Annotated in this window: 54 protein-coding genes and 1 other RNA gene (2 of these 55 only partly in view); 39 read left to right on the forward strand and 16 right to left on the reverse strand. The window is 70.3% G+C overall.

The features are described from left to right. The 3 genes from ACK41C_RS11695 to ACK41C_RS11705 all read left to right on the forward strand — a co-directional run. Positions 1–775, forward strand: partial view of an acyl-CoA dehydrogenase family protein gene (locus ACK41C_RS11695; RefSeq protein ID WP_409654301.1) — the 3' portion only. 371 nt of this gene lie to the left of the window's left edge; only the last 775 of its 1,146 coding nucleotides appear in the window; its start codon lies off the left edge, out of view; it ends in the stop codon at positions 773–775. Positions 776–930: 155 nt separating this feature from the next. Then, entirely contained in the window at positions 931–1,359 is a 429-nt protein-coding gene (locus ACK41C_RS11700; protein ID WP_409654304.1) for a VOC family protein, read from the forward strand. A 25-nt stretch (positions 1,360–1,384) separates the two neighbouring features. After that, complete coding sequence (locus ACK41C_RS11705) at positions 1,385–1,978, forward strand: DUF3052 family protein (protein ID WP_409654307.1); 594 nt, start codon at positions 1,385–1,387, stop codon at positions 1,976–1,978. Here ACK41C_RS11705 and ACK41C_RS11710 read toward each other — a convergent pair. Next, positions 1,959–2,540, reverse strand: coding sequence for a gamma carbonic anhydrase family protein (locus ACK41C_RS11710; protein ID WP_409654310.1), 582 nt, complete (start codon positions 2,538–2,540; stop codon positions 1,959–1,961). The genes ACK41C_RS11705 and ACK41C_RS11710 overlap by 20 nt on opposite strands. An 81-nt stretch (positions 2,541–2,621) precedes the next feature. On the opposite strand from ACK41C_RS11710, the gene ACK41C_RS11715 reads away from it, so the two are divergent. From ACK41C_RS11715 to ACK41C_RS11725, 3 genes are read left to right on the forward strand one after another with little or no spacing between them, the layout of a single operon-like run. Then, a complete protein-coding gene (locus ACK41C_RS11715; RefSeq protein ID WP_409654311.1) occupies positions 2,622–3,515 on the forward strand; it encodes a DMT family transporter in 894 nt (297 codons plus the stop codon). 53 nt (positions 3,516–3,568) lie between these two features. After that, entirely contained in the window at positions 3,569–4,231 is a 663-nt protein-coding gene (locus tag ACK41C_RS11720; RefSeq protein ID WP_409656652.1) for an N-acetylmuramoyl-L-alanine amidase, read from the forward strand. A 24-nt stretch (positions 4,232–4,255) separates the two neighbouring features. Continuing rightward, positions 4,256–5,023, forward strand: a complete 768-nt coding sequence (locus tag ACK41C_RS11725) for an SDR family oxidoreductase (RefSeq protein WP_409654314.1) — start codon at positions 4,256–4,258, stop codon at positions 5,021–5,023. A gap of 24 nt (positions 5,024–5,047) precedes the next feature. Here the strand turns inward: ACK41C_RS11725 and ACK41C_RS11730 are convergent, their stop codons facing one another. After that, positions 5,048–5,278, reverse strand: a complete 231-nt coding sequence (locus ACK41C_RS11730) for a hypothetical protein (protein WP_409654317.1) — start codon at positions 5,276–5,278, stop codon at positions 5,048–5,050. Positions 5,279–5,514: 236 nt separating this feature from the next. Between ACK41C_RS11730 and ACK41C_RS11735 the strand changes: the two genes are divergently transcribed. Continuing rightward, a complete protein-coding gene (locus ACK41C_RS11735) occupies positions 5,515–6,015 on the forward strand; it encodes a MotA/TolQ/ExbB proton channel family protein (protein ID WP_409654320.1) in 501 nt (166 codons plus the stop codon). 10 nt (positions 6,016–6,025) lie between these two features. Further along, positions 6,026–6,406: a BlaI/MecI/CopY family transcriptional regulator gene (locus ACK41C_RS11740; protein ID WP_409654323.1), complete on the forward strand. Its 381-nt coding sequence runs from the start codon at positions 6,026–6,028 to the stop codon at positions 6,404–6,406. A 7-nt stretch (positions 6,407–6,413) separates the two neighbouring features. Here the strand turns inward: ACK41C_RS11740 and ACK41C_RS11745 are convergent, their stop codons facing one another. Beyond that, positions 6,414–7,988 (reverse strand): AMP-binding protein, encoded by a 1,575-nt coding sequence (locus tag ACK41C_RS11745; protein WP_409654326.1) that lies wholly within the window; start codon positions 7,986–7,988, stop codon positions 6,414–6,416. Positions 7,989–8,138: 150 nt separating this feature from the next. Between ACK41C_RS11745 and ACK41C_RS11750 the strand changes: the two genes are divergently transcribed. Next, the gene (locus tag ACK41C_RS11750) at positions 8,139–8,969 is read left to right on the forward strand and encodes a hypothetical protein (RefSeq protein ID WP_409654329.1); all 831 of its coding nucleotides are present in this window, start codon (positions 8,139–8,141) and stop codon (positions 8,967–8,969) included. Positions 8,970–8,984: 15 nt separating this feature from the next. Here ACK41C_RS11750 and ACK41C_RS11755 read toward each other — a convergent pair whose 3' ends face one another. Continuing rightward, positions 8,985–9,629: a TetR/AcrR family transcriptional regulator gene (locus tag ACK41C_RS11755; protein ID WP_409654332.1), complete on the reverse strand. Its 645-nt coding sequence runs from the start codon at positions 9,627–9,629 to the stop codon at positions 8,985–8,987. A 1-nt stretch (position 9,630) separates the two neighbouring features. Further along, positions 9,631–10,359 carry a CPBP family intramembrane glutamic endopeptidase gene (locus ACK41C_RS11760; RefSeq protein WP_409654335.1) on the reverse strand — a complete coding sequence of 243 codons (729 nt, stop codon included), beginning with the start codon at positions 10,357–10,359 and terminating at the stop codon, positions 9,631–9,633. Positions 10,360–10,461: 102 nt separating this feature from the next. On the opposite strand from ACK41C_RS11760, the gene rnpB reads away from it, so the two are divergent. From rnpB to murD, 9 genes are all read left to right on the forward strand, one after another. After that, an RNA gene (gene rnpB / locus ACK41C_RS11765) (RNase P RNA component class A) lies at positions 10,462–10,850 on the forward strand. Positions 10,851–11,093: 243 nt separating this feature from the next. After that, complete coding sequence (locus ACK41C_RS11770) at positions 11,094–11,561, forward strand: division/cell wall cluster transcriptional repressor MraZ (protein ID WP_409654337.1); 468 nt, start codon at positions 11,094–11,096, stop codon at positions 11,559–11,561. Continuing rightward, positions 11,558–12,490 (forward strand): 16S rRNA (cytosine(1402)-N(4))-methyltransferase RsmH, encoded by a 933-nt coding sequence (gene rsmH, locus ACK41C_RS11775; RefSeq protein WP_409654339.1) that lies wholly within the window; start codon positions 11,558–11,560, stop codon positions 12,488–12,490. Before ACK41C_RS11770 ends, rsmH begins: the two co-directional genes overlap by 4 nt. Next, complete coding sequence (locus ACK41C_RS11780) at positions 12,487–12,810, forward strand: cell division protein (RefSeq protein WP_409654342.1); 324 nt, start codon at positions 12,487–12,489, stop codon at positions 12,808–12,810. Before rsmH ends, ACK41C_RS11780 begins: the two co-directional genes overlap by 4 nt. Next, entirely contained in the window at positions 12,807–14,552 is a 1,746-nt protein-coding gene (locus ACK41C_RS11785) for a peptidoglycan D,D-transpeptidase FtsI family protein (protein WP_409654345.1), read from the forward strand. The genes ACK41C_RS11780 and ACK41C_RS11785 overlap by 4 nt, the downstream gene beginning before the upstream one ends. Next, entirely contained in the window at positions 14,552–16,006 is a 1,455-nt protein-coding gene (locus ACK41C_RS11790) for a UDP-N-acetylmuramoyl-L-alanyl-D-glutamate--2,6-diaminopimelate ligase (RefSeq protein WP_409654347.1), read from the forward strand. The genes ACK41C_RS11785 and ACK41C_RS11790 overlap by 1 nt, the downstream gene beginning before the upstream one ends. Continuing rightward, entirely contained in the window at positions 15,999–17,393 is a 1,395-nt protein-coding gene (gene murF, locus ACK41C_RS11795) for a UDP-N-acetylmuramoyl-tripeptide--D-alanyl-D-alanine ligase (RefSeq protein ID WP_409654350.1), read from the forward strand. The genes ACK41C_RS11790 and murF overlap by 8 nt, the downstream gene beginning before the upstream one ends. Then, positions 17,393–18,502, forward strand: coding sequence for a phospho-N-acetylmuramoyl-pentapeptide-transferase (gene mraY, locus ACK41C_RS11800; RefSeq protein ID WP_409654352.1), 1,110 nt, complete (start codon positions 17,393–17,395; stop codon positions 18,500–18,502). Before murF ends, mraY begins: the two co-directional genes overlap by 1 nt. A 19-nt stretch (positions 18,503–18,521) precedes the next feature. Next, a complete protein-coding gene (gene murD / locus ACK41C_RS11805; protein ID WP_409654355.1) occupies positions 18,522–19,940 on the forward strand; it encodes a UDP-N-acetylmuramoyl-L-alanine--D-glutamate ligase in 1,419 nt (472 codons plus the stop codon). Positions 19,941–19,955: 15 nt separating this feature from the next. Here murD and ACK41C_RS11810 read toward each other — a convergent pair whose 3' ends face one another. Beyond that, positions 19,956–20,798, reverse strand: coding sequence for a class I SAM-dependent methyltransferase (locus ACK41C_RS11810; protein WP_409654358.1), 843 nt, complete (start codon positions 20,796–20,798; stop codon positions 19,956–19,958). Positions 20,799–20,873: 75 nt separating this feature from the next. Here ACK41C_RS11810 and ACK41C_RS11815 point away from each other — a divergent pair, with 75 nt between their 5' ends. The 5 genes from ACK41C_RS11815 (at position 20,874) to murB (ending at position 25,999) form a co-directional block, all read left to right on the forward strand. Beyond that, entirely contained in the window at positions 20,874–21,305 is a 432-nt protein-coding gene (locus ACK41C_RS11815) for a helix-turn-helix domain-containing protein (protein ID WP_409654360.1), read from the forward strand. 94 nt (positions 21,306–21,399) lie between these two features. Beyond that, the gene (ftsW, locus tag ACK41C_RS11820; protein ID WP_409654363.1) at positions 21,400–22,572 is read left to right on the forward strand and encodes a putative lipid II flippase FtsW; all 1,173 of its coding nucleotides are present in this window, start codon (positions 21,400–21,402) and stop codon (positions 22,570–22,572) included. 9 nt (positions 22,573–22,581) lie between these two features. After that, positions 22,582–23,679 (forward strand): undecaprenyldiphospho-muramoylpentapeptide beta-N-acetylglucosaminyltransferase, encoded by a 1,098-nt coding sequence (gene murG / locus ACK41C_RS11825; protein WP_409654365.1) that lies wholly within the window; start codon positions 22,582–22,584, stop codon positions 23,677–23,679. Continuing rightward, positions 23,676–25,088 carry a UDP-N-acetylmuramate--L-alanine ligase gene (murC, locus tag ACK41C_RS11830; protein ID WP_409654367.1) on the forward strand — a complete coding sequence of 471 codons (1,413 nt, stop codon included), beginning with the start codon at positions 23,676–23,678 and terminating at the stop codon, positions 25,086–25,088. The genes murG and murC overlap by 4 nt, the downstream gene beginning before the upstream one ends. Further along, positions 25,085–25,999, forward strand: coding sequence for a UDP-N-acetylmuramate dehydrogenase (gene murB / locus ACK41C_RS11835; RefSeq protein WP_409654370.1), 915 nt, complete (start codon positions 25,085–25,087; stop codon positions 25,997–25,999). Before murC ends, murB begins: the two co-directional genes overlap by 4 nt. A 3-nt stretch (positions 26,000–26,002) precedes the next feature. Here the strand turns inward: murB and ACK41C_RS11840 are convergent, their stop codons facing one another. Beyond that, positions 26,003–26,419, reverse strand: coding sequence for a PaaI family thioesterase (locus ACK41C_RS11840; RefSeq protein WP_409654373.1), 417 nt, complete (start codon positions 26,417–26,419; stop codon positions 26,003–26,005). A 112-nt stretch (positions 26,420–26,531) separates the two neighbouring features. Between ACK41C_RS11840 and ACK41C_RS11845 the strand changes: the two genes are divergently transcribed. The 11 genes from ACK41C_RS11845 to ACK41C_RS11895 all read left to right on the forward strand — a co-directional run bounded on the left by ACK41C_RS11845 (position 26,532) and on the right by ACK41C_RS11895 (position 40,199). Then, a complete protein-coding gene (locus ACK41C_RS11845) occupies positions 26,532–27,908 on the forward strand; it encodes a M20/M25/M40 family metallo-hydrolase (RefSeq protein ID WP_409654376.1) in 1,377 nt (458 codons plus the stop codon). Then, positions 27,905–28,882 (forward strand): D-alanine--D-alanine ligase, encoded by a 978-nt coding sequence (locus ACK41C_RS11850; protein ID WP_409654379.1) that lies wholly within the window; start codon positions 27,905–27,907, stop codon positions 28,880–28,882. Before ACK41C_RS11845 ends, ACK41C_RS11850 begins: the two co-directional genes overlap by 4 nt. Next, the gene (locus ACK41C_RS11855; RefSeq protein WP_409654382.1) at positions 28,818–29,729 is read left to right on the forward strand and encodes a cell division protein FtsQ/DivIB; all 912 of its coding nucleotides are present in this window, start codon (positions 28,818–28,820) and stop codon (positions 29,727–29,729) included. The genes ACK41C_RS11850 and ACK41C_RS11855 overlap by 65 nt, the downstream gene beginning before the upstream one ends. Then, positions 29,726–31,078, forward strand: coding sequence for a cell division protein FtsA (gene ftsA, locus ACK41C_RS11860; RefSeq protein WP_409654384.1), 1,353 nt, complete (start codon positions 29,726–29,728; stop codon positions 31,076–31,078). Before ACK41C_RS11855 ends, ftsA begins: the two co-directional genes overlap by 4 nt. Before the next feature lie 101 nt (positions 31,079–31,179). After that, positions 31,180–31,410: a hypothetical protein gene (locus tag ACK41C_RS11865; RefSeq protein WP_409656700.1), complete on the forward strand. Its 231-nt coding sequence runs from the start codon at positions 31,180–31,182 to the stop codon at positions 31,408–31,410. Positions 31,411–31,601: 191 nt separating this feature from the next. Then, entirely contained in the window at positions 31,602–32,834 is a 1,233-nt protein-coding gene (locus ACK41C_RS11870; protein ID WP_409656654.1) for a L,D-transpeptidase family protein, read from the forward strand. 317 nt (positions 32,835–33,151) lie between these two features. Continuing rightward, complete coding sequence (gene ftsZ, locus ACK41C_RS11875) at positions 33,152–34,723, forward strand: cell division protein FtsZ (RefSeq protein ID WP_409654387.1); 1,572 nt, start codon at positions 33,152–33,154, stop codon at positions 34,721–34,723. A gap of 166 nt (positions 34,724–34,889) precedes the next feature. Further along, positions 34,890–35,852 carry a GAF domain-containing protein gene (locus ACK41C_RS11880; protein WP_409654390.1) on the forward strand — a complete coding sequence of 321 codons (963 nt, stop codon included), beginning with the start codon at positions 34,890–34,892 and terminating at the stop codon, positions 35,850–35,852. A 124-nt stretch (positions 35,853–35,976) separates the two neighbouring features. Then, the gene (adh, locus tag ACK41C_RS11885) at positions 35,977–37,494 is read left to right on the forward strand and encodes an aldehyde dehydrogenase (RefSeq protein WP_409654393.1); all 1,518 of its coding nucleotides are present in this window, start codon (positions 35,977–35,979) and stop codon (positions 37,492–37,494) included. Between the two features lie 173 nt (positions 37,495–37,667). Then, positions 37,668–38,645: a magnesium transporter CorA family protein gene (locus ACK41C_RS11890; RefSeq protein ID WP_409654396.1), complete on the forward strand. Its 978-nt coding sequence runs from the start codon at positions 37,668–37,670 to the stop codon at positions 38,643–38,645. Positions 38,646–38,705: 60 nt separating this feature from the next. After that, positions 38,706–40,199: a hypothetical protein gene (locus ACK41C_RS11895; RefSeq protein ID WP_409654399.1), complete on the forward strand. Its 1,494-nt coding sequence runs from the start codon at positions 38,706–38,708 to the stop codon at positions 40,197–40,199. 108 nt (positions 40,200–40,307) lie between these two features. Here ACK41C_RS11895 and ACK41C_RS11900 read toward each other — a convergent pair whose 3' ends face one another. Beyond that, complete coding sequence (locus ACK41C_RS11900) at positions 40,308–40,661, reverse strand: DUF1428 domain-containing protein (RefSeq protein ID WP_409654401.1); 354 nt, start codon at positions 40,659–40,661, stop codon at positions 40,308–40,310. Positions 40,662–40,788: 127 nt separating this feature from the next. On the opposite strand from ACK41C_RS11900, the gene ACK41C_RS11905 reads away from it, so the two are divergent. The 5 genes from ACK41C_RS11905 (at position 40,789) to ligA (ending at position 47,302) form a co-directional block, all read left to right on the forward strand. Next, complete coding sequence (locus ACK41C_RS11905) at positions 40,789–41,169, forward strand: GFA family protein (RefSeq protein WP_409654404.1); 381 nt, start codon at positions 40,789–40,791, stop codon at positions 41,167–41,169. A gap of 221 nt (positions 41,170–41,390) precedes the next feature. Next, positions 41,391–42,257: a UDP-3-O-acyl-N-acetylglucosamine deacetylase gene (lpxC, locus tag ACK41C_RS11910; RefSeq protein ID WP_409654407.1), complete on the forward strand. Its 867-nt coding sequence runs from the start codon at positions 41,391–41,393 to the stop codon at positions 42,255–42,257. A 107-nt stretch (positions 42,258–42,364) separates the two neighbouring features. Further along, positions 42,365–43,363: an outer membrane protein assembly factor BamD gene (locus ACK41C_RS11915; protein WP_409654409.1), complete on the forward strand. Its 999-nt coding sequence runs from the start codon at positions 42,365–42,367 to the stop codon at positions 43,361–43,363. 41 nt (positions 43,364–43,404) lie between these two features. Further along, on the forward strand, positions 43,405–45,102 hold the full coding sequence (gene recN, locus ACK41C_RS11920) for a DNA repair protein RecN (protein WP_409654412.1): 1,698 nt from the start codon (positions 43,405–43,407) through the stop codon (positions 45,100–45,102). Positions 45,103–45,208: 106 nt separating this feature from the next. Beyond that, the gene (gene ligA, locus ACK41C_RS11925; RefSeq protein ID WP_409654415.1) at positions 45,209–47,302 is read left to right on the forward strand and encodes an NAD-dependent DNA ligase LigA; all 2,094 of its coding nucleotides are present in this window, start codon (positions 45,209–45,211) and stop codon (positions 47,300–47,302) included. Here ligA and ACK41C_RS11930 read toward each other — a convergent pair. The 8 genes from ACK41C_RS11930 to ACK41C_RS11965 form a co-directional block, all read right to left on the reverse strand. Next, positions 47,297–48,571, reverse strand: a complete 1,275-nt coding sequence (locus ACK41C_RS11930) for an NAD(P)/FAD-dependent oxidoreductase (RefSeq protein ID WP_409654418.1) — start codon at positions 48,569–48,571, stop codon at positions 47,297–47,299. The genes ligA and ACK41C_RS11930 overlap by 6 nt on opposite strands. Positions 48,572–48,668: 97 nt before the next feature. Next, the gene (locus tag ACK41C_RS11935; RefSeq protein ID WP_409654421.1) at positions 48,669–49,682 is read right to left on the reverse strand and encodes a UDP-glucuronic acid decarboxylase family protein; all 1,014 of its coding nucleotides are present in this window, start codon (positions 49,680–49,682) and stop codon (positions 48,669–48,671) included. Between the two features lie 22 nt (positions 49,683–49,704). Then, entirely contained in the window at positions 49,705–50,799 is a 1,095-nt protein-coding gene (locus tag ACK41C_RS11940) for a glycosyltransferase (protein WP_409654424.1), read from the reverse strand. After that, positions 50,796–51,890, reverse strand: coding sequence for a glycosyltransferase (locus tag ACK41C_RS11945; protein ID WP_409654427.1), 1,095 nt, complete (start codon positions 51,888–51,890; stop codon positions 50,796–50,798). The genes ACK41C_RS11940 and ACK41C_RS11945 overlap by 4 nt, the downstream gene beginning before the upstream one ends. Further along, a complete protein-coding gene (locus tag ACK41C_RS11950; protein WP_409654430.1) occupies positions 51,887–53,005 on the reverse strand; it encodes a glycosyltransferase in 1,119 nt (372 codons plus the stop codon). The genes ACK41C_RS11945 and ACK41C_RS11950 overlap by 4 nt, the downstream gene beginning before the upstream one ends. Then, positions 53,002–54,126, reverse strand: a complete 1,125-nt coding sequence (locus ACK41C_RS11955; RefSeq protein WP_409654432.1) for a glycosyltransferase family 4 protein — start codon at positions 54,124–54,126, stop codon at positions 53,002–53,004. Before ACK41C_RS11955 ends, ACK41C_RS11950 begins: the two co-directional genes overlap by 4 nt. Continuing rightward, on the reverse strand, positions 54,123–55,190 hold the full coding sequence (locus ACK41C_RS11960) for an SDR family NAD(P)-dependent oxidoreductase (RefSeq protein WP_409654435.1): 1,068 nt from the start codon (positions 55,188–55,190) through the stop codon (positions 54,123–54,125). Before ACK41C_RS11960 ends, ACK41C_RS11955 begins: the two co-directional genes overlap by 4 nt. Beyond that, positions 55,187–55,502, reverse strand: partial view of an NAD-dependent epimerase/dehydratase family protein gene (locus ACK41C_RS11965; protein ID WP_409654437.1) — the end only. The gene runs 797 nt beyond the window's last position; only the last 316 of its 1,113 coding nucleotides appear in the window; its start codon lies off the right edge, out of view — the gene reads right to left on this strand; it ends in the stop codon at positions 55,187–55,189. Before ACK41C_RS11965 ends, ACK41C_RS11960 begins: the two co-directional genes overlap by 4 nt.

Raw genomic sequence — 55,502 nt, forward strand, 5'->3', positions numbered from 1 at the left:
CTATGCCGAGCCGCAGGCCCGCTACACCTGGCAGGATCTGAAGACCACGGCGAAGAAGGAGGGCTCTGGCTACGTCCTCAACGGCCACAAGGCCGTGGTGATCGGCGCGCCCTACGCCACTCACTTGATCGTCACCGCCCGGACCGGCGGCGGCCAGCGCGAGGCCCAGGGCGTCTCGGTCTTCCTGGTGCCGAAGAACGCGCCCGGCGTGGCGACCCGCGACTATCCGACGGTCGACGGCTTCCGCGCTTCGGAAGTCACCTTCGAGAACGTCTCCCTGGGCGCCGAAGCCCTGATCGGCCAGGAAGGCGCCGGCCTTCCCCTGGTGGAGAAGGTGATGGACGAGGCCGTCGTCGCCACCTGCGCCGAGGCGGTGGGCGTGCTGCGCAAGCTGCACGAGGGGACTCTGGAATACACTAAGCAGCGCAAGCAGTTCGGCGCCCCGATCAGCTCGTTCCAGGTGCTGCAGCACCGGATGGTCGACATGTTCATCCAGGTCGAGCAGTCGATCTCCATGACCTACATGGCCACCATCAAGCTTTCCTTCGACGACGTGGAGCGCGCCAAGGCCGCCTCGGCCGCCAAGGTCCAGATCGGCAAGGCCTGCAAGTTCGTCGGTCAGAACGCAATCCAGCTGCACGGCGGCATGGGCATGACCGACGAAATGGCCATCGGCCACTACTTCAAGCGCGCCACCATGATCGAAAGCGCCTTCGGCTCGGTGGACCACCACCTGGCCCGCTACGAGACCCTGAGCCTCGGCCAGGCGGCCTGAGGTGCGGCGGGCGGGGCGCTTCGCGCGTCCCGCTCCGCCTGCGCGGCGAAAATTCCACGCATCGGTGTCGGATCGGCGCTTGCCGGCTCGTCCTCTGGAGGTCCTATGATCCCGTCCCGGGCCAGGACCCTATCCGATCCAGAGGAGACGCTCCCATGCGCATGATCTTCGTGAACCTGCCGGTCCAGGACCTTGAGGCCTCCAAGCGCTTCTTCGGCGCGCTGGGCTTCCAGTTCAATCCGCAGTTCTCCGACGACAATGCGGCCTGCATGATCGTGGACGAGAATATCTTCGTCATGCTGCTGGCCCGCGACTATTTCCGCACCTTCATCACCGGCGACATCTCCGATCCGGCCAGGGGCGTGGAGGTGCTGACGGCGCTCTCGGCCGACAGCCGGGCCGAGGTGGACGACATCCTGGCCAAGGCGCTCGCCGCCGGCGGCAAGCCCTGGAAGCCGATCCTGGACATGGGGCCGATGTACGGCTGCAGCTTCCAGGACCTGGACGGCCACGTCTGGGAGGTGATGTATATGGACCAGGCCGCTTTGGCCGAAGCGCCGCAGGCGGCGGCCGAATCCGCCTGACCGCAGGCGACGGAGGGGGAGGGGCATGGGCAAGGAGGCGCAGGTCCGGGCGCTGTTCGCCGAGGGCGCGGACGAGGGCCGCCTGCAGTACGAAGCTCCGAGACTCCTCTTCCGCGGCGCCGGCCGCCGCGTCTTTCAGGGCGAACAACTTGCGGGTCTGCACGCCGAGGGCGGCGATCTCGTGCTCGCCGACGGCTCACGTTTCGCCCTGGGCGAAAAGGCGGCTGCGAGCTGGGCCCACGCGATTCTCAACCCCAAGGGACGGGCGGAAAAGCTGGGGCTGAAGGCTGGCCAGCGTGTGGCTGTCCTGGGCGTCGAGGATCAGGACCTGCCCCGTGAGATCGTCGCGCAGGGAGCCATCCTGGTCGAGGATCTCGCCGGCCTCGACCTCCTCTTCTACGCCGCCGACAGCGCCGAGGCGCTTGAGCGGATCGGCGGCCTCGTCCACGCGCTGTCGGAGAAAGGCGCGATCTGGGTCGTCTCCCGCAAGGGCAAGGCCGCCACCGTCAAGGACGTCGAGGTGATGGCGGCGGCGCGGGCGGCGGGCCTCGTGGACAGCAAGGTGGTCGGCTTCTCCGACACCCACACGGCGCTGAGGTTCACGAGACGGCGGCCATGAGGCGCTTGCGCTCGGCCGCCATTTCCGCGCGGAAGCTATCGCGCGACCACAGCCGGTAGTCGCCGGCGGCGTAGGCCTGGGCGTTGCGCCAGTAGAGGAAGGCGTTCATCCGGTTGGCCAGGCTGTTGTCGCGGGTCCGGGTCACCGCGCCGGGCGCGCCCATGACGATGGAGTGAGGCGGGACGACCGTCCCCTCCTTCAGGAACGCTCCGCCCGCAACGATGGAGCCGGCGCCGATGACGCAGCCGTCCATGATCGTTGCGCCGATGCCGATCAGGCAGTCGTCGCCGATCTCGCACCCGTGCAGGGTGACGTGGTGAGTGATCGAGCAGTTGGCTCCCACCACTGTGGGGGTTCCCGCCCCCACATGGATCATCACGAAGTCCTGGATGTTCGTCCGCGGCCCGATCGTCACGTGCTGGCTCTCCGCCCGCATGACCACATTGCACCAGATCGAGGCTTCCGGCGCGATCTCGACCTGGCCGAACAGCCGGGCGGAGGGATCGATATAGGCGGCGCCGAGGTTCCGGACATCCGGGCCCAGGAAGGGAGCTGTGGTCATGCCGCAAGCTTCACGGCTTTCCGCTGCGGCCGGCAAGACCAAGCTTGCCAAACGGTGGCGCAGGCCGCCTAAGACAGCGCCATGGCGCTTCGCGACTTCGCCCTGCTGGTCCTGGTCTGTCTGCTCTGGGCGGCGAACAACATCGTTTCGAAGTACGCCGTGGCGATCCTGGAGGCGCCGCCGCTGTTCTACGCCGCCGTCCGGTTCGCCGTGGTGGCCCTGGCGGTCTTTCCGTGGCTGCGCCCTGTGCCCCAGCCGTTCTGGCGGCTGATCGCCGTCGCCCTGCTGATGGGCGCCGGCTCCTTCGCCTTCATCTTCATCGCCCTGAAGACGGCCAGCCCCTCGTCGGTCGCCATCGTCAGCCAGGTCATGGTTCCCATGACCACCTTCCTGTCCTTCCTGATGCTCGGCGAGCGGATCGACGGCCGGCGCGGGATCGGCATCGCGCTCACCTTGGCCGGGGCCCTGGCGGTGATGTGGGACCCCCACGGGTTCCAGATATCTGACGGTCTGCTGTTCGTGGTGGCCGGCGCGTTCCTAGGCTCGCTGGGCGCGGTGATGATGAAGCAGATGCCGGGGGTGAAGCCGCTCACCTTTCAGGCCTGGGTCGGGCTTTCGTCCTTTGCGGTGCTGAGCGTGCTCTCGGCCTTCCTGGAGCCGGGCCAGGTCGAGGCGGGCCTCTCCCTCGGCTGGCGCTTCTGGGCGGCCGTGCTGTTCTCCGGCCTGGTCGTCTCGGTCGGCGGCCACACCGCCTATTACTGGTTGATCCAGCGCTACGAGGCGAGCCTCATCTCGCCGTTGACCCTGATGACGCCGCTCGCCACCATCGCGCTCGGGGTTCTCATCACCCGCGACCATTTCGACCTTCGCATGGCGGCCGGCTCCGCCGTGGCCCTCGCCGGCGTGCTGATCATCGCCCTACGGCCGAACCAACTGATGCTGCTCGTCTACGCCTTCCGGAACCGCGCCAAGTGACCTTCATCGAAGCCCCTTCGCCCAATTTCAACGAGCGCACCGTCCCGCCGGACATGGTGGTCCTGCACTATACGGGCATGGCGACCGGGGTTGAGGCTCTGGACCGCCTGCGCGATCCGCAGGCCAAGGTCTCCTCGCATTACTTGGTCGAGGAGGACGGGCGCGTCTTCCGCCTGGTGCCGGAGGAGCGCCGCGCCTGGCACGCGGGGCTGTCGTTCTGGAAGGGCGAGACCGACATCAACGGCCGCTCCATCGGGATCGAGATCGTCAATCCGGGCCATGAGTTCGGCTATCGGCCCTTCCCCGACGCCCAGATCGCCGCGGTGATCGAACTCCTGGGCGAGATCCGCGGCCGCTGGGACATCGAGGACGGCCGTATCGTCGGCCACTCCGACGTCGCCCCGGCGCGCAAGGACGATCCCGGCGAGCTCTTCCCGTGGAAGCGCCTGGCGCAGGCCGGCCACGGGCTTTGGGTCGAGCCTGACGCCGCGCCGGGCGCGCCCCTGGCGGAAGGGGAGGAGGGGGCCGGGGTCTTCGCCTTCCAGGCCGGTCTCACGCGCCTCGGCTACGATTGCGCGCCCTCGGGCAAGTACGATGCGCACACCGCCACCATCGTGCGTGCTTTCCAGCGGCATTGGCGTCCGGAGAAGGTCGACGGGATCGCCGACGGCATGACCCGCGCCCGCCTGATCGCCCTGCTGCGCGCCGCGGTCTGAATTTTCCAACCAAAGGACATTTCCATGCGCAACCTCTTCAATATCGAGGGCAAGGTCGCCCTCGTGACCGGCGGCAGCCGCGGCATCGGCGAGATGATCGCCCGCGGCTATGTGGAGAACGGCGCCAAGGTCTACATCTCCTCGCGCAAGGCCAATGTCTGCGACGCCCTGGCCGAGGAGCTCTCGCAGTACGGGACCTGCATCTCCCTGCCGTTCGACCTGTCGAAGATGGACGGCATCGAGGGCCTCGCCGCCGCCGTGGCCGAGCGCGAAGAGCGCCTGGACATCCTGGTCAACAACGCCGGCGCCACCTGGGGCGCGCCGATCGACGAGTATCCGGAGGACGGCTGGGACAAGACCGTCGACCTGAACGTCAAATCGATCTTCTTCCTGACCCAGAAGCTGTTGCCGCAGCTGCGCGCCGCGGCCACGCATGAGAACCCGAGTCGGGTGATCAACATCGCCTCGGTCAACGGCATCGAGCCGCCGGCCCTGGAGACCTACGCCTATTCCACCTCCAAGGCCGGCTGCATCATGTTGACCCGCCACCTGGCCAAGCGGCTGGCGGCCGAGCACATCCTGGTCAACGCCATCGCGCCCGGTCCCTTCCAGAGCCACATGATGGCCGCGACCCTGGCCCGCGCCGGCGACGCCATCGCCAAGGCCAACCCGCGCGGCCGGATCGGCACGCCCGAGGACATTGCGGGCGTCGCCATCTTCCTGGCGAGCCGCGCCAGCGCCTACACCACCGGCGCCACCATCCCGTGCGACGGGGGATCGGCCGAGGTGTAGGCGCGATCGGCGCCGGCCGAGGGGTCAGCCCCTTCGGCCGCGTCCGCCGGGTCGGATCGGCGGCGGCGACCAGCCGCCCTTGCCGGGCTTGTGAACCCCGCCCGCCTTGCCGTTGAGATGGGGCGGGCCGTGCTTCTTCTGGGCCAGCCGCTGTTCGATGATCGCCCGGGCGCGTTCGGCGGGCGTGAGTTCGGCCGGTGTGGAGGCGTCGGCCTGCGGGCGCGCAGGCGCCTTCGGTTCCTTGGATTTAGGCATGGGAAATTCCACTCGAATTGAGGGGGCCGCGGGCATGAGCGCCGCGGCGACGGGGCGGGCGTCAGCCCTGCGTCCTCAATCGAATGTAATACCGCACACGAAGTCAGCCTCTGCTGAAAGGTCGAGAGGGAAGGATAGCACGGACAGCTCAACGCGCAACCGAGGGTGGTCGCTTGACATTCGGATTTACAGGCGTAGTTTTTCAGAAACTACATATGTAAGATGCGGAGGGTGCAATGCGGATTTTGGGAGGGGGCGCCGGCGTGGCGCTGGCGCTTGGTGCGGGCGGCGCGGCCGCTCAGGAGACGCTGACCTGGCGGGCGCCGGCGGAGCGGCTGACCATCGGTCAGGTCTTCGCTGACGCCTCGCTGGCCAACCAAGCCGTGATGGCTGGACTGGTCGCCGCCGCGATCGCAGCCCTCGTCGTATGGGGCGCAGGCCTGGCCCGCGCGGTCGGACCCGAACCCAGCCGCGCCGGCGCCGGCCTCGGCTTCCTCAAAGGCCTATGGTTGGCCGGGCCATTGCTTGGCCTGCTGGCGGCCAGCTACACCCTGCTTTGCATGTTCATCGCCCTGGCCAATGTCCAGCCGACGCCTTCTGTGGCCGTGCTGGCGCCGGGCTTTGCGGAGGCCGCCCTGCAGGTGCTGCTCGGCCTGCTGGCCGCGAGCGTGGCGGTGATCTGCCACCGGCATCTCGAGATTCGCATCCGCCAGGTGGCGGCGCGGGCGGCGGCCTGATCGCGCCGCCATGCCCTCTGGCCGGATCTCGGCGGCCGAGAGCCGCATCATGGAGGCCCTGTGGGCGCGGGGCCCCCTGAGCGCCGACGAGATCGTCCAGGACGTCGCGCCCGAGCAGGGCTGGGGCGCGGCCACCGTGAAGACCCTGATCAACCGGCTGCTGAAGAAGCAGGCGATCCGATCCGAACGGGCCGGCGGACGCACGGTCTATCACCTGCAGCTGGAACGCGACGACTATGTCACCGAGGAGAGCCAGGGCCTGCTCGACCGCCTGTTCGGCGGTCAGCTCACCCCGCTGGTGGCCCATTTCGCGCGCCGGCAGGCGCTCTCGCCGGAGGAGATCGCCCGCCTCAAGCGCCTGATCGCCGAGCTTGACGAGGAGGCGCGCTGACCTCGGATCAGATCGCCCGCGCCCGCCCTTCCCAATAGGACGCACGGACCTTGTTGCGCAGGATCTTGCCGGCCTGGCTCCGGGGCAACTCGTCCACGAAGTCGACCTTCCGCGGGACCTTGTAGCGGGCGAGGTTGGCGTTGGCGTAGTCGAGGATCGCCTGGGCGAGCTCCGGGGAAGGCGTGCGGCCGGGCTTGAGCTGAATGACCGCCCGCACCTCCTCGCCGCGCTCCTCGTGCGGCACGCCGACCGTGCAGCTGTCCTCGACATCGGGGTGCTTGATCAGCTCGTTGTCGATCTCCTGCGGGTAGATGTTCACCCCGCCGGCGATGATCGTCTCGGCGCTGCGCCCGGTCAGGAACAGGTAGCCGTCTTCGTCCAGATAGCCGATGTCGCCCAGGGTGTAGTACTCGCCCTGTCGGTTCGAGGCCGTCTTGGCCGGGTCGTTGAAGTACTGGAAGGCTCCGACCTCAGGCAGCCGCATATAGATCGTCCCGGCCACGCCCGGCGGGCACTCGGCGCCGGCCTCGTCCAGGATGCGGGCGCTCTGCGGGGTCGGACGGCGGCCGACGCTGCCCGGCTTCTTCAGCCACTCGTGGGAGTCCAGCCGGAAGCCCGCGCCGCCTTCCGAGCCCGCATAATATTCCACCAGCACCGGCCCGAACCATTCGATCATGGCGTGCTTCACCTCGGGCGGGCAGGGGGCCGCGCCGTGGGTGATCTGCTTGACCGAGCCTACCTCGTACTTCGCCCGCACCTCCGGCGGCAGGGCGAGCAGCCGCTGGAACATGATCGGCACGAAGTGCGAATGAGTGACCCGCCGCTCGGCGATGGTCCGTAGCACGCCCTCGGAGTCCCACTTGTCCACGAAGACCAGCGGCACGCCGTTCACCAGCGGGCGGCGCACGTCGCCCATGAGAGGCGCTGCGTGATAGGCCGGGCCCGTGCACATGTGCAGGTCGCGTTCGCGGTCATAGGCCGGGATGAACTCCGGTCCCGGCGCGTCGGGCTTGTAGACGCCCTTGGGCCGGCCGGTGGTGCCGGAGGTGTAGAGCATGGTGTAGCCGCGCGACGGGTCGGCGATGTCGTCGCCGTCGAACGCCGCCAGGGTCGGGTCATAGGGCTCGAAGCCTTCGATCTCTCCGCCGATGGCCACCTTCACCCGCAAGTCCGGGCACTGGGCCGCCGCCGCAGCCGCGGCCGGAACGCCCGCATCGGCGAACAGCGCCCGAGCCTGGCAGTCGCGCACCACATAGGCGATCTCGTCGGCCGTCAGGTGCCAGTTCACCGGGGTTATCCGCATGCCAGCCCGCATGGCCGCCGACAGCACCTCGCAGAACTCGGCCCGGTTGGAGCAGAGCAGGGCGACGGCGTCTCCGGCCCCAAGGCCGGCCTCGCGCAGGCGGCGCACGATGCGGTTGGCGTTGGCGTTCAGCGCGCCGAAGGTGCGGGTTCGGCCCGAGGCCTCGTAGACGGCGACTTTGTCGGGCGTCAGCTCCGCCCAGACCGCATGCATCATGCCGACCTGGATCGCCGCTCCCACGCGGCGTGCAAGATCGGCCGGGGCCTGCATCCCGTCCATCGGCTCCTCCCTGAGCGGCCTCTCTGCGGAGGCGTGCGCGAAGCCTCGCCCACCATTGTCTGCGGGGCAAGAGGAGCGTTGTGTCCGAAGCCATTTTCGCCGTACCCTCGCCTAGAAGCGGCGAGATTCCGCGATGCCAGGGAGGAGCCGATGAGCCTCGTCGAGCCGGCCGAGCGGGCAGGGCCCTTGCGCGCGCCGCGCAACACCGCCCAGGAGATCAAGGGCTCCATCCACGACGACGCCACGGCTTCGAAACTCGGCTTCCGAGGCGGGACGGTTGCGGGCTCGATCCATATGGATCAGTTCGTTCCACTGCTGGTCGCGGAATATGGCGAGTCCTGGCTCGGCCGCGGGACGATCTCGCTGATGTTCAAGCAGGCCACGGTTGACGGCGAGCCGGTGCGGGCGGTCCTGCGTTCGGGCGCGAAGCACGCCAGGCTTTCGATGTTCAACGAAGCCGGAGCCCTGATCTGCGAGGGCACGGCCTCGCCCGGCGCCGATCCGACCTCCGAGCTGGCCCGACGGCTCGCCGACCAGAGACCCCCGGCCCCCGGCGCCCTACGCATCCTCGCCGCCATCCGGCCGGGCGATGAGGCGCGGGATCTTCCATTGGTGATTGCGGAGTCCGCCTTGAAGACGCGGATGGAGACCATCACCGAGCCGCTCGCCGCCTATGAGGCGGGCGTGCTTCCGCCGTCGATGGTCGTGCTGCTCGCCCACGGCGCGCGGGCGGCGGTGGTCGGCTCGGCCGGCAAGGCGGTCGGCCTGTTCGGCGCGCTGGAGGTGGAGACGATCAAGGGACCTCTGTATGCGGGAACCGCCTATGTCGGCCGCACCCGCGTCCACGCCCTGGCCGACAGCCCGAAGACCGAGGCGGTCTGGTACGACGTCTTCATCGCCGAGCCTGGCGGGGACGACGTGGCGCGCGTCCGCTTCTTCCTGCGCTTCATGAAGGCCTCCTCGCCGCTCTGGGCCAATTGATCGGGCCCTCGACGGTCATTCGGTCGTAAGCGCCTTCAGGGCGATGGCCTTGAGGATCGGCGAGACATCTTCGAGCGCCGCCGGGGCGAACGTGGCCGGATATAGGGCGGCCAAGTGAAGCGAGATCGAGAGCTGGGCGACCGCGACACGCGCCGTCGCTTCAGGGTTCGGCGTGCGGATTTCGCCCTCGCACTGCAGGAGCCATTGGGCCAACTGCTCGACGGCCAGGGTGTTCAGACGCACGGCCTCGTCGTCCAAGGCGCCTACAGAGCCGGTGACGCGGCCGAAGACCGCGCGAATGAATCCAGGTGCGCGCGCGGCCGCCTCGGCCTGCCGAGCCACGATCCAGTCCAGCCGGGCCTCGAGCCCGACCCCCCGCCATAGGTCGGGCGACAGGGCCTCCTCCAGAACCGCCAGCTGCCGCGCCTGCAAGCCCCGAAGCAGCTCGTCGAGCAGAGTCTGACGGCTCTTGAACCGGCGGTAGATCGCGCCGACGGACACGCCAGCCGCGCCGGCTATCTCTTCCATGGAGATGCTCGAAAGCTCGCGCGTCGCCAGCAACGACATGGCGCCGTCGAAGATGCGGGCAAGGGTCGCCTCGCTCCGCTTCTGACGGGGGGGCATGAAGCCTGAAACATCGGGGGGCGTCTGGTCGGTCAATTCAGGCTCCGGGGGCGACGCCAAGGAATAGGGCTGTGAGGCTGACGGTGTCGATCAGGCCGTGCAGCAAAATGCATGGCGCGAGATTCCGCCGCCCGGCGACGTAGACGATCCCCAGCACCAGGCCGGTTACGCCCGTCAGCAAGACGCCGCCGAGACCTTGATAGGCATGGCCCAATCCGAACAGCGCCGCTTGTCCGATCACCGCCACGCCGGTCGCGAGGCGACCGTGGCCGACGATCCGCTGCAACCGCGACTGAACGAAGCCCCTGAACAGCAGTTCCTCGCCTATGGCGGCCGATGTCCAGGCGATCGCGATCCAGTATGCGTACTCCCACGGGTCGCCCCTGAGGGCGCCGAAGGAAGCTGCGGCGTCCGCGCGCAGCCCCAGGCGAGGAAACACGAGGCCGATCAGCACGGTCGCTAGGAGCCCGACTGCGAGATAGCCGCCGACCACCAAGCCGGCGGTCCGAAGCCACGAGGTCGGCGGGCTCAGCCCCAGCGAGCGCCAGTTCTCGCCCCGGCGATAGAGCAGGTAGCTGGCGATCAGACACAGGGCCAGGATGCGCCCGGGGGTGATCAACCGTTCGAGCAGGCCGCCCCCAACGGCCGCCGTCATCGGAAGCCAGATCAGCAGGGCGCCGAGCGCCAGAAGGCCGGCCAGTTCGCTGCAGGCGGTCGCCCTTGGGCGGGGCGGCGCTGAGGCCGGGGAGGTGAGGGTGCTGGACATGACGGGCTCCAAAAAGAGAATGAGAATTCTCATTTTCATTTTGCGGTGTCAAGTACAGGGTTGGCTTGACCCGGCGGCCCCGAGCGCCCACCTTGCCGCCAGCCAGACGGCCGGGCGGTCGCGGTCGCTCCGCAAGGGGCGGTCGAGGAAAGTCCGGGCTCCACCACGACATGGCGGCGGGTAACGCCCGCCGGGGGCGACCCCAGGGATAGCGCCACAGAAAGCAAACCGCCTCGGATCCGTCCGGGGTAAGGGTGAAAGGGTGGGGTAAGAGCCCACCGCGGACCCAGTAATGGGAACGGCATGGCAAGCCCCGCCAGGAGCAAGACCGAATAGGGGCGCTGCGCCCGTCGCGAGGCGGGCAGGGCTGTCGTAGGCCCGAGGCGTCCGGGTAGGTCGCGCGAACCGTCCCGCGAGGGGCGGTCCAGAGGAATGATCGCCGCGCCGGCTCGCCGGCGGCACAGAACCCGGCTTATAGGCCGTCTGGCTCCTTCACTTATCCACAGCTGCGACCGGGCGCCGGGTTATACTTAACAAGTTCCGTGTATGTTCTGTGAATTGTTTATCGGCATTAACCATAGTTCGGTGCGACATCTTTGATTTGGCGTGATTTGGCCTTCGTGAGTCATTGTTTCCCAATTCGTCCCATGTTAACCCAATCAGCGTTGGCTGAATGAGCGGAAGCGTGGCTGCGGGGCGGGCGGCCAGGGGTTTGGGGATCGGGGCGCGGCGGGATGTTTCTCTCGACCTTCGAGAAACAGTTGGACGCCAAGCGGCGCATCGTCGTGCCGCAGGAATTCCGCGCCCTGGTTTCGGGCCCGTTCGACGGCGTCTTCTGTTTCCCCTCGATCGAGGCCGACTGCATCGAGGGCGGCGGTCAGGCCTTGTTCGATCGCTATCTCGGCGTGATCGAGGAGTTGCCCTTCGGCGACCCGGTGCGCTCGGCGCTCGAGACCTCGGTCCTCGGCGGCATGGCCAAGATGAGCTTCGACACCGCCGGCCGGATCACCCTGCCCGAACACCTGTGCGACATGTTCGGCCTGACCGACTGGGTGGCGGTCGTCGGGCTCGGCGACCGTTTCCAGATCTGGACGCGGGAAGCCTTCCAGGCCCATCGCGCCGCTCAGCGTGAGCTGGCCCGCGAGGGCCTGGCCCAGCTGCGCGCCCAGCAGCGCGCCGCCCGTCTGGGGGCCGCCCAGTGAACCCGGCGCCGCACCTCTCCGTCCTGCTGGCCGAGGTGGTCGAGGCCCTGGAGCCTGCGCCGGGCAAGACCATTGTCGACGGGACCTTCGGCGCCGGCGGCTATTCGCGCGCCTTCCTCGCCGCCGGAGCGGCGGTGATCGCCTTCGATCGTGACCCCAGCGCCCGGCGCTTCGCCGAAGGCCTGGGCGAACCCTTCCGCCTGGTGGAGGCCAGGTTCTCCGAAATGGACGAGGAACTGGGGCCGGAAAGCGTCGACGGCGTCGCGCTGGACCTCGGCGTCTCTTCCATGCAGCTGGACGAGGCCGAGCGCGGCTTCTCCTTCCTGCGCGACGGCCCGCTCGACATGCGTATGGGGGGCGAAGGTCCCACCGCGGCGGACATCGTCAACACCGCCGAGCCTTCCGAGCTGGCGCGGATCTTCTTCGTCTATGGCGAGGAGCGGCAGTCGCGCCGCATCGCCGCGGCCATCGCCCGCCGGCGCGCCGAGGCGCCGTTCACCCGCACGCTGGACCTCGCCGAGGTCATCGAGCGCGCCCTTGGGGGGCGGCGCGGAGCCAAGGTCCATCCGGCGACCCGCGCCTTCCAAGGTCTGCGCATCGCCGTGAACGAAGAGCTTTCGGAGCTGGAGGCGGGCCTCTCCGCCGCCGAGCGCGTGCTGCGTCCGGGCGGCCGCCTGGCGGTGGTCACCTTCCATTCGCTGGAAGATCGCATCGTGAAGACCTTCCTCGCCGAGCGCGCCGGGCGCACGCCGGGCGGGTCGCGCCACGCCCCGCCGGTCGAGGCCGGGGCCGCGCCCAGCTTCACCCTGCTGTTCAACGGCGCCCGCGCGCCGTCAGAGGCCGAGGTCGCCGCCAATCCGCGCGCCCGTTCGGCCAAGCTGCGCGTCGGGATTCGCACCGAGGCGCCAGTCTGGAAGGAGGCGGCATGAGCGTCTTTTCGCGTAAGGTCCGGGGGTTCCGCCTGATCGACGTGGTCGCTGCGGGCCTCCTGGTGGTGCTGGTCTTCGGGGTCTACCTGGCCAAGACCATGGCCGGCCGCGAGCGGGCGGAGATCGCCCTGATCGAAAAGCAGATATCCCAGGAAAAGGCGCGCATCCGCCTGCTGCAGGCCGAGGTGGCGCACCTGGAGAATCCCTTGCGGATCGAGCGGCTTTCCACCGCCTATCTGGGGCTCGAGCCGGTGGCGGCCAAGCGCGAGGCCACCCTGGAACAGCTGCCTGAACTCACCTCGGCGGAACACAAGCCATGAGCCTGGCCCATCCCACGTTCGAGGCGCCGGGCTGGCGCTGGCTGAAGGATCGCTTCTGGGGGCTGGAGCGCGCCTTCGAACGCGCCCGCGCCGCGGGCCGCGCGGAAGACGACACCCGGATCCGCATCTTCTTCGTCCTGGCCCTTTTCGCGGCCGGTTTTGCAACGCTGGCCGTGGGCGCCACGCGCGCGGCCCTGTTCTCCGACGCCCTGGGCGGGGGCGGGCGGGGCGCCTATGCCGGCGCCTCGCGGGCGGACCTGGTGGACCGCAACGGCGCCCTGTTGGCGGCCGACCTGCTGCACTACGGCCTTTATCTCGACCCGCGGGAGATCTGGGACACGGCCGAGACCCGCCGCGTCCTGATGGCGGCCCTGCCGAACCTCTCCCACGGCCGGCTGGAGCGCGCCCTCCGCGCCGAGCGCCGCGTGTTCCTGACCGGCGGCCTGACGCCGGAAGCCCGGGCCCGGATCCACGCGCTGGGCCTGCCCGGCGTCACTTTCGAGCCGGAGGAACGCCGGGTCTATCCGCTGGGCCAGACGGCCGCCCATCTGATCGGTTTCTCCGACACCGGCGGCAAGGGCCTGGCCGGCGCGGAACTGGCCCTCAACGACACAGTGCGCGAAGCCGCCCCGGCCAGCGGCAACGTGGCGCTCTCGATCGACCTGCGGGTCCAGGCCGCCCTGGAGGACGAACTCTTCCGGGCCGCCGAGGCGCATCAGGCCAAGGGCGCGGTGGGTATCGTCACCAACGTCCACACCGGCGAGATCCTGGGGGTGGCGAGCTACCCCACCTTCGATCCCAATGTCGCCGGTCGCGCCGATCCCGAGGCCCTGATCAACCGGGCCGCGGCCTCGGTCTACGAGATGGGCTCCACCTTCAAGGTGTTCACCGTCGCCCTGGGTCTGGATTCCGGAACCGCGACGCTGGCCACCACCTTCGACGCCCGTGCGCCGCTGGTCATGGCCGGCCGGACGATCCACGACTACCATGCCGAAAACAAGGTGATGTCGGTCGCCGACATCTTCATGCACTCCTCGAACATCGGCACCACCAAGCTCGCCCTGCAGGCGGGCTCAGAGACCGTCCAGAAGTACTACCGCGCCTTCGGCCTGCTTAGCGCCGCGCCCGTGGAGCTGAACGAGAGCGCCCGACCGATCCTGCCGCGCAGGTGGGACGACAACGCCGTGGCGTCCTCCTCCTTCGGCCACGCCATCTCGGTCAGCCCCCTGGCGCTCGCCGCCGGCATGGGCGCGATCCTCAACGGCGGAACCTATGTCCCGCTCACCATCCGCCCGGTGAAGCCGGGGGCCGGGCCGCAGGGGACGCGGGTCGTCTCGGAGGCGACCTCCCGGGCCATGCTGGACCTGATGCGGATCAACGTCGTGCGCGGCACGGGCGGCAAGGCCAATGCGCCCGGCCTGCGCGTGGGCGGCAAGACCGGCTCGGCGGAAAAGGTGATCAACGGCCGCTATGCGCGCTCCACCCTCGTTTCCTCCTTCGCCGCGGTCTTCCCCACCGACGGACCCTTGGAGGCCGACCGCTATTTCGTGCTGATCCTGCTGGACGAGCCGAAGGGCACGCGCGAGACCTACGGCTTCGCCACCGGCGGCTGGACCGCCGCGCCTCCGGCCGGGCGCGTGATCGACCGCATCGGGCCGTTCCTGGGCGTCGAGCGCCGGCCGGATCTGATCCCGGTCGACAAGACTTTCACGCCTGAGCAGCTGGGAGCGTTCGAAGGCTGATGGCGCGTCGCCTTTCCGAGCTGGTGCGCCGCGAGCTCGCGGCCGATCCCCTCATAAGCGGCGTCACCGCCGACAGCCGCAGGGTGCGGCCAGGCTTCCTGTTCGCCGCCCTTCCCGGCGCCAAGGCCGACGGCCGCGCCTTCGCCGCCCAGGCTGCGGCGGCCGGCGCGGCGGCCGTGATCGCGGCGGAGGACATCCCAGGCCTGGGCGTCCCGGTGATCGTCACGCCCGACCCCCGGCGCGCCTACGCCCTGGCCGCGCGCAATTTCTGGGGCGCGCAGCCGGCTGTCGCCGTGGCCGTGACCGGCACCAACGGCAAGACCTCGGTGGCCGGGTTCTGCCGCCAGATCTTCAACCGCGCCGGTCACAGGGCCGCCAGCATGGGCACGCTCGGCGTGCGCGCCACTGGCCCCGGCCTCGACCAGCAGCTCACCCCGCCGGGCCTGACCACGCCGGACGCCGCCGATCTGGCGCAGCTTGCGGCGCAGCTGGCCGGCATGGGCGTCACCCATCTGGCGCTGGAAGCGTCCTCGCATGGCCTCGACCAGCGGCGGCTGGACGGCCTGGCGCTGACGGCCGCCGGCTTCCTGAACCTCACCCAGGACCATCTCGACTATCACGGCTCGATGGAGGCCTATCGCGAGGCCAAGCTGCGCCTGTTCGAAGGCCTGCTGCCGCGCGGGGCCACGGCCGTGCTGAACGCCGATTCCGACGCCTTCCCCGCCTTCGCAGCCGCCGCTGTGACCTCGGGCCAGACGGTGATGTCGGTCGGCGCCGCCGGCCAGGGCCTGAAACTGGTGGACCGCCGCCCGACGCCGGAGGGCCAGCGCCTGAAGGTGGCCGTCCAGGGCCGGACCTATGACGTCCGCCTGCCGCTCGCCGGCGCTTTCCAGGCTTCGAACGCCCTGGTCGCCGCCGGCCTCTGCCTGGCCGCGGGCGAGGACGCCGACACCGTCATGGCCGCCCTGGAGCACCTGGAGGGCGCGCCCGGCCGCCTGCAGCATGTGGGCGCGGGCCCCCGCGGCGGCGAGGCCTATGTGGACTACGCCCACACCCCCGATGGGCTGGAGACCGTGCTTCAGGCCCTGCGCCCGCACGTCGCGGGGCGGCTGATCGTGGTCTTCGGCGCCGGCGGCGACCGCGACCGAGCCAAGCGGCCGCTGATGGGCCGGGCCGCGGCGACCCACGCCGACCTCGCCATCGTCACCGACGACAATCCCCGCAGCGAGGCGCCCGAGGCGATCCGCGCCGAGATCCTGGCCGGCGCGCCCGGCGCGCGGGAGATCGGCGACCGCCGCAAGGCGATCCAGGCCGCCGTGGCCCTGATGGGTCCCGGAGACGTTCTGGTGGTGGCCGGCAAGGGCCACGAGCAGGGACAGACCGTCGGCGACGTGGTCCACCCCTTCGACGACGTGGCCGAGGTAGCGCTGGCCCTGGAGCCCGTCCATGGCTGAGCCGCTCTGGACCTCCGAAGCGATCGCCGCCGCTGTAGGCGGAGAAGAGTCCGGCGCGTTCGCCGCCACGGGGGTCTCTATCGACACCCGCACGCTGGAGCCGGGCGACCTCTTCGTCGCCCTGGCGGGGGTGCGGGACGGGCACGAGTTCGTCCCCCAGGCGCTGGCTGCGGGCGCCGCCGGCGTGCTGGCCGCCCAGGAGGTCGAAGGGCCGCATGTGCGCGTCGCCGACACCTTCGAGGCGCTGCAGCGTCTCGGACAGGCGGCGCGGGATCGAGCTCCCCAGACCCGCCGCGGCGCGGTCACCGGCTCGGTCGGCAAGACCAGCGTCACCCAGGCGGTTCGCGCTGGCCTGATCCTGGCCGGCCGCGCCCATTCCTCCGTGAAGAGCTACAACAACCACATCGGGGTGCCGCTGACGCTCGCCCGGATGCCGCGGGACACCGAGCGTGCGGTCTTCGAGATCGGCATGAACCACGCCGGCGAGATCGGCCCACTCTCCCGCCAGGTCCGCCCCCATGCGGTGGCGATCACGACGGTCGGCCCTGTCCATGTGGAGAACTTCGATGACGGCGAGGCCGGCGTCGCCCGCGCCAAGGCCGAGATCTTCGAAGGCCTGGAGCCCGGCGGCGTGGCGGTGCTGAACGCCGACAACGCCTGGTTCGACCTGCTCTCGAAGGAAGCGCATAGGGCCGGCGCGGTGGTCCGGAGCTTCGGGACGGCTGAGGGCTGCGACGCCCGCCTCGTCGACTTCCAGACCCAGGCCGGCCACGCCGTCGTCCAGGCGCGCCTGCACGGCAAGGGTCTGGACTTCCCGATCCTGCAGACCGGCCTGCACTGGGGGCTGAACAGCCTGGCCGTGCTGCTGATGCTGGAGGCCCTGGAAGTCGATCTTGGCGACGGCCTGGCGGCCCTGGGCAGCTTCGAGCCCCTGGCCGGCCGCGGCGCCGAGCGCCGGGTGCGGCTGGCCGGCGGCGGCTTCACCCTGATCGACGAGAGCTACAACGCCAATCCGATCTCCATGGCCGCCGCCTTCGCCACTCTCGGCGCGCGCCGCGCCGAAGGGCGGCGGATCGTCGCGCTGACCGACATGCTGGAACTGGGGCCGCAGGCGCCGGAATTCCACGCCGGTCTGGCTTCACCTTTGGAGGCGGCCCGCGTCGACCTCGTCTTCTGCGCCGGGCCGCTGATGAAATCGCTCTGGGACGCTCTTCCGTCGACTCGGCGGGGCGGCTACGCCGAGACAGCGGCGGAGCTGGCGCCGCTGGTCGCACGGGCCATAGAGCCCGGCGACGTGGTGATGGTGAAAGGGTCCAACGGCTCGAGGGCCGGCGCGGTGGCGGCTGCGCTGGTCGCGCTCGACGCCGGTTCGGGGGAGACGGGCTGATGCTCTATTGGCTTTACGAGCAGTTGGCCGGCGGCACGCATGTGCCGGTTCTCAACCTGCTGAAATACCTCACCTTCCGTACGGGCATGGCGCTGTTCACCGCCCAGCTCGTGGTGGTGCTGCTGGGTTCGCGCTTCATCCGCTACATGCGCGTGGTGCAGGGCAAGGGCCAGCCGATCCGCAAGGAAGGCGTGGAGCGCCACGTGATCGAAAAGGCTGGCACGCCCACCATGGGCGGGGTCATGATCCTGGCGGGCCTGCTCGTCGGCACCTTGCTGTGGGCCGACCTCTCCAACGTCTATATCTGGGCGATCCTGCTGGTCACGGCGGGCTACGGCGCGCTCGGCTTCCTAGACGACTACGCCAAGGTGACCAGGCAGACCACCGACGGCATCTCCGGCCGCCTGCGGATCTTGCTGGAGGTGGCGATCGCCGTGGCCGCGATCCTGCTGATCATCCTGTTCGGCAACGCCCCGCCGGAGGCGCCGGAGCTCTCCACCTCGGTGGCGTTTCCGCTGTTCAAGGAGCTTCTGCTCAATATCGGCTGGTTCTATCTGGCCTTCGGCGCCTTCGTGATCGTGGGCGCCGGCAACGGGGTGAACTTCACCGACGGCCTGGACGGCCTGGCCATCGTGCCGGTGATGATCGCCGCGGCCGCGTTTGGCTTCATCGCCTATCTGGTCGGCAACTACGTCTTCTCGCAGTACCTGCAGCTGCACTTCGTGCCCGGCGTGGGCGAGGCGGCGGTCTATTGCGGGGCGATGATCGGAGCCGGCCTGGGCTTCCTCTGGTACAACGCCCCGCCGGCCCGGATCTTCATGGGCGACACCGGATCCCTGGCGCTGGGCGGCGGCATCGGCGCCGTAGCCGTGGCCACCAAGCACGAGATCGTGCTGGCCCTGGTGGGCGGTCTCTTCGTGGTCGAGACGCTCTCGGTGATGATCCAGGTCGTCTACTTCAAGCTGACCGGCAAGCGCGTCTTCCTGATGGCGCCGATCCACCACCATTTCGAGAAGCTCGGCTGGTCCGAATCCACCGTGGTGATCCGGTTCTGGATCATCTCCATGATGCTGGCCCTGCTGGGCCTGGCCACCTTGAAGCTGAGATAGGGGAGGGACGGGCAAGCGCATGATCCCGGTCCGCGGCTTCGAAGGCAGGACGGTCGCCGTGTTCGGCCTGGCCCGCACGGGGCTTGCGGCCGCGCGCGCGCTCGTCGCCGGCGGCGCCGAGGTCGCCCTCTGGGACGAGAAGCCGGAAAGCCGCGCCGTGGCGGAGGCCGAGGGCCTGCCGCTGGTCGACCTCGCCCAGGCCGACTGGAACCGGTTCGCGGCCCTGATGCTCTCGCCCGGCGTCCCGCTCACCCACCCCGCACCGCACTGGACGGTGGAGCGCGCCAGGGCCGCAGGCGTGGAGATCCTCGGCGACATCGAGCTCTTCGCCCGCACGGTGAACGCCGCCCCGGAACACAAGCGGCCGAAAGTCGTGGCCATCACCGGCACCAACGGCAAGTCGACCACCACCGCCCTGGTCGGCCACATCTGCGCCCAGGCCGGCCGCGACGTGCGGGTCGGCGGCAATATCGGCTACGGCGTCCTCGGCTTGGAGGACATGCACGGAGGGGCGGTCTACGTGCTGGAGATGAGCTCCTACCAGCTCGACCTGACCTCCAGTCTCAAGCCCGACGTGGCGATCCTGCTCAACATCTCGCCCGACCATCTGGAGCGGCACGGCGGCATGGAAGGCTATGTCGCCGCCAAGCGCCGGGTGCTGCTCAACCAGGGCAAAGGCGACACCGCCGTCATCGGGGTGGACGATCCCTGGGGTCAGCGGATCTGCACCGAGATCACCGCCGCCAACCGCCGCACCATCGTGCCGATCTCCGCCTCCAAGGCCATGGGCCGCGGCGTCTACGCCCTGCAGGGCCTGCTCTACGACGCCACCGGCGAACGGGCGACGGAGGTGGCAGATCTCCTGCGCGCCCGGTCCCTGCCGGGCCGCCACAACTGGCAAAATGCGGCCGCGGCCTATTCCGCGGCCCGGGGCCTGGGGATTTCGGCCCAGGAAGCCGCCGAGGGGCTGATGAGCTCCCCGGGGCTCGCCCACCGGATGGAGACGGTGGCCCAGATCGGCCGCGTGCGCTTCGTGAACGACTCCAAGGCCACCAACGCCGACGCCGCCCGCCAGGCCATGTCCAGCTATCCGAAGTTCTACTGGATCGCCGGCGGCCAGCCGAAGGCCGGCGGCATCGATGCGCTGACCGACCTCTTTCCCCGGATCGAGAAGGCCTATCTGATCGGCGACGCCCAGGAGGCCTTCGCCCACACTCTCAAGGGCAAGGCCAAGGTCGCCCAGTGCGGAATGATGGAGGCTGCGGTCGCCGCCGCCTACGCCGACGCCGCGGCGGCCGGCCAGGACGCCGTGGTCCTGCTCTCCCCAGCCTGCGCCTCCTTCGACCAGTTCGCCGATTTCGAAGCCCGCGGCGAAGCCTTCCGTGAGGCGGTCCTCGCGCTTAGCGCCCGGCCCGCGGCCAGGGGAGCGCGGGCCTAGAGCCCCGCCTTTGGGTCAGGCCGTCGCCTCGACCAGCCAGCAGGCGGCGCTCATCTGGACGACGCCGTCGTGAACGTGCTCCGCCAGGGCCGCTTCCACCGCAGCCTTCACGCTCGCCTGCACCGCGGCGTCCTGTTGCGCCACCACAGGGCCGAGGAAGCCCATCCGCAGGCTGATCGCCAGGGCTTCCTCAAGGCTCAAGGGGGTGGGCTCGTCCAGGGGATCGATCCGAATATCCGCCCAGCCGCTGCGCTCCAGGATGCCGCTGACGCGATCGGGATCGGCGAAGGCGAACCGGCCCGGCGCGTCGGGATCCGGCTGGGGGAGGGGCGGCAGAAATGGCGCGGCCGCCGTGATCGGAACCAAAGCCAGGGGATTGTCCTGCGGGCGGCGCCAACAGGCGAACGCCATACGCCCGCCCGGCCGAAGCGCCTGGCGCAGATTGGCGAAGGCCGCGTCGAAATCGGAGAAGAACATCACGCCGAAACGCGACATGATCGCATCGAACGGCGCCTCCGGGCGATAGGTCTGCGCGTCCGCCTGCACGAAGCGGACGTTGGCGAGGCGTTCCTCTTCGGCGCGGTCGCGAGCGCGCTCCAGCAGGGGCTCGGAGATGTCGACGCCGATGCACAGGCCCTCGGGCCCAAGGCGCCTGGCCATATCGAGAGTGGTGTCTCCCGCGCCGCAGCCGACGTCCAGAACGCGCCCGCCGGCGCCGGGAAAGGCGCGCGCGATCACCCGCTCTTTGATCGGGGCGTTCAGCCGATCCATCAGTTCCTGCAACTCGACCCAGGCTCCGCCCCCTGTGCTGTTCCAATGGGCTTTCTGGTCGGCGGGCGGGGCGGCTTGAGCGGACATCTGGGCTCCATGGGACTTGCGGGGCGGGATCGGGACGGCCAGTCTGCAAGTTGAAGTCGACTTGAGGTCAAGCCCTTGCCGGACATCGATATCACCGAAGTGTCTCGCCGCTCCGGCGTGCCGGCGTCTGCTCTCCGATATTACGAGGCGCGGGGGCTGATCGCTTCCATCGGACGACGCGGACTGCGCCGGTTGTTCGATCCCGGGGTGCTGGAGCGCCTGACGCTCATCGCCTGGGGGCGCTCGGCCGGTTTCTCGTTGGACGAGATCGCCGGCATCCTCGCGCCCGGCCCACGCCTGTCGGTCGACAAGGCGCGGCTGGAGGCCAAGGCCGATGAGCTGGACCGCCGCATCGCCGAACTCGCGCGGATGCGCGACGGGCTGCGGCATGCCGTCGCCTGCCCTGCGCCCAGCCTCATGGAATGCCCGAACTTCCGCCGCATCGTCCGCCTGGCCGGGACGGGCGCGGAGCAGAAGCGGCCGGTCTTCCGCGCCGACGCGCCTTAGGTGCGTCGGGGCAGCCCGTGGTTAGCGAAAATTAAGCATAGGCAAGGTCTTGTGAGGGAGATTTCCCGCAAGCAAGGCGTCGACGGATTCGTCCATGAAAGTCACCCAAGCCCACACCTTCGCCCGCAGCGACAGGTCGCGGCTCGGCGTCTGGTGGTGGACCACCGACCGCTGGATGCTGGGCGTCGTGGCCGCCCTGTTCGTGATCGGGGTGCTGATGTCCTTCGCCGCCAGCCCCGCGGCGGCGGCGCGGCTGGACGTCGGCGATCCGTTCCACTTCGCCGTCCGCCAGTGCGTCTTCGCCGCGGCCGGCGCGGGCCTGCTGGTGCTGGTTTCGATGCTCGATGCGCGGGGCGTGCGAAGGACGGCCTTCTTCATCTACATCTTCGCCATCGCCGTGATGATCGCCCTGCCGTTCCTGGGGCATACGGCTAAGGGCGCGACCCGATGGGTGGAGTTCGCCGGCTTCACCTTTCAGCCGTCCGAGTTCATGAAGCCCGCCCTGATCGTCCTTGTCGCCTGGATGTTCGCCGAAGGGCAGAAGGGTGAAGGGGTGCCGGGCGTCACCATCGCCTTCGGCCTCTATGCGATCTCGGTCGCCTTGCTGCTGATCCAGCCGGACGTGGGCCAGACCGTTCTGATCACCGTGGCCTTCGGCGCCGCCGTCTGGATGGCGGGCGTGCCACTGTCGTGGGTGATGCTGCTGGGCGGCATGGCGATCGTGGGTCTGGCCTCCACCTATTTCCTGTTCCCGCACGTGGCCAGCCGGGTGGACCGGTTCCTTTCGCCCGAACGCGCCGACACCCACCAGGTGGACAGGGCCGCCGAGGCGATCGCCGCGGGCGGCCTCTTCGGCCGTGGCCCGGGCGAGGGCGTGATGAAGCGCCACGTCCCCGACTTGCACACGGACTTCATCTACTCGGTCGGCGCCGAGGAATACGGCCTGGTCCTTTCCCTGCTGCTGGTGGCGCTGTTCGGATTCCTGGTCGTGCGGGGCCTCTATCGGGCCATGAAGCTGACCGATCCGTTCGAGCAGGTGGCGGCCGCCGGGCTCTTCGTGCTGGTCGGGCAGCAGGCCTTCATCAATATCGCCGTGAACCTCAACATGATCCCGACGAAAGGCATGACCTTACCGTTCATCTCCTATGGCGGTTCGTCCATGCTCGCCATCAGCCTGACGCTGGGCATGGCCCTGGCGCTCACGCGGCGGCGGCCGGGCGCCTATTCCACCGGTCAGGGCCTCGCCAACGCCGGCGCCTTCGCCTAAACCGGCCCGATGCGAAAGATCGCCGTCCTCGCTGCGGGGGGCACCGGAGGTCATCTGTTCCCGGCCCAGGCGCTTGCCGAGGCGCTGATCGCGCGCGGCTGGCGCATCGTGCTGGCCTCGGACGAGCGGGTCGCGGGCTTCGCCGACAAGTTCCCGGCCGAGGAGCGGATCGGGCTCTCGGCACGCACCTTCCGCCGCGGAGATCCGGTCGGCATGGCCCTGGCCGGGCTCGCCATCGTGCGTGGCGTGATGCAGGCCCGCGCGGCCTTCACCCGCCTCGACCCCGCCCTCGTCGTCGGCTTCGGCGGCTATCCCTCGGTCCCGGGCCTGCTGGCGGGGATCACCCAGGGTCGTCCGACCATGCTGCACGAGCAGAACGCGGTGATGGGCCGCGCCAACCGTCGGCTCGCCCCGCACGTGCGACAGGTCGCCTGCGCCTTCCCGATCCTGCAGAAGGCGCCGGCCAAGGTGTCGGCCAACGCGGTGGTGGTGGGCAACCCGATCCGGCCGGAGATCCGCGCGCTCGCCGACCTGCCCTATGCGCCGCCGGAGCCCGGCGGGCCGATCCGCATCCTGATCACCGGCGGCAGCCAGGGCGCGCGCCTTTTGTCCGAGCTTATGCCCGCGGCCATCGCCAAGCTGCCCGACGGCCTGCGCACGCGGCTGAAGGTCTGTCAGCAGACGCGGGCGGAGTCGCTGGAGACGGCCCGCCGGATCTATGCCGACGCCATGGTCGAGGCCGAGCTCGCCCCCTTCTTCCGCGACATCGCCGCGCGCCTGCGCGACGCCCACCTGGTGATCGGAAGGTCGGGCGCCGGATCGGTCTGCGAGTTCGCCGTGGCCGGCAAGCCCGCCATCCTCGTGCCGTTGGCCATCGCGCTCGACGACGACCAGGGCCAGAACGCTCGCGTCATGGCCGAGGCGGGAGGCGCCGAAGTGGCGCGCGAAAGCCAGCTCTCGGTCGACACCATGGCCAGGGCGCTCGCCACCCTGCTGGAAAATCCCGAGCGGCTGGCCCGCATGGCGGCGGGCGCGCGCTCGATCGCCAAGCCCGACGCCGCCGAACGCCTGGCCGATCTGGTCGAACAAACCGCCGCGAGCCGATGAACAAGCGCCCCGTCCCCTTCGACCTCGGCCCGGTGCACTTCATCGGGATCGGCGGCATCGGCATGAGCGGCATCGCCGAGATCATGCTGCGCATCGGCTATACGGTGCAGGGCTCCGACGCCAAGGCGAGCGCCAATACGGAACGGTTGGAGAAGCTGGGGGCCAAGGTCTTCATCGGCCAGGCGGCGCAGAACGTGGAGGGGGCCTCGGCGGTCGTCTATTCCACCGCCATCAAGCCCGACAATCCCGAGATGATCGCGGCGCGCGAGCGGCGCCTGCCGCTCGTTCACCGCGGCGAGATGCTGGCCGAACTGACCCGCCTGCAGTTCGCCGTCGCCGTCGGCGGCACCCACGGCAAGACCACCACCACCTCCCTTGTCGCAGCCCTGCTGGACGCTGGCGGTCTGGACCCCACGGTCATCAACGGCGGAATCATCAACGCCTACGGCACCAACGCCAAGGTCGGCGAGGGCGACTGGATGGTGGTCGAGGCCGACGAGAGCGACGGCACCTTCCTGAAGCTGAAGTCCACCTGCGCCATCGTCACCAACATCGATCCCGAGCACCTGGACCACTACGGCGACTTCGAGGCGGTCAAACGCGCCTTCCAGACCTTCGTCGAGAACATCCCCTTCTATGGCGTCGCCGCCGTCTGCACCGATCATCCGGAGGTCCAGGCCATGGCCGCGCGGGTGGAGAACCGTCGGCTGATCCCTTACGGCGTCAACCCTCAGGCCGAGGTGCGCGCCGAAAAGATCTCCATGGGGCCGGAAGGCTCGCGCTTCGACGTGGTCATCGCCCCGCGCGACGCCGATCCGATCCGCTGGGACGACATGCGCCTGCCCATGGCCGGCCACCACAACGTCATGAACACCCTGGGCGCCATCGCCGTCGCCCACAAGCTGGGCGTCTCGGAGGCCGACATTCGCAAGGGCCTCGCCGGCTTCGGCGGGGTCGGTCGTCGGTTCACCACCGTGGGCGTCGCGCGCGGGATCCGGATCATCGACGACTACGGCCACCATCCGGTGGAGATCGCCTCGGTGCTCAAGGCCGCCCGCGCGGTGACGAACGGCCGGGTGATCGCGGTGGTCCAGCCGCATCGCTATTCGCGCCTGCACGACCTGTTCGAGGAGTTCTGCGGCTGCTTCAACGACGCCGACGTGGTGATCGTCTCCGACGTCTACACCGCCGGCGAGAGCCCGATCGAGGGCGCCAGCCGCGACGCCCTGGTGGAGGGCCTGCGCCGGTTCGGCCACCGCCGCGCCCTGCCGCTCTCCGCGCCGGCGGACCTCGCCCGCCTCGTGGCCGAGGAAGCCTCCGAAGGCGACCTCGTCGTCTGCCTGGGCGCCGGCGACATCACCGCCTGGGCCCATGCCCTGCCGGCCCAGTTGGAGGCCCTGTCGAAGTGAGCTGGAAGGACAGGCTCCCCGAGGTTCGCGGCAAGCTGCTTAAGGACGAGCCGCTGGCGCCTTTCACCTGGTTCCGGGTCGGCGGTCCGGCCGACGTGCTCTTCCTGCCGGAGGACGAGGTGGACTTAGCCGATTTCCTCAAGGGCCTCGATCCCGCCGTTCCGGTCACGCCGCTGGGCGTCGGCTCCAACACCCTGGTCCGCGACGGGGGCGTCGAGGGCGTGGTCGTTCGCCTGGCTGGCCGCGCCTTCGGCCGGATCGAACCGCGGGGCGCGAGCCGCATCTACGCCGGCGCTGCGGCGCTGGACGCCAATCTGGCCCGCGAGGCGGCCAAGGCGGGGATAGCCGGCCTGGAATTCTACCGCGGCGTGCCGGGCTCGATCGGCGGCGCCTGCGTGATGAACGCCGGCTGCTACGGCTCGGAGACGAAGGATGTTCTGGTCGAGGCCTACGCTGTCACCCGCGCCGGCGAACGCGTCACCCTTTCCAACACCCAGATGGGCTTCTCCTACCGCAAGTCCGCCCGGGCGGGGGAGGGCGATCTGATCTTCACCGGCGCCCTGTTCGAGGGCCGCCCCGACGATCCGGCGGCCATCACGGCCCGGATGGACGAGATCACCGCCCGGCGCGAGCAGACCCAGCCGATCCGCGAGAAGACCGGCGGTTCCACCTTCAAGAACCCGGAAGGCCATTCTTCCTGGAAGCTGGTGGACGAGGCCGGCTGGCGCGGCAAGCCCTATGGCGGGGCGATGTTCTCGCCCCTGCACGCCAACTTTCTGATCAACACCGGCGAGGCCACGGCCGCCGACCTGGAAGGCCTGGGCGAGGCGGTCCGCGCCGACGTGAAGGCCAAGACGGGGATCGAACTGCAATGGGAGATCAAGCGCATCGGCCGGCCGGGCCGCGGCTGACCCCTAGAGCGCCTTTTCAGCCGCCACCAGCCGGGCGCTGGAGGTGGCGCGGGCGACGAGGGCGGCGTCGGCGTCCATCAGCTTGGCTTCGATGAAGGCGACGGTCTTGCCGAGCTGGATCACCTGGCCCTCGCCGGTCAGCGGGCCGACCTTGGCGGGCTTCAGGAAGCTGACGTTCATGTCGATGCTGGCGGTGTAGAGCGCCCCGTCGGTGGCGGCGAACACGGCCGGCCCCATGGTGTCGTCCAGCATGGCGGCCAGGAACCCGCCCTGGACGAAACCGGCCGGATTGCGGAATTCCGGCCGGCCCTCGAAGCCGATCCGGATCCAGCCCTCGTCGGGCCGGGCGTCGAGGACCTTCCAGCCGAGCAGCTGGGCGCAGGGCGGGGCGGGCAGGCGGTCCAGGGCGGTGGCGATCACGACGGTCTCCTTCGGTTCGGACCATTCTCCGCCAGTTCTCCCGCCATCGTTCTGTCAGCAGCCTGGCGGCAGGCGGCTTGACAGGACTCAAGCCCCGGCGCACCGGCGGGACATGCGAAACCTGATCCTGGCCGCCGCTGCGGCCCTGCTCGCCGCCGCGCCTGTTCAGGCGAACGAATTGGCCGCCACCGCCGCCGCCCTTCGCGACCGGGCGCTTTCCGACACCACTGCGTGGACGGTGACGGAATCCCTCACCTCCGAGGTGGGCGCCCGGCCCCAGGGCTCTCCGGCGATGGACCGCGCCCGCGACTGGGGCGTGGCCAAGCTGCGCGAGCTCGGCTTCGAGAACGTGCGGGTGGAGACCTACGAGGCGCCGTCATGGCTACGCGGCCCGGAATCCGCGGAGGTGACGTCGCCCTATCCGCACAAGCTCGCCATCCTCGGCCTTGGCCGTTCGACGCCCACGCCGCGCGGCGGCCTGGAGGCGGAGATCGCCGTCTTCCGCACCCTCGACGAGATGCTGGCCCAGCCCGAGGGCGCCCTGAAGGGCAAGATCGCCGTGGTCACCGAGCGGATGCGGCGCACCCAGGACATCACCGGCTATGCGACCGCGGTGCGGGCGCGCTCGATCGGCGGGGTGGAGGCGGCCAAGCGCGGGGCGGTCGGCTATCTGGTGCGCTCGGTCTCGACCGACGACACGCGGCTGCCGCACACCGGCGGCGCCCGGTTCTCGGGAATTCCCATGGCTGCGCTCTCGCCGCCCGACGCCGAACTGCTGGAGCGGCTTGCGGCCCGCGGCGCGCCGGTACGGGTGAAGCTGGAACTCGCCTCCACCTTCCGGGAGAAGGCGCCGGCCTACAACGTGGTGGGCGAGATCCGTGGCCGTGAGGCGCCCGACGAGGTGGTGGTCATCGGCGGGCACCTGGATTCCTGGGACGTCGGCACGGGCGCGGTGGACGACGCCGCGGGGATCGCCATCACAACTGCGGCGGCCAAGCTGATCGCCGATCTCCCGCAGCGCCCCCGGCGGACGATCCGCGTCGTCATGTGGGGCGCCGAGGAGCAGGGCGGCTCGGGCGAGGCCTACGCCCAGGCCAACGCCGCGGAAGTTCCGCGCATGATCCTGGCCAGCGAAAGCGATCTCGGCGCGGGCGAGATCTGGCGCGTGAAGCTGCCGGCCGGCGCGCTCGGCCATCCCGCCATGCGCGCCTTCGCGCAAGTCCTCGCACCGCTATCGGTCGCGGTTTCGCCCGAGCCGGCCCAGAGCGGCGGCGTGGATGTCGGTCCCCTGCAGACCCTGGGGGCGCCGGTGGCCGAGCTCTCCCAGGACGCTTCGCGCTACTTCGACCTCCATCACTCCGACGACGACACCCTGGACAAGATCGATCCCAAGGCCCTGGCCCAGAACGTCGCGGTCTGGGCGGCGCTGGTCTACGCCGTCGCCGACAGCGACGTCGACTTCCGCGCCCTGGCGGGGGGCGCGCGATGAGCGGTCCGCTCGCCGGGCGCCATGTGGCCCTCCTGGTCGGCGGGCTTTCCGCCGAGCGGGAGGTCAGCCTTTCGTCCGGTCGGGAATGCGCCGCGGCGCTCGAGCGCCTGGGCGCGCGTCTCTCCGTGGTCGACGCCGGCCGGGATCTCGCCCAGGTGCTGAGCGCGCTCAAGCCCGATGTCTGCTTCAACGCCCTGCATGGCGCCTGGGGCGAGGACGGCTGCGTCCAGGGCGTGCTGGAGACCCTGGGCGTCCGTTACACCCATTCCGGCGTCCTGGCCTCGGCCTTGGCCATGGACAAGGCGAAGTCCAAGGCGGTCTTCGCCGCGGCCGGCGTGCCCGTGCCGGGCGGCGGCCTCTACGACCGCTTCACCGTCGCCGCCGACCACGTCCTGCCGCCGCCCTATGTGGTCAAGCCCAATGCGGAAGGCTCGTCCGTCGGGGTCTTCATCGTGCCGGAAGGGGCCAACCGCCCGCCCCAGGAGGTGGCCGCTCCCGGCTGGCGCTATGGCGACCAGGTGATGGTCGAACCTTTCGTGCGGGGGCTGGAGCTCGCCGTGGCGGTGATGGACGGCAAGGCTATCGGCGTCACGGAGATCGTTCCATCCACAGGTTTCTACGACTACGAGGCCAAGTACGCCGAGGGCGGATCCGAGCACATCCTGCCGGCGCGAATTCCCCGGGCCGCCTATGAAAAGGCCATGGCCTACGCCGAGCGCGCCCATGCAGCGTTAGGTTGTCGCGGGGTTACCCGCTCCGACCTTCGTTATGACGACATTAACGACATTCTGGTCCTTCTGGAGGTCAACACCCAGCCCGGCATGACTCCGACCTCCCTCGTCCCGGAGCAGGCGGCCATGAAGGGCCTGGACTTCGATCGTCTGGTGCTTTGGATCACGGAGGATGCTTATGCCCGCGGCGATGCGGGGGGGAACGCGCGTAGCGGCGAAACCCCGGGCCAAAGCGCCCTCTAGCTCCAAATCGCGCACCCAGGCCAGGAAGCCGGGGGCGTCGGCGCCCGGCAAGCTCGGCGCCGCCCAGGGCATGGGCCTTTCGCCGGCCGCGGCCCTGGCCGCCGCGTCCGGCGTCCTCGTTCTGGCTGTCGCCGTCACCCTGGCCACCGGCGGCCGCGCCCAGAAGCTTTCGGACTCCGTCGCCGCGGGCATGGGCCAGCGCCTGGCCCAGGCCGGCTTCCGGCTGCAGGCGGTGCATGTGCACGGCGCTTCCAAGATGGCCGAGCGCGACATCCTGGCCGCCGCCGGCGCCTATGAGGGCCAGCCGGTGCTCAACATCGACCTGGAGGACCTGCGCCAGCGGATCGAGGCGGTGGGCTGGGTCAAGCAGGCCCGCGTGGTGCGCCTGCTGCCCGACACCCTGGTCGTCGCCGTGGTGGAGCGCGAGCAACTCGCCGTCTGGCAGCATGGCGGCAAGAGCTACGTCATCGACGAGAACGGCCAGGTGATTCCCGAAGCCGATCCCGCCCGCTTCGCCCATCTGCCGCTGATCGTCGGCGCCGGGGCCAACGAATTCGCAGCTCAGATTCTGCCTGAGGTGGCGGGGCGGCCGCGTCTGGCCGAGCGGCTGGAAGCCCTGGTGCGCGTCGACGGCCGCCGTTGGGACCTGCGCCTGAAGGACGGCAGCCTCGTCCAGCTTCCTGCGGTGGAGGAGGGCGCGGCGCTTATCCAGCTCGAGCAGCTCGACCAGCGCTCGCGGATACTGGAGCTCGGTTTCGAACGCATCGACCTGCGCGACCCCTCCACGGTGGCGGTGCGCCCGCGCGACGGCGCCCTGCCGGGGCAATTGGTGGCGAACGGCGCATGAGCAGGAAAGGAGAGTTGGGCGTGAAGTCCCGGGGCGAGGGCCGCAAGGAAAGCCGCGATGGGTTGAAGGCCGCGCTCGGCCGCCAGCCGGTGGTGGCGGCCGTGGATCTCGGCGCCTCGAAGGTCACCTGCTTCATCATGAAGCCCGAAGGGATTCGTCGCGGCGACCGCACGCTGACCGCCGCGGGCGTGGGCTATGTGCAGTCGCGCGGCGTGCGCGGCGGCGCCATCGTCAATCTGGACGAGGCTTCCGACGCCATCGCCCAGGCCGTCGAGCGCGCCGAGAACGTCGCTGGCGTGCAGGTCCAGGGCGTCACGGTCGCCACCGCCGGCGGCCAGCTCGCCAGCCACCGCGTCGCCGGCAAGGTCTCCCTCGGCGCGCGACCCATCGCCGACGGCGACCTCGTTCGCGCCATCCAGCAGGCGCTGGCCCAGATCAAGCTGCCCGGCCGCCGCGCGGCCCACATCCTGCCGGTCGCCTGGTCGGTGGACGGGCAGGGCGGCGTCCGCGACCCGCGCGCCATGTTCGGCCGAACGTTGGGGGTGGAGCTGCTGGTCGTTTCGGTGGCAGAGGCCATGTACCAGACGCTGGGCGCCTGCGTGGAGCGCGCGCACCTGGAGTTCGAGGGCGTCGTCGCCGCGCCCTTCGTCTCGGCCCTGGCCGCCCTCGAGGAAGACGAGATGGATCTCGGCGCCGTCTGCATCGACATGGGCGGCGGTTCGACCTCGGCGGCGGTCTTTTCCGGCGGCAGCCTGATCCACGTAGAGACCCTGCCGGTGGGCGGCAGCCACGTGACGGCCGATATCGCCCGCGGACTTTCCACCTCCGTCGCCGGCGCCGAGCGCATCAAGACCCTGCACGGCTCGGCCATCGCCTCGGCCAACGAGGACCGCGAGATGATCGAGGCGCCGCCCCGCGGCGACGATCCGGGCGCAGGCCCCGTCATCGCGCCGCGCTCGCTGCTGAAGGGCATCATCGCGCCGCGGGTGGAGGAGACCCTGGAATTGCTCCGCGACCGGCTGCGGGCGTCCGGCGCGCCGGTGGAGCCGGGCGCTGGCCTGGTGCTGACCGGCGGCGCCAGCCAGCTGGCCGGGGTGCGCGAAGTGGCGGTACGGGTCTTCGACCGGCCGGTGCGTTTGGGCCGTCCGCGCCGTGTGCCGCATCTGGCGGACGCCGCCTCCGGCCCGGCCTTCTGCGCCGCCGCCGGGGTGCTGCACCGCGCCGCCTTCGGCCCGCGGGAAGCCGTGTCGGCAAAGGCGCTCGCCTCCGCGCGCCTGCGCCGGGAGCCCCTGGACCCCCGGGCCAATCCGGTGGCCAAGGCGGCGGCCTGGCTACGCGAGAACCTCTGACTTTCCGAGGCGGTCGCCAACTAAGGCAGCTTCGCCTTAGGAACGAATTTCCGTGATCTGGGGTTTGCGGGGGTCACTCACGACCTACGGGAGACCCCCAAATGAATCTGAAGATCGTCATGGCCGGCGCCGCCTCGGCCCTCCTCGTCGGCTCCTTCGCCGTCGCCCAGACCTACGGTCAGACGGGGACGGCCCAACAGGATACGACCGCGCAAACCATGGACAACCAGGCCACGGACAACCGCGCCGCCGACAGCCGCGCCATGGGCGCCGAGGGCTACGCCACCGACACGGCCGCCCAAGGCTATGCGCAGGCCGGCGAACGCGGCTGACGCCCGCCGCTGACGCGACCTCCCCGGAGCCGCGCCAGCCGCGGGCCTCCGGGGAGGCCCTTCGCAGCCTGATCTTCGGCCTGGCGCTGGGGGCGATCTTCGTCGGGGCTTCGGCCTCGGCGCCCCGCGATCCCTTCCTCGCCAACCCCGCCCACCCGCTGGGCAGGCGCATCGCCGGCGAGGCGCTAGGTCTGCGCGCCGCGGAGCCGGAGCTCGCGGCCTTCTACGCGGCGCGTCACGGCCGGCCCCTGTGGACGGCCGGCGGCGCCCTGCGCCCCGAGGCGGACGAAGCGCTCGCCGCTATCGCGCAGGCCGATCGCGACGGCCTTTCCCCCGACGCGTATGGCCTGGCCGAGCTTCGGCGGCTCGTGGCCGAGGCCCGCACCGGCGACCCCGCCGCCCTGGCGCGCGCCGAGGTGGCCCTGTCGCGCGCCTTCGCCCGCTATGTGATCGACCTCAGGCGCCCTGCGCCCGACGCGGAGATGCTGTTCGCCGACCCTGCCGCCGCGCCGCCCGAGCCGACCGTCGGGGGCGTGCTCGCCGAGCTGTCGGGCCCCGGAGACGTCTCGGAGCGTCTGGCCGCCGCACGCCGCATGAACCCCATCTACGCCGCCTATCGCCAGGCGCTGGCCGAGCACCGCGCCCGCGGCGGCCCGGCGCGGCAGGAACGCCTGCTGCGCCTCAATCTCGAGCGGGCGCGCGCCCTGCCGTCGGAGCTTGGCGAGCGCTACGTCCTGGTCGACGCCGCCGCCCAGCGCCTCTGGTTTTACGAGAATGGCGCGGCCGTCGACTCCATGCCGGTCGCCGTGGGAAAGCCCAGCCAGGCCACGCCGATCATGGCCGGCCTGATCCGTTACGTCGTCTTCGATCCCTATTGGAACCTGCCGCCGGACCTGGTTCCGGACAAAGTGGCGCGTCCGGCTCTGCGGTCCGGGCCGCAGTTCGTCGAGGACGCCGGCTTCGAGCTGCTGTCCGGCTGGACGCCGCAGGCGCAGGAGATCGACCCGCGCCAGGTGGACTGGGTCGCCGTCGCCGCTGGCCGTCAGGAACTGCGTGTGCGCCAGCGGCCGGGCCCGAACAACATGATGGGGCAGGTCAAGGTGATGTTCCCCAACGAACTCGGAGTCTATCTGCACGATACGCCTCATCGTGGCGTGTTCGCCGGCGACCGGCGGGCCGTGAGCGCCGGCTGCGTACGGCTGGAAGACGCCCCGCGCCTCGTCCGCCGCCTGCTGGGCGGCGAACCGCCCCCGACCGCCTCGCCGAGCCCGGAGCGGCGGGTGGATCTGCTCCGGCCGGTCCCGGTCTATCTCGTCTATTTCACCCTGGGCCTGGAGCCGGACGGCCGCCTCGCGGAACGCCCGGACATCTATCGCCGGGATCGCGCGCTCATGGCCGCGCTGAAGATCGAGGGCTCGTCCTAGAGCCCGTTTCGCCGGGTTGCATGGTCAAGCTTCGGCGCCAGCCCAGCGTGTAAACCGTGTTCGATGAACAGGTTAGCTGAGTCGTTTCGGCCAATGAGTCAGTTCGCCGCAGTTTCGCCGTCTTGGTTAACGCGCAAGCCTTGTGCAGCAAGAAATAATTGTGTCGCGCGGGGGGTCGACGGACCCCCGACTCGTCTTATGGAGTTAACCGCCAATTAACGAAGGTGGGCGCTTGCTTAACGCCAGCCTTCAGGGGAGTTCCGGCGGCGGGTCGCCGGCCGCTCCCCAGACCACGGTACGGAGCACGCAGGGTCCCCATGGCTATCGCACTTTCCGCGCCGCGCGCGACCGAACTGAAGCCGCGCATCGTCGTCTTCGGCGTCGGGGGCGCCGGGGGCAACGCGGTTAACAACATGATCGAGGCGGGCCTCGAAGGCGTCGAGTTCGTCGTCGCCAATACCGACGCCCAGCAGCTTTCCTTCGCCAAGACCGACCGCCGAATCCAGCTCGGCGTGCAGGTGACGCAAGGGTTGGGCGCCGGCGCCCATCCCGAGGTCGGCATGAGCGCGGCCGAAGAGTCCGTGCCGGAGATCGGCGAGCACCTCGACGGCGCCCACATGGTGTTCATCACCGCCGGCATGGGCGGCGGCACCGGCACGGGCGCGGCCCCGATCATCGCCAAGTGCGCCCGTGAGCGCGGCATCCTGACCGTCGGCGTGGTGACCAAGCCCTTCCACTTCGAAGGCCGCCACCGCATGCGCCTGGCCGACGCCGGCATCGGCGAGCTGCAGCGCTATGTCGACACCCTGATCGTCATCCCGAACCAGAACCTGTTCCGGGTCGCCAACGAGCGGACCACCTTCGCCGAGGCCTTCGGCATGGCCGACCAGGTCCTGCACTCGGGCGTGCGCTCGATCACCGACCTGATGGTGCTTCCGGGCCTGATCAATCTCGACTTCGCCGATGTCCGCACGGTCATGACCGAGATGGGCAAGGCGATGATGGGCACCGGCGAGGCCACCGGCGACGACCGCGCCCTGATGGCGGCCCAGAACGCCATCGCCAACCCGCTGCTGGACGAGGTCTCCCTGAAGGGCGCCAAGGCCGTGCTGGTGAACGTCACCGGCGGGCTCGACATGACCCTGCTGGAGGTCGACGAGGCGGCCAACGCCATCTCCGAACAGGTCGATCCGGAAGCCAACATCATCTTCGGCGCGGCCTTCGATCCCTCGCTGGACGGCGTGATCCGCGTCTCGGTGGTCGCCACCGGCATGGACGTGGCCTCCATCGCCAACATCGAGCCCAAGCCGGAGCGCAAGCCGCTCACCGCGCCGCCCTTGCGCGCGCCGGAGATGCAGCGCCCCGCCGCGCCCCAGCCGGAGCCCGTGATGCGCGCGCCCGCGGCGCCCGCCTACGAGCCGCGCCCGGCTGCTCCCGCCGCGCCGCCGCGCTATCCGGAGCCCCAGGCCTACGCCCCGCCGCCGGCCGCGCCTGCGGCGCCCGAGCCCAAGGCCTATGCGCCCGAGCCGGAAGCCCAGGGCGAGCTCTACGCCCAGGCCGCCGAGCCGGCTCCGGCCCCTGCGCCGGCTCCGGCTCCTGAGCCGCAAGTCTCCCGCCCCATCGCCCGGATCGTCGACCCGGCGGTCGAGGAGGCAGAGGACGAGCCGCTGTTCGGCGAAACCGTATTCGAGGATCGCCGGCCCCAGCGCGGCGGCTTCCTCAGCCTGTTCGGCAGCCGCCCGCGCTACGACGCCCCGCCCGCCGCCCCGGCCCCTCGCGCGGCCCCGACCCGCGGCGGCGCCCTGCCGGCCGAGCCGATGGCCGAGACGCAGGACGAAAATCAGGAAGACCTGGAAATCCCCAGCTTCCTCCGCCGCCTGGCGAACTGACTTCAAGTAAAGCTTGAACCTGCGACGGCCGGGGCTCGCCCCGGCCGTTTTGCTTTTCCCTCGCCGCGTCACGACCCTGCAGGCGCGAGCTTCGCCTTTGCTGCGGCGGCTCGATGTGCCACCCTCCGCTCGAGGCCCGCCAAGAGGCCCCGCCGGATGGACCGCCATGCCGACACGGGAAGGCCGCCGTCACGCCGACGAGGTGTTCGCCGTCGCCGCCGACAGCTCGGCGGCCGCGCGCTCGGCCGTCGCCGCCTCCTGGATCCGGTCGCTCAACGCCTACGGCCTCGATCCGGAAGCGCCGGCGCAGGTGGAGCGCCTGGACGAGGCGCGGCTGGCCGAAGCCCGCGATCGGCTCGCGCCCCTGCTGACCGCCGCCCAGCCGGCCCTGGACCGGCTGTTCGAGGCGGTGGGCGGCGCCGGTTGCTGCGTGCTGCTGACCGATCTCGACGGCGTGCCGCTGGATCGCCGGGGCGATCCGGCCGACGACGAGCTCTTCTCCCGCGCCGGCCTCTGGACCGGCATGGTCTGGCACGAGGCGCGGGCCGGCACCAACGGCGTCGGCACGGCGCTCGCCGAGGGGCGGCTGATCACCATCCACCGCGACCAGCACTTCTTCACCCGCAACACCGACCTGAGCTGCACCGGCGCGCCTCTGTTCGACCATGAAGGCCGCCTGGCGGGCGTGCTCGACGTCTCTTCCTGCCGGGGCGATCTCGACGCGGGCGTGCTCTCGCTGATCGGGATGGCGGTGGGGGAGGCGGCCCGGCGGATCGAGACCGCCCATTTCCGCCAGGCCTTCGGTCACGCCCGCATCCTGCTGGGGCCGGAGGCCGAGGCCGGCGCCCTGCTGGCCGTCGACCGCGACGACCTGGTGGTCGGCGCCACCCGCACCGCCCGACGGCTCTATGGCATCTCCTCCGAGAAGATCGCCCAGGGCCTGCCCGCCAGCGCCGTCCTGGCACCCGACGAGGCGGGCGAGGATTTCGACGTGGCCGAGCGCGGCGCGGTGCAGCGCGCCCTGGCGCGGGCCGGCGGCAACGTCTCCGAGGCCGCCCGCGCCCTGCGGGTCAGCCGCGCGACCCTGCACCGCAAGATGAACCGCCTGGGCGTGCGCCCCGCACGTTGAGCCCGGCGCCTGTCGCAGTTCTGCGACACCTTGCGTCGCGATCGGCGGCTGGGCGGGTGACAGCCGCGAGCCTCCATCGCGATCCTTCCTCCAAAGCCGCCGCACGACGGCGAAGGAGGAAACCATGACCAAGCTGGAGTTCAACCGCACCGCCAAGCCGCCCTTCAAGGCGCGCTACGGCAATTTCGTCGGCGGCCGCTTCGTGGAGCCGGCGGCGGGGCGCTATTTCGAGAACATCTCGCCGGTGAACGGCCAGGTGCTGTGCGAAGTGGCCCGTTCCGACGCCCAGGACATCGAGGCCGCCCTCGACGCCGCCCACGCCGCCAAGGCCGGATGGGGCCGCACCAGCCCGGCCGAGCGGGCGCGCACGCTCAATCGCATCGCCGACCGCATGGAGGAGAACCTCGACCTCCTGGCCTCCGCCGAGACCTGGGACAACGGCAAGCCGATCCGCGAGACCACCGCCGCCGACCTGCCGCTGGCGATCGACCACTTCCGCTATTTCGCCGGCTGCCTGCGGGCGCAGGAGGGCGGCATCTCCGAGATCGACGCCGACACCGTCGCCTATCACTTCCATGAGCCCTTGGGGGTGGTGGGGCAGATCATCCCCTGGAACTTCCCGCTGCTGATGGCCTGCTGGAAGCTCGCCCCGGCCCTGGCGGCCGGCAACTGCGTGGTCCTGAAGCCCGCCGAGCAGACGCCTGCGACCGTTCTCCTCTGGGCCGAGCTGATCGCCGACATCCTGCCGCCGGGGGTGGTGAACATCGTCAACGGCTTCGGCCTGGAGGCCGGCAAGCCGCTCGCCTCCAGCCCACGCATCGCCAAGATCGCCTTCACCGGCGAGACCGCCACCGGCCGGCTGATCATGCAGTACGCCAGCCAGAACCTGATCCCGGTGACCCTGGAGCTGGGCGGCAAGTCGCCCAACATCTTCTTCGACGACGTAGCAGCTCAGGACGACGACTTCTTCGACAAGGCCATCGAGGGCTTCGCCATGTTCGCCCTGAACCAGGGCGAGGTCTGCACCTGCCCCAGCCGGGCCCTGGTGCACGAAGCGATCTATGACCGGTTCATGGAGCGGGCGCTGAAGCGGGTGGAGGCCATCGTCCAGGGCGATCCGCTCGATCCGGCCACCATGGTCGGCGCCCAGGCCTCCAGCGAACAGCTGGAGAAGATCCTCTCCTACATCGATATCGGTCGTCAGGAAGGGGCCGAGGTGCTGACCGGCGGCGCCCGCAACGAGCTGCCGGGCGACCTGGGCGGCGGGTTCTATGTGAAGCCCACCGTGTTCCGTGGGCACAACCGCATGCGGGTCTTCCAGGAGGAGATCTTCGGCCCGGTCGTCTCGGTGACCACCTTCAAGGACGACGAAGAGGCGCTGGCCATCGCCAACGACACCCTCTACGGCCTGGGCGCGGGCGTCTGGAGCCGCGACGTCAACCGTTGCTACCGCTTCGGCCGCGCGATCGAGGCGGGCCGGGTCTGGACCAACTGCTACCACGCCTATCCGGCCCATGCGGCCTTCGGCGGCTATAAGCAGTCGGGCATCGGCCGCGAGACCCATCGCATGATGCTGGACCACTACCAGCAGACCAAGAACCTGCTGGTCAGCTACAGCCCACAGAAGCTCGGCTTTTTCTGACGCGGCGCGGCCGGTTGACCTTCAGCGGGCGGCGGGCACATGGCCTCGCCGCCCGCTCGGCTGGGCGGGTATTCGGAAACCCCGCAGATGAACCCCGAAGACCGAAGTCCGGTCCGGACCATGTGACGCCGTAGGCGGGCAGCCTTGCGGCGTCGCCGCGAAAGGAGGCCGCCATGCTCAACGCCTATGGCTGGCGCGAGGAAAGGCTCGCGCACTTGACGGATCCTGCGGCGGAGGCCGCCGAAGCCGTCTGGATCGACCTGCTGGCCCCAAGTCCGGAGGAAGTCGCCGCCGTCGAGGCCGCCGTCGGCTTCGAGGTCCCCACGCGCGACGAGATGAGGGATGTCGAGCCCTCGGCTCGGCTCTACACCGAGGATGCGGCCGAGTTCATGATCGCGACGGCCTTGGCGCGGCTGGACAGCGACGATCCGGTCAAGTCGCCGGTGACCTTCGTGCTGAAGGGCCGCCAGCTGGTCACCATCCGCTATGTGGAGCCCCGGGCCTTCTCGATCTTCGCCGGCCGCGCCGGCCACCGCCCCGGGGAGCCCCTCGATACCGGCGAGGCGGTGATGTTCGGCCTTGTGGAAGCCATGATCGATCGCCTGGCCGACGCCCTGGAGCGGGCCGGCGACGAGATCGACGGCATCTCCCGCATTATCTTCCGCAAGCGCAGCGGCGACCGGGTGCAGAGCCAGGATCTGCAGGTGCTGATCGAGCAGATCGGCCGCAAGGGCGACCTGATGGGCATGATCCGCGAGAGCCTGTCCAGCCTGCAGCGGGTGCTCGCCTACCATGCCGCGCTGGACACCGGCAGCCGGCGAGCCGGCAAGGACGCCAAGCAGAAACTGCGCCTGCTGCAGCGCGACGCTGCGGCCCTGGGCGAACTGACCGACAGCATGTCGGGCAAGATCAACTTCCTGCTCGACGCCACCTTGGGCCTGATCAATCTGGAGCAGAACCAGATCATCAAGCTGTTCTCGGTGGCCGCAGTGGCCCTGCTGCCGCCGACCCTGATCGCCTCGGTCTACGGCATGAACTTCGACCACATGCCCGAACTGCACTGGCGCTTCGGCTATCCCTGGGCGATCGGGCTGATGTTCCTCTCGGCGGCGCTGCCCTACCTCTATTTCAAGCGCAAAGGCTGGCTTTAGGCGGCGTCGCCTCGGCGCTATCGTTCGACCGAGTCTGCGCAATCGGGGCACGTCGGCGTCATGAAAGGGCTGTTTGGGCGCCTGCCGACGCTTCTGCTCCTCCTGGCCTTTTCGGCTACGCCGGCCTATGCCGCCTGGTCGCGCGCCGAGACCGATCGGTTCATCATCTATGCGGATGGCGGCGAGGAGGTGGTGCGCGAATACGCGCGCAAGCTGCACGCCTTTGACGCCATGCTGCGCACGCTGCATCTGAAGGACGCGGAGCGCCGGCCCGGCCATAAGCTCGAGGTCTTCCTGGTCGGGAGCGGCGAGCGCCTCCGGCGGGTCAACCCGCACGCCGATCCGGACCTTCGCGGCTTCTACAGCACCGGGCCCGCCCGCCTGTTCGCCATCGCAACGACGGGCGAGGGGGCCACCGCCGACGAGGTGCTCTTCCACGAATACGCGCACCATTTCCTGCTGGAGAACTTCTCGGCCGCTTATCCCGCCTGGTTCGTCGAGGGATGGGCCGAGTACTTCATGACCGCGGAGATCGGGCGGGGTCAGGTCAAGGTCGGCGGCTATAACGAGAGCCGGGTCAACGCCCTCCTGAACGCCGAATGGGAACCGCTGGAGGAGGTGCTGCGCCGCCCGGTCGCCGAAATCCCGCCGGACAGGCGCTATCTCTTCTACGCCCAGGCCTGGCTGCTGGTTCACTACATGCAGGGCGCGCCGGAGCGGGCCGCCCAGCTTGAGCGGATCGTCGTCGCCTTGGCCGCGGGAGCCGAGCCGGTCCAGGCGTTCCGCGAGATCGGAGGGCTCGACACGCCGCAGCTTGTCGCCGCCATGCGCGCCTACCGCAAGCCGCGCCGTCTTGTGGTCCAGGTGTCCACCGCCGCTCCGGCCGCAGTGGTGACAAGCCTTTCGGAGGCCGAGGGCGAGTTCCACCTGGACCGCCTCCGCCTGGCTTGCCAGCCCCCCAATGGGCTGGACGGCGCGTGGCTGGAGGATCTCCGCCGCCGAGCGGCCGCCCATTCGGGCGAGCGGCTGGCCGCCCTCGCCCTCGCCGAAGCCGAGTTCGCCTTGGGCGACGCCCAGGTGGGCGAAGCCGTCATTGCGCGCCGGCTCGCGGCGCAGCCGGACGATGCGGAGGTTCTGCGTGTCGGGGGCCTTGGGCAGCTTGCCGCCGGCCTGCGCGCGCCCGAAGAGCGGACGGCCCGCTTCCGGGCGGCGCGGGCCTATTTCGAACGGGCCATGTCGCTGGGCGGGCCGGACTATCGAGCGCTGCTGGGCTACGCCCAAAGCCGGACGGTCGAGCCGGACTTCCCCGACCATCGCGACCTGGACCTGCTGCTCCAGGCCCGCGCCCTCGCCCCGTCCGTGGCCACCGTCTCGCTCGCGGCGGGCATGGCCCTGATCCGCCGGGGCGAGTGGGAGCAGGCTGCCCTGGTTCTCGCCCCCTTGGCGAACGCGCCTCACGGGGGCGAGGCCGCGGTTCAGGCGCGCGCCTTGCTGGCGGGCCGTTCTCTCGACCAGGGGGAGGCGAAGGCCAGCGCGTCGCGGCCCGCCGGCTAGAGCACGATGCGGTCGGGCGGAATCGTCTGACCGTCGAATCATGCTCTCGATTCAAAGGCGTGAGCGCGTTCTGATCGCAAAACCCGCGTCCACTTTTGCGGAACGCGCCTAGAGTTCCACGAAGGTCTCGAACCCGCCGAAGATCATCCGCTTGCCGTCGAACGGCATGTCGGCCACGTCGCCCTTCAGGCGCGGGTCGGCCATCACCTTGGCGTTGATCGCGTCGCGGTCGGCGCGGGAGGCGTAGACGATCCAGGAGAAGATCACGATCTCGTCGTCCTTGGCCTGCACGGCCCGGGGAAACGACGTCAGCTCGCCATAGGGCGTGTCGTCGCCGATGCACTCCACATAGGCGAGCGCGCCGTGCTCCTTCCAGATGTCGCCCCCCTTGCGGGCCATGGCCTTGTAGGCCTCCAGCTTGGCCTTCGGCACGGCCAGGACGAAACCGTCGACATAGGGCATTGGAAGGCTCCTTCTTCCAGGTTGCGATGACCCAAGGACGTCCCGGCGGGCGGCGATCCGACAGCCCCGCCGAAGTTTCTCTCCGCTTCGGGAAACGGTGCTAATCGTGCAAACTCCGGAAGCACATATGGCCAGGGCGGAGCAGACGCCGGTGATCGAAGCCTCCTGTCATTGCGGCGTGGTGCGCCTGGCGGTGGCGCGGCCGCCGCCGGCCCTGACGTCCTGCAACTGCTCGCTCTGCCGTCGCTACGGCGGGCTCTGGGCCTACTACCCGCCCTCGGAGGTGGAATTCCTGGCCGGGCGGGAGGCGACCGTCGCCTATGTCCAGGGCGACCGGACGCTTGCGACCCATCACTGCCGGACCTGCGGCTGCGTCACCCATTGGGAGCCTCTCGACCCCGGCATAGGGCGGATGGGCGTGAACGCCCGCCTGATGGCGCCCGAGGTCACGGCGGATATCCGCATCCGCCGATTCGACGGGGCGGAGACCTTCACCTTCCTCGACTGAGCCTCGGGCCGGCTTCACCAAACCATGGCAGGAACACCTCGTTCCGCGTTGAATTCTAAACAAAATTTTAACGTGCCAATTCGAAACATTCGGAAACAGGACGTGTTTTGCGGCGCCGCAGCACGAGGCGTATTGGGACGCTGGGGCGTTTCGCGGTCACCCGGCCGCCAAGAGTACTGAGGAAGGCCGCGCACTTGGTCGCAACTGCGTTTCAGCACACCGTGCAAGGGCCCGCGATCTTCGCAGGCGTCGGCGTCCACACCGGCGCCCATACGCGCGTTTCCGTGCGCCCGGCCCCGGCCGATACCGGCATCGTCTTCGTGCGCGTCGATGTGGCCGACCGCGACAATCGCATTCCCGTCTCCGGCGAGGCGGTGGTCAAGACCCAGCTCGGCACCGTGATCGCCAACGCCGAGGGCGTGTCGGTCTCCACCATCGAGCACCTGATGGCCGCCCTGGTCATGTCCGGCGTCGACAACGCCGTGGTCGAGCTCGACGGGCCCGAAATGCCGATCATGGACGGCTCGGCCCTGCCGTTCGTTCAGATCCTCGACCGCGTGGGCGTGCGCCAGCAGGAGGCGCCCCGCCGCTACATCGAAATCGTCGACACGATCGAAGTGACCGATGGCGACAAGCGCGCCACCCTGCGCCCCTCCGATCGGTTCGAAGTGGCCTTCGAGATCGCCTTCGGCTCGGCCGCCATCGGTCGGCAAGCCGTCGACCTCGTCATGGACGGCCAGGCCTTCCGCGACGAACTCGCCGACTGCCGCACCTTCGGGTTCCTGCACGAGGTCGAGTATCTGCGCTCCATCGGTCTGGCCCGCGGAGGCTCCATGGAAAACGCCGTGGTGATCGAGGGCGACCGCATCCTCAATCCCGAAGGCCTGCGCCGCCCCGACGAGTTCGTGCGGCACAAGGCGCTGGACGCCATCGGCGACCTCTATGTGCTGGGCGCGCCGATCCTCGGCCGCTTCGAAGGCGTGCTCGCCGGCCACGGGATCAACAACGAGCTGGTCCGGGCGCTGCTGGCCAATCCTGGATCCTGGCGCTTGCGCACCCTGGTTCCGGACCTCGCCCAGGCGGTCTGAGACCGATCGCGCGCCCGGCGCGCCTCCGCCGCATTTGCGCACCGCATCGCATGCTGTAGAAGCGAGGGACTCGCGGCGCGGGGGCGCGCGTTGGTCCATTTGAGGTGATGGTGACCTTGGTTCGCAATTCCCGGGCTCGCACGACGATCATCGTCGGGCTCGCCGCTCTGACCCTCGCCGGATGCGCCGGCCGTGAGAAGAAGCCCCGCCTGGCCTATCAGGAGCGGCCGGTCGAGCTGCTCTACGCCACCGGCGCCGACCGGCTGGACCGCGGCCTGTGGAAGCAGGCCGTGCAGTACTTCAACGAGGTGGAGCGCCAGCACCCCTATTCGGAGTGGTCCCGCCGGGCGATCCTGATGACGGCCTACGCCAACTATCAGGCCAACGACTACGCCGAGGCCATCGCCGACGCCAACCGCTTCATCTCGCTCTATCCGGGCAATCCGGCGGCGGCCTACGCCTACTATCTGAAGGCCATCTGCTACTTCGAGCAGATCGTCGACGTGGGCCGCGATCAGGCCGCCACCGGCCAGGCGCTGGCCGGTCTGCAGGAAGTGGTGCAGCGCTATCCGCGCTCGGAATACGCCACCGACGCCCGGCTGAAGATCGACATGGTCAACGACCAGCTGGCCGGCAAGGAAATGACCATCGGCCGCTGGTACCTGCGCAACGGCGATACGCTCGCCGCCATCGGCCGGTTCAAGACCGTCATCGACCGCTATCAGACCACCAGCCACACGCCCGAGGCGCTCTACCGGCTTGTCGAGGCCTATCTGACCCTCGGCCTCGTCGAGGAAGCCAAGCGCAATGGCGCCGTGCTCGGCCACAACTATCCGGGCGACATCTGGTACCGCGACGCCTACGCCCTGCTCACCGACCGCGGTTTCCGCCCGGCGACCGAGCCCGCCGACGGCGAGCGCCGGGGCGTGCTGTCGCGGCTGCCCTTCGTGAAGGACAAGTCGACCACCCTGCGGCCTCCGGCCGCCGAGGATGCGCCGGCGCCGCCTCAGACCGACGCCTCAGCCACCGGCGAAGCCGCTCCGGCCCAGGCCGAGCCCAAGCCCCGCCGCGGCCTTCTCGGCCGGCTGATCCCCGGCCGCGACTGACGGGCTTTCCGTAAGCCCCGATTCCGGGCGATCTTGCCGCCATGCTCATCGGCCTTGGGATCCGCGACGTGGTGCTGATCGAGGCGCTCGATCTCTCGATCGGGCCAGGCCTCACGGCGCTGACCGGTGAAACCGGCGCGGGCAAGTCGATCATTCTGGACGCGCTCGGCCTGGCGGTCGGCGCCCGCGGCGACGCCGGCCTCGTCCGCCGCGGGGCGAACCAGGCGACGGTCACCGCCGCTTTCGCGCCGGCGCCCGATCATCCGGTGTGGACGATCCTTGAGCAAAAGGGCCTGGACTTCGCCCGCGACGAGGATCTGGTCCTGCGGCGCACGCTCTCGGCCGACGGCCGCAGCCGCGCCTATGTGAACGACCAATCGGCCAGCGTCGGGACCCTGCGCGAACTCGGCGAGATCCTGCTCGAGGTCCACGGCCAGCACGAGACCGTCGGCCTGCTGGACGCCAAGACGCATCGCCCGCTGCTCGACGCCTATGGCGCGCTTGGGCGGCTCGCCGACGCCGTCGCCGAGCGCTGGGAGGTCTGGCGCGCGGCGCGGACCCGGGCCGAGGCCCTGCGCGAGGCCGCCGGCCGCGCCGCCGCCGAGTCGGAGGAGCTGTCGCTCCGCCTGGCCGAACTCGACCGGCTGGATCCCCAGTCGGGGGAGGAGACTGCGCTCGCCGAGACCCGCGCCGTGCTCGGCGCCTCGGAGAAGGCCCTGGCCGACATCGCCTCGGCGCGTCAGGCGTTCGACGGCCTTTCCGCCCGCCTCGCCCAGGCCTTTCGGGCCCTGGAGCACGCCCGCGCCCGCGCGGTTCAGGCCGGCGCCTCCGAAGCGGGTTCGGCGGTGGAGCGGCTCTCCGTCGCCGGCGCGGCGATCGACCGGGTGCTGGTGGAGGCCCAGGAGGCGGAAGCCGCCGTCGATGCGGCCGCCGAAGCCTTCGATTTCCGGCCCGACGACCTGGAAAAGGCCGAGGAACGGCTGTTCGAGCTGCGCGGCATGGCCCGCAAGCTTCAAGTCGCCGTCGAGGAGCTCCCGGCCGTCCGCGCCCGCTTCGCCGAGCGCCTGCGGGCCGTGGAAAGCTCGGAGGATGAGCTGAAGGCGGCCGATGCGGCGGTTGCGGAAACCCGCGCCGCCTATCTCGCCGAGGCGCGCCGCCTGTCCGAAGCCCGCCATGCCGCGGGCGATCACCTGGCCGCCGCGGTGATGGAGGAGCTGGCGCCCTTGAAGCTGGAGAAGGCGCGCTTCCGCGTCGGGATCGAGGCTCTGCCGGAAGATCGCGCCGGTCCGGCCGGCCTCGACCGGGTGATCTTCGAGGTCTCGACCAATCCGGGCGCGCCCTTCGGCGGCCTGGGCGACATCGCCTCGGGCGGCGAACTCGCCCGCTTCGCCCTGGCGCTCAAGGCGGCCCTGGCCGGGCGGGGCGAGGGGCCCCAGCCGCTGATGATCTTCGACGAGGTGGACCAAGGGGTCGGCGGGGCCGTCGCCGACGCCGTCGGCCTGCGGCTCAAGCGGCTTGCGCGCGAGGCCCAGGTGCTTGTGGTCACCCATTCGCCCCAGGTGGCCGCCCGCGCCGACGCCCACTGGCGGATCGCCAAGGCCGGCGAGGCCGAACGCCTGCGCACCGCGGTCGAGCCGCTCACGCCGGCCGAGCGCGAGGAGGAGATCGCCCGGATGCTCGCCGGCGCCCAGATCACCGACGCCGCCCGCGCCGCCGCCCGCGCCCTGATGCACGCCTAATCCGTTCTTCCTCCCTTGCGCAGCGAGGGAGGAAAAGACAGCGCCGCCGCCGTGGACGGCGTTCGAAAACCGGTGCATGTCGCGAGGTTCGTTGGGGAGGACATAGATGCCCAGATCCGTCGCCGAACTGACCGAGGCCGAGGCCGTCGAGGAGCTGACGCGGCTGGCGGACGAGATCGCCGCCCACGACATTCGCTATCACCAGGAAGACGCGCCGGTCATTTCCGACGCCGACTACGACGCGCTGAAGCGCCGCAACGCCGAGATCGAGGCGGCCTTTCCGCACCTGATCCGCGAGAACTCGCCGTCCCTCAGCATCGGCGCTCCCCGGGCCGAACAGTTCTCGCCTGTTGAGCATGGCGTGCCCATGCTCTCGCTCGACAACGCGTTTTCCGATGAGGAGGCGCTGGAGTTCGACGCCCGCATCCGCCGCTTCCTCAAGCTGGAGGAAGCCGTAGCCTACACCGCCGAACCCAAGATCGACGGGCTGTCGGCCTCCCTGCGCTACGAGAACGGCGTCTTCGTCCAGGGCGCGACCCGCGGCGACGGGCGGGTGGGCGAGGACGTCACCGAAAACCTGCGCACCATCGCCGAAATCCCCAAGCGGCTCGCGGGCGAAGGCTTTCCTGAGGTCATCGAGATCCGTGGCGAGGTCTATCTGGGCCACGAGGAGTTCGCGGCCCTCAACGCTGCGGCGGAGGCGGCGGGCCAGCGCACCTACGCCAATCCTCGCAACGCCGCGGCCGGCTCCCTGCGCCAGATCGACCCGAAGATCACCGCCGGCCGGCCCTTGCGCTTCTTCGCCTACGCCTGGGGCCTTGCAAGCGCCCCCTTCGCCGAAACCCAGTGGCAGGCGCTGCAGCTGCTGAAGGCCTGGGGCTTCCGCACCACGCCCGAGAGCCGCTGCGTGACCGGCCCCGAGGGCCTGCTGGACGCCTATCGCGAGATGGAGGTTGTGCGGCCCAAGCTCGGCTACGACATCGACGGGGTGGTCTACAAGGTCGACCGGCTGGACTGGCAGCAGCGCCTGGGTTTCGTCTCCCGTTCGCCGCGCTGGGCGGTGGCGCGCAAGTTCCCGGCCCAGCAGGCGCGCACGGTGCTGGAGGCGATCGACATCCAGGTGGGCCGCACCGGCGCGGTGACGCCCGTGGCGCGGCTGAAACCCGTCACGGTCGGCGGCGTGGTGGTCGTCAACGCCACCCTGCACAACGCCGACGAGATCGCCCGCAAGGACATCCGCATCGGCGACACGGTGATCCTGCAGCGCGCCGGCGACGTGATCCCCCAGATCCTGGGCCCCGTGCTGGACGAGCGGCCGGCGGACGCCGCGCCCTACGAGTTCCCCACCCACTGCCCCTGTCCGCTGCACACGCCGCTGGTGCGCGAGACGACGGCTTCCGGCGCGGAGACCGTGGTGCGCCGCTGCTCGGGGGAGTTCGCCTGCCCGTTCCAGCGGATCGAGCACCTCCGGCACTTCGTCTCCCGCCGCGCCTACGACATCGAAGGTCTGGGCGAGAAGCAGCTGGTCGCCTTCTACGAGCGCGGCTGGATCAAGGAGCCGGCCGACATCTTCAGGCTGGCCCGCGACGAGGCGAAGCTGGCCGAGCTCCTGCAGACCGAGGGTTATGGCGAGACCAGCGTCCGCAACCTGACGACCAATATCGAAGCGCGCCGGAAGATTCCGCTCGACCGCTTCATCTACGGCCTCGGAATCCGGCACATCGGCGAGACCACGGCCACGGTCATGGCGCGCGGCTATCACACGGCGAGCGCGTTCCTGGCGGCGATGGACAAGATCGCCGATCGCGATCCCGAGGCGGTGCAGGAGCTGGACGACATGGACCAGATCGGCTCGGCGGTGATCGAGGCCGCCGCGGCCTATTTCGCCGAGGACCACAACCGCCGGATCGTCCAGAACCTGGTGGGCGAGCTGGAGATCCAGGACGCCGAGCGGCCCAAATCCGACACCGCCGTGGCCGGCAAGACGGTGGTCTTCACCGGCTCACTCGAGCGCATGACCCGCGACGAAGCCAAGGCCCAGGCCGAGCGCCTGGGGGCCAAGGTCTCCGGCTCGGTCTCGAAGAAGACCGATCTGGTGGTGGCCGGGCCCGGCGCCGGCTCGAAGCTCAAGACCGCCAACGAGCTGGGTATCCAGGTGATGACCGAGGAAGAGTGGCTGGCCCTGGTGGAGGGCTCATAGACCCGACGGCGGGGGGCCTTCGGCGACGATCAGGCGCGCCGCCCGCTGGCGGGTGATCCAGCTCCACGACCATTCCAGCGCCACGACGATGCGGTTGCGCAGGCCGATCAGGAAATAGACGTGGGCGATGCTCCAGAACACCCAGCCCACGAAACCCTTCAGGGTCAGGCGGTCGAACTTCACGATGGCGGCGCTGCGCCCGATGGTGGCGAGGTCGCCGGCGTGGCGATAGCGGAACGGCGGCGGTGCAGACCGCCCCTCCAGGCGGGCGCGGATCACCCTGGCGACGTATTTCCCCTGCTGTTTGGCGGCCGGCGCGATGCCAGGGACGGGTGCGCCCTTCGCGTCCGTGACGGCGGCGGCGTCGCCGATCACGAACACCTCCGGATGGCCGGGCAAGGACAGGTCTGGCGTGACCTTCGCCCGGCCCGCGCGGTCATGCTCGCACGGCAGCTCCGCGGCGACCTCCGAGGCGGCCACGCCCGCCGCCCAGATAAGGGTCTCGGCCTCGATCCGCCCATCCTCCAGGGCGACGCCGTTCGCGTCGCAGTCGATGACCTTGGCGCCGGTCCGCACCTCCACCTGCATGGCCTGCAGCACGCGTTGGGCGTAGGCGGCCAGGTGCTCGGGAAAGGTCGGCAGGATCCGCGGCCCGGCCTCCAGCAGCAGCACGCGGGCGAAGCGCGGGTCGATGCGGCGGAAGTCGCGCTTCAGGGCGTCGCGCGCCAGCTCCGCAACCGCCCCGGCCATCTCCACCCCCGTCGGGCCGCCGCCGACGATCACGAAGGTCAGGAGCCGGGCCTGCTCGCCCACCGGCGCGCACTCCGCCTTCTCGAAGGCCGACAGCACACGCCGCCGGATGGCCGTGGCGTCCTCGAGGGTCTTCAGGCCCGGCGCGAAGGCTTCCCACTCCGGCTTGCCGAAGTAGGAATGGGCGGCCCCGGTGGCGACGATGAGCTGGTCGTAGGCAACCTCGCCGCCGGTGGTCTTCACCCGGCGCGCGGCCAGGTCGACCGACAGCGCCCGCGCCATCACCACCCGGATGTTCTTTTCGCGCCGGAAGACGTGCCGGATCGGCCAGGCGATCTCCGCCGGCGACAAGGCTGCGGTCGCCACCTGATAGAGCAGCGGCTGGAACAGATGGTGGTTGCGCCGGTCGACCAGGATCACCTCCGCCGGCGCCCTGGCGAGGGCGCGCACGGCCTCCATGCCGCCGAAGCCGGCGCCTAGCACCACCACGCGCGGCCGGCCGGCCTCATCCGTCGCCATCGGCGCTCTCCCTCTCGGCCGCTTGAAGCCTAGCCCACCGAAAGACGCCCGTAACGGAGAGGTTCCACCGCAGCACGCTGGCCACGCCGGCCTGTGCTCAGGCGCTGGCGGCCGTACGATGGACCCGCTGAATGGAGGGCGTGCGGGCGTCGGTCTCGAACCAGGCGATGGTCGCCTTCAGGCCCTCTTCCAGCGAGGTGCGCGGCTTCCAGTCCAACAGCGTCGTCGCGCGGGCGATGTCCGGCCGTCGGCGCTTGGGATCGTCGGTCGGCAGGTCGTGATAGGTCACGTCCGACTCCGACCCGGTGATCGCCAGCACCAGTTCGACGAGCTGGCCCACCGTCATCTCGCGCGGATTGCCGAGGTTCACCGGCCCTGGCTGCGGCCCTTGGTGCTCCATCAACCGCGTCAACCCTTCGACCATGTCGGCCACATAGCAGAAGGACCGGGTCTGGGATCCGTCGCCATAGATTGTGATGTCCTCGCCCGAAAGCGCCTGGCTGACCACGTTCGAGACCACCCGCCCGTCGGCCGCTGAGAGGCGGGGGCCGTAGGTGTTGAAGATCCGTGCGACCCGCACTTGAGCCCGCCCGAGGCGATCAAAATCGAAGCTCAGGGCTTCTGCGGCTCGCTTGCCCTCGTCGTAGCAGGCCCGGGGACCGGTGCAGTTGACGTTGCCCCAGTAGGTCTCGGTCTGCGGATGGGCCAGGGGATCGCCATAGACTTCGCTGGTAGAGGCGAGCAGCAAGCGCGCGCCGCAGCCTTCCGCCAGCCGCAGCAGGTTGTCGGTCCCGACCACGCTGGTCAGCATGGTGTGTTCCGGATCGGCCTGATAGAGCGCCGGCGAGGCCGCGCAGGCGAGGTTGTAGATGCGGTCGAAGCTCATGCGGCGCAGCCTCGGGGGCAGGGGCTGCGACACGTCGGCCTCCACCAGCTCGAAGCTGTCGCCGCGCGAGAGGCGCTGGAGGTTGCCCGGGCTGCCGGTCTGGAAATTGTCGAGGCAGACGACGCGGTCGCCCTGTTCCACCAGCCGTTCGCACAGGTGCGAGCCGATGAAGCCGGCGCCGCCCGCAACCAGGACGGTTCGCCCCCCCTCATTCTTCTCGCGCATTCTAGAACCTTTCCTTGGTGTCTTATGAGATTTCCATAGACGTCAGATTTCGTGAGGCTTTTCGGGAGATCGCCTCTTGCAGGCATAACTCCAGCTCCGCCGCCCGATGCGCCGCCGTGTGGGTCGCCAGGATGCGGGCGCGGCCGGCCTGGCCCAGCCGCCTGCGCGCGGCTTCGTCCAGGTTTCGCAAGGGCGTCAGCACGGCCTCGGGCGTTTCGGCGAGCACGATCTCGGCGTTGGGGGAGAACAGGGTGTCCAACCCCTCCCAGACATCGGAGATGATCGGGCAGGCGCAGGCGGCGGCCTCGAACAGCCGTACGCTAGGGCTGTAGCCGGCCGCGATCATGTCCTGCCGCGTGACGTTCAGGGTGAAGCGGCTGGCGGCGTAGAAGTCCGGGTGGTCCGGAGGGGCGACGTGCTCCAGCCGCTCGACATTGGCGGGCCAGTCGATCCCTGCCGGGTACTGCGGGCCGGCCACGCAGAACCGCAGTTCCGGCGCGCGGCGCGCCGGTTCGATCAGCAGCCGCTCCAGCGTCGGCTGCCGGTCAGGACTGTGGGTGCCGAGATAGCTCAGGTCCCAGCGGGGCTCGCGCTCCAGGGGGCGGTAAGCCTCGGCGTCCACCGAGCAGTAGAGCGCGCGCGCGTCCGGCGACCCGTAGCGGCGCATGATCAGGTCGAGCGTCGGCCCGCCGGTGAAGGAGAGATAGAGATCGTAACGGGCCGCCAGATCCGGGTTCAGGTAGTCGTCCTCGCCGGCTGCGAGGCGGGCCAGCGTCACCGGCGTGTCGATGTCGTAGAAGGCCACCGGACCTCGGGCGGTCTTCAGGGCCCATTCGCCGACGGCGACACCCTCCGGCACGAACGAGCCGACGATCACCGCGTCCGCCGAGGCGACGTCCGCCCGCCAGGTCTCGAGCTCGGCCAAGTCGTCATAGAAGGCGAGGCGACAGACCTTCGGGTCGGGGTCCCGATGGGCTGCATACCAGGGCGTGTCGCGTTCCAGGAACAGCACCTCGTGGCCCCGCTCGGAGAAGGCGCGGAGCAGGGCGCGGTAGGTGGTGGCGTGGCCGTTCCCCCAGGAGGAGGAGAGGCTGAGGCCCAGGACGACCAGCTTCACGCCGGGCTCCTTTCGCGCTTGGCGGCCCATTCGCGGCGGATCAGGGTGTCCACCTCGGCGCCGCGGCGGGTGTAGGTGTGCTCTGAAAGCAGGCGCTGCCGCGCCGCCTCGCCGATGGCCTTGGCCCGCTCGGGGGTGAGGGCTCGCAGATGTTCGGCGACGTCCTGCCCGTCGCGGGCGACCAGAACTTCCTCATCGGGCGTCAGGAACAGCTCCACCCCTTCCCAGGCGTCGGTGATCAGGCAGGCGCCCGCGCCCGCGGCTTCGAACACCCGAGTGGCCGGCGAGAAGCCGACGTGGGCCATGGAGTCCCGCGCGACGTTCAGGACCGCCAGCGGAGAGGCGTTGAAGGCGTTGTGCGCCGCCGTACCGAGATGGCCGATCTTGCGCACGTTCGCAGGCATGGATTTGTCGTCCCAGCCATTGCCGCCGAGGATGAATTGGCGGTCCGGCAGCCGGGCGGCCGCTTCCAGGAAGAAGGCTTCCACCCGCGCCTCCCGGTCGGGCAGGCGGTTGGCCAGGAAGTTCAGGTCGGCGACGTAGGCGGGATCGGCGGGAACGGGGTGGTGAGTCTCGGGGTCGAGGGCGTTGTAGATCGGCTGGCAGCGCCGCGCGCCCAGGCGCTCGTATTCGGCGATCACCGGCGGTCCCCCGCCATAGGTCAATACCAGGTCCAGGGCGGGCAGCAGCCGGCGCAGGGGATGCTGGGGCTGGGGCCCGATCTCGGCCAGCGTCGCTGGGGCGTCGACGTCCCAGTAGATCCTCAGGGCGTGCGCGGGCGCAGCCGCCATCACCCCCTCCAGCAGCAGATCGTCGAACACGCCGACGCCGCTCGCCTTGACGGCCACATCGGCTTGCCCGGCTTCGGCGATCACCGCGCGCGCGGCCTCTTCGGCGGCCGGATAGACGACGACTCTCGCCCACTCGGGAGGATCGATGTCGCGGTGCTGCTGGCGGTCGAAAGCGTCGGGCTCGTAGAAGACGATCTCGTGCCCGCGCCGCGCCAGCTCCTGCAGGGCGCCGCGATAATAGGTGGCCGCACCGTTCCAATAGGAGGAGAGCAGGCTCGATCCGTAGAAGGCGATCTTCAAGAGGCGGCCTCCAGTCTGGTTTCGGGGGAAGCGCCGAGGCCGGCGACGATGTCGAGCAGTTCGTCGACCCGATGGGCGCAGGTGTGGCGATCCCGGATCGTCGCAAGCCCGCTCTCGGCCAGGCTTGCGCGAAGGTCGGGGTCCTTGGCCAAGGCCCGCAGATGGCGGGCCATCTCGGCGCCGTCGCGCGCGAACAGGAAGTCTTGTCCGGGCCGGAACAGGCCCTCGGCGTCGTCCCATGGCGCGCTCACCAGGGGCAGGCCGCAGGCGAGCGCCTCGAAGACGCGGATGGTCGGGATGCCAGGCAGCGCCTTGGCGTAGAACCGCCGGGGCACATGCATCGTGGCCAGATGCCGGGCGAACACCTCGGGCGCGCGGGCGTTCGGCAGCCAGCCCCGATAGCGCGCGCCGTAGCGATCGAGCAGCGCCAGCGCCTCCTTCGGATACCTGACGCCGTGGATGTCGAGCGGAAGTCCCGCCTCGCGGGCCGACGCCAGCAGGAACTTCTCGAGCTCCGCTGTGCGTTCTCCGTCGCCCCAGTTGCCGATCCAGACCAGCCCTTCGCGCTCGGTCGGCTGGCTCGGCGGGCGGAAAAGCGTGATGTCGGCGGCCTCGTGCCAGACGAACACGCGCCGGCCCCAGCCCCACTTGCGATAAACTGCGGCCAGGGCTTCCCCAAAGGCCAGCACGCCGTCGTAGCCGGAGAGATCGAGCTCGCGCATCGACTGGGGATCGCTCACAGCCCGATGGTGGGTGTCGTGGAACAGGAGACGGAACCCGGCTCCCCGGGCCCGCAGCCGGCCCAGCCTGGCGACAAGGTTGGGATCGTTCCACTCGTGCACGATCACCACCTCGGCGTCCTCGCAAGCCGCCTCCAGGTCGAGATCTGCGCCATAGGCTTCGGGCGCGAGGTCCGGATAGGCCTCGCGGAAGGCCTCGAAGCCCTCCTCGCCATGATCTCGCAGCAGGTTCTCGACGCTCCAGGCGCCGGCCGGCTCCAGCACGCGCACCTCATGCGCCCGGCGCATCAGGTCGCGCATGACTCCGCGCAGGAAGTGGGCGTTGCCATGGTTCCAGCAGGAGCGCAGCGAATGGGTGAAATAGACGAACCTCATTCGGCGGCTTCCTTCACGCGCGTGCGAAACCTCGCCGGCGCGAGGCGCGCATAGAGCTCGAGCACGCCCAGCGTCATAGCCTCCAGGGAATAGCGGCGCGCCTGGGCCTGAGCGGCCCGGCCCGCCTCGCGCGCGGCCTCCGGATCGTCCAGCAGCGCCTGAGCCGCTTCGGCGAAGGCGTAGGGATCGCGCGGATCGGCGAACACCGCCGTCCCGTCCCACAGCTCGCGGAAGGTGGGGATGTCGGACAGCACCAGCGGACAGCCGGCGAGGGCGGCCTCCAGCACGGCCAGCCCGAACGGCTCGTAAAGCGCGGTGGAGACGAAGACGGGGCGCGGCGCGAGCCGTCGCGCAATCTCGTCGGCCGAGAGCAGGCCCAGGGAGGTCGCGTGCCGCAGCGCGACCCGCTCGCCGGTGGGGCTTTCCAACGGTCCGGCCGCCTGGGCCGGAACAGGCAGCCGGGCGGCCATGGCGTCGAACACTTGGGCGTTCTTGCCGGCGTCCCACAGCCGACCGGCGGTGAACACGCCGCGCTCGGCCGGCGCGATCGCCTGCACAGCCTGCCGCACGCCGTTATGCACCACCGATGGCGGTTGCAGGTCGTAGGTGCGGGCCACCTCCCGGGCGTAGGCGGCGCTGGGGGCGACAAGAGCGTCGCAGGCCACCAGCCCTTCCCACAGCGACCGGGTGCGCCAGCGGAAATCGGCAGGCAGGGGGCCTTCGCGGACCGCCGCCCACCAGGTGGCGAGGCAGGAATGGCATGCGCCCAGGACCGGCGCAGGCGCAGGCCCGCCCGCCGCCAGGGCCGGGCTGTTCAGGTGGATGAGATCGACAGCGTAACGGCGAGCGAGGCCCCGGACCACGGCGGCGGCTTCCCCGATCTCGGCCGGCTCGGCGGCGGTCCAGTCCAGCGGCATGCCGGTCTCGACCAGCTCCAGCCCGTCGATAGCGGCGGCCTGGGCGCGTTGGCTCCGCGCAGGCTCGGGTCCGAACGCGGCGAGCACCGTCCGCACGCCATGCTGGCGGAGGCCCGCGGCCAGGTCCAGCGCATAGGTCCAGACGCCGCCGACCGCGTCGGTCGTCATCAGGATTCGCGGCAGGCTCGCCGAATGCGGCGTCACGAGAGCGCTCCGACCCGCGGCCGTTCGGCGCTTGCACGCGCGGCCGCTTCGCCCTGCAGCCACTCCGCCAGGTGGGCGACACCGTCTCGCCAGGGACGCGGCGCCGCGAGGCCGAGCGCGGCGCGGGCGGCGGCGATGTCGGAGACGTAGTAGCGCTGGTCGCCCGCCCGCCAGGGGCCGTAGACCAGCTGGGCGCGGCGCGCGATCAGGCTCTCGATATGGGCGACCACCTGGCGCAGGCTGACGGCGTTCTGCGGGCCGCCGCCCAGGTTGAAGGCGCGGCCGGAAACCGCCTCGATGCGGGCGAGCGCCTGCACATAGGCCTCCACCGCGTCGGCCACGTGCAGGATGTCGCGCACCTGGCGGCCGTCGCCATAGATGGTGAGCGGGGTGCCTTCCAGGGCGCGGATCAGGAAGTGGGCGACCCAGCCCTGATCCTCGGTGCCCATCTGGCGCGGACCGTAGATGCAGCTCATCCGCAGCACGCAGGCCGGCACGCCGTAGCTGCGTGCATAGTCCAGGACGTACTGGTCGGCGGCGCCCTTGGAGCAGCCGTAGGGGGTGTGGAAATCCAGCGGCCGCCGCTCGTCCACCCCGCGGGCCCGCAGGTCTGGATCGACCGGGCGATAGGCTTCGTCGGCCAGCTCCAGTTCGACGTCGGCGAGGTCGCCATAGACCTTGTTGGTGCTGGCGAAGATCACCGGGACCGGCGCCGACCGGCGGCGGACCGCCTCGAGCACGTTCAGCGTGCCTCGAAGGTTGATCTCGAAGTCCGCCCCCGGTTCGGCCAGGCTGGTGGTCACGGCCACTTGGGCCGCCAGGTGAAACACGGCGTCGGCGTCGCGCACAGCCTCGTCCAAGACAGCGCCATCGCGGACGTCGGCGATCAGCGGCCGGATACGCTTGCCGTGACGGGCCTGCAGCCAGGCGAGATTGGTTTCGACCCCCGGCCGGCTCAGGGCGTCCAGCACGATCACCTCGCGGCCCTCGCCGGCCAGCCGGTCGGCCAGATTGCTGCCGATGAAGCCGGCGCCGCCTGTGATCAGGATCGGCCGCGTCGTCATGCGACGAGCCCCCGCATCTCGAGCTCCTTGCGGGCCTCGGCGACGCGGTCCTTCGCCTCCTGGCGGGCCACCCATTCGGCGAGTTCGGCGAGGCCTTCGCCGAAGTCCTTGGCGGCGCGGTAGCCCAGGCGGGCCTCGGCCTTGGAAAGGTCGGGAATGCAGTGTCGGATATCGCCGGCCCGCGCCTTGCCGGTGATCTCGGGCGTCAGGTCCGGCCGGCCCATGGCTTTCGCCTGCAGGCGCGCCACCTCTTCGATGGAGCGGTCCTCGCCGCTGGCGATGTTGAACACCTCGCCGTTCGCCTGCGGATGG

Origin of the sequence: Phenylobacterium sp. (assembly GCF_046290725.1) — a bacterium.
In the GTDB taxonomy this organism is placed as follows: domain Bacteria; phylum Pseudomonadota; class Alphaproteobacteria; order Caulobacterales; family Caulobacteraceae; genus Phenylobacterium.

Coding starts and splice junctions, on each gene's coding strand:
- ACK41C_RS11770 (WP_409654337.1), top strand. CDS start 11,094: ATGTTTCTCTCGACCTTCGAGAAACAGTTGGACGCCAAGCGGCGCATC.
- ftsZ (WP_409654387.1), top strand. CDS start 33,152: ATGGCTATCGCACTTTCCGCGCCGCGCGCGACCGAACTGAAGCCGCGC.
- ftsW (WP_409654363.1), top strand. CDS start 21,400: ATGAAAGTCACCCAAGCCCACACCTTCGCCCGCAGCGACAGGTCGCGG.
- ACK41C_RS11715 (WP_409654311.1), top strand. CDS start 2,622: ATGGCGCTTCGCGACTTCGCCCTGCTGGTCCTGGTCTGTCTGCTCTGG.
- ACK41C_RS11850 (WP_409654379.1), top strand. CDS start 27,905: ATGAGCGGTCCGCTCGCCGGGCGCCATGTGGCCCTCCTGGTCGGCGGG.
- recN (WP_409654412.1), top strand. CDS start 43,405: ATGCTCATCGGCCTTGGGATCCGCGACGTGGTGCTGATCGAGGCGCTC.
- ACK41C_RS11915 (WP_409654409.1), top strand. CDS start 42,365: ATGGTGACCTTGGTTCGCAATTCCCGGGCTCGCACGACGATCATCGTC.
- murD (WP_409654355.1), top strand. CDS start 18,522: ATGATCCCGGTCCGCGGCTTCGAAGGCAGGACGGTCGCCGTGTTCGGC.
- adh (WP_409654393.1), top strand. CDS start 35,977: ATGACCAAGCTGGAGTTCAACCGCACCGCCAAGCCGCCCTTCAAGGCG.
- ACK41C_RS11785 (WP_409654345.1), top strand. CDS start 12,807: ATGAGCCTGGCCCATCCCACGTTCGAGGCGCCGGGCTGGCGCTGGCTG.
- ACK41C_RS11725 (WP_409654314.1), top strand. CDS start 4,256: ATGCGCAACCTCTTCAATATCGAGGGCAAGGTCGCCCTCGTGACCGGC.
- ACK41C_RS11730 (WP_409654317.1), bottom strand. CDS start 5,278: ATGCCTAAATCCAAGGAACCGAAGGCGCCTGCGCGCCCGCAGGCCGAC.
- ligA (WP_409654415.1), top strand. CDS start 45,209: ATGCCCAGATCCGTCGCCGAACTGACCGAGGCCGAGGCCGTCGAGGAG.
- ACK41C_RS11700 (WP_409654304.1), top strand. CDS start 931: ATGCGCATGATCTTCGTGAACCTGCCGGTCCAGGACCTTGAGGCCTCC.
- ACK41C_RS11865 (WP_409656700.1), top strand. CDS start 31,180: ATGAATCTGAAGATCGTCATGGCCGGCGCCGCCTCGGCCCTCCTCGTC.
- ACK41C_RS11950 (WP_409654430.1), bottom strand. CDS start 53,005: ATGAGGTTCGTCTATTTCACCCATTCGCTGCGCTCCTGCTGGAACCAT.
- ACK41C_RS11745 (WP_409654326.1), bottom strand. CDS start 7,988: ATGGACGGGATGCAGGCCCCGGCCGATCTTGCACGCCGCGTGGGAGCG.
- ACK41C_RS11790 (WP_409654347.1), top strand. CDS start 14,552: ATGGCGCGTCGCCTTTCCGAGCTGGTGCGCCGCGAGCTCGCGGCCGAT.
- ACK41C_RS11750 (WP_409654329.1), top strand. CDS start 8,139: ATGAGCCTCGTCGAGCCGGCCGAGCGGGCAGGGCCCTTGCGCGCGCCG.
- ACK41C_RS11740 (WP_409654323.1), top strand. CDS start 6,026: ATGCCCTCTGGCCGGATCTCGGCGGCCGAGAGCCGCATCATGGAGGCC.
- ACK41C_RS11930 (WP_409654418.1), bottom strand. CDS start 48,571: ATGGCGACGGATGAGGCCGGCCGGCCGCGCGTGGTGGTGCTAGGCGCC.
- ACK41C_RS11760 (WP_409654335.1), bottom strand. CDS start 10,359: ATGTCCAGCACCCTCACCTCCCCGGCCTCAGCGCCGCCCCGCCCAAGG.
- ACK41C_RS11720 (WP_409656652.1), top strand. CDS start 3,569: ATGGTGGTCCTGCACTATACGGGCATGGCGACCGGGGTTGAGGCTCTG.
- ACK41C_RS11935 (WP_409654421.1), bottom strand. CDS start 49,682: ATGCGCGAGAAGAATGAGGGGGGGCGAACCGTCCTGGTTGCGGGCGGC.
- murG (WP_409654365.1), top strand. CDS start 22,582: ATGCGAAAGATCGCCGTCCTCGCTGCGGGGGGCACCGGAGGTCATCTG.
- murF (WP_409654350.1), top strand. CDS start 15,999: ATGGCTGAGCCGCTCTGGACCTCCGAAGCGATCGCCGCCGCTGTAGGC.
- ACK41C_RS11960 (WP_409654435.1), bottom strand. CDS start 55,190: ATGACGACGCGGCCGATCCTGATCACAGGCGGCGCCGGCTTCATCGGC.
- ACK41C_RS11810 (WP_409654358.1), bottom strand. CDS start 20,798: ATGTCCGCTCAAGCCGCCCCGCCCGCCGACCAGAAAGCCCATTGGAAC.
- ACK41C_RS11705 (WP_409654307.1), top strand. CDS start 1,385: ATGGGCAAGGAGGCGCAGGTCCGGGCGCTGTTCGCCGAGGGCGCGGAC.
- ACK41C_RS11900 (WP_409654401.1), bottom strand. CDS start 40,661: ATGCCCTATGTCGACGGTTTCGTCCTGGCCGTGCCGAAGGCCAAGCTG.
- ftsA (WP_409654384.1), top strand. CDS start 29,726: ATGAGCAGGAAAGGAGAGTTGGGCGTGAAGTCCCGGGGCGAGGGCCGC.
- mraY (WP_409654352.1), top strand. CDS start 17,393: ATGCTCTATTGGCTTTACGAGCAGTTGGCCGGCGGCACGCATGTGCCG.
- ACK41C_RS11710 (WP_409654310.1), bottom strand. CDS start 2,540: ATGACCACAGCTCCCTTCCTGGGCCCGGATGTCCGGAACCTCGGCGCC.
- ACK41C_RS11845 (WP_409654376.1), top strand. CDS start 26,532: ATGCGAAACCTGATCCTGGCCGCCGCTGCGGCCCTGCTCGCCGCCGCG.
- ACK41C_RS11895 (WP_409654399.1), top strand. CDS start 38,706: ATGAAAGGGCTGTTTGGGCGCCTGCCGACGCTTCTGCTCCTCCTGGCC.
- ACK41C_RS11855 (WP_409654382.1), top strand. CDS start 28,818: ATGCCCGCGGCGATGCGGGGGGGAACGCGCGTAGCGGCGAAACCCCGG.
- ACK41C_RS11735 (WP_409654320.1), top strand. CDS start 5,515: ATGCGGATTTTGGGAGGGGGCGCCGGCGTGGCGCTGGCGCTTGGTGCG.
- murC (WP_409654367.1), top strand. CDS start 23,676: ATGAACAAGCGCCCCGTCCCCTTCGACCTCGGCCCGGTGCACTTCATC.
- ACK41C_RS11880 (WP_409654390.1), top strand. CDS start 34,890: ATGCCGACACGGGAAGGCCGCCGTCACGCCGACGAGGTGTTCGCCGTC.
- ACK41C_RS11890 (WP_409654396.1), top strand. CDS start 37,668: ATGCTCAACGCCTATGGCTGGCGCGAGGAAAGGCTCGCGCACTTGACG.
- ACK41C_RS11905 (WP_409654404.1), top strand. CDS start 40,789: ATGGCCAGGGCGGAGCAGACGCCGGTGATCGAAGCCTCCTGTCATTGC.
- ACK41C_RS11780 (WP_409654342.1), top strand. CDS start 12,487: ATGAGCGTCTTTTCGCGTAAGGTCCGGGGGTTCCGCCTGATCGACGTG.